Raw genomic sequence first — 54,090 nt, forward strand, 5'->3', positions numbered from 1 at the left:
TGATTGTCACTTCAGTATTATCAAAGGCAGCATAAACAGTAAACAGACCAACGAATAGCGCATTATAATCTGAAACCAAATACTCTACATTCATGGTGTCAACGGGTAATGCCAAACCGGCATCAGACGTTGCTGAGTCTCTATTTACTTGATAAACAACAAACTCCTCATCCGCCGTCGCCCTTATCAGGTTTGATGATACCGCATTAACCGTCCAACTTGTCGCTGCTTGTGTTGGCAAAGATAAAATGGTTACAGTGCCAGGTATTATCGAAACAGTTTGAATAAACGTAGGTGTGTTCATTGGATATACTACGGTAACATCGGTAGCGACATCACCGGTTAGGTGTAATTCAATTATTGGCGCTGATCTTAGTTGTGGCAAAAAAGCCATAACAAAATCTTTACCTTGATTGTCTAATTGAGCATTAGCATTGAAGGTCGATATTGTTAAAAAAATCAGCAGTAATGTCTTAACTGATATAATTAATGTATGGCCAAAGGTTTTAATATGATTCATAAGTAAGTCCTTTATATGATTTAAATTTACTACCTACTACCTACTACCTACTACCTAACAACAACCCCCACTCTGTGATCATTCACCGAGTTATAATAACCAACTATTTCGGCATTTATTTGATTCACTAGAGCAGCTAGTTTTAAAATAAATACCTATAGTTGGCCACTTTTCCTAAGTATAAAATAGATCGCCTAATTAATGAAATGGGTATGATTTTACAAACTTAATAATACAGTTGAATTTGTTAAACAAAATAACACCTTGTCTAACAAATTAATCTGTACATAAAATAAGCATTAATTATGCCGCTAATAATAATATCTAGTAATCAAATTGTTAGATTTTTTAAAGTGTTAAAGAACATATTTGTGTAAATTTTTTCGACACTATTGATACGGTTAAATAACAGGAATATTCATGAAGCTAGCATATACCTTAGTGTTAATGGTAGTAGTCAAAGTATAATTAGCAATATATTAAGAAAATATGAGGTTATTGAAGCTAAGTATATTAAATTGTCGCTAGTGGGTAATTAGTCAAAAAAATCAGGACAAATTTTCGCTTATTTTGTTAAATAAAGATGGTGAAACACCAAGAAAAATTACTCACTAAAAAATTTTAAATCTTACTTATAAAAAATAACAAATAAGAGTTTAAATTAAGCACTAAAATGCTATCTCACTTTGTACCTCTTTACGCCCTAGAAATATAAAATTCATCTCTGCTATATGATTGAAAAATTGACTGTCGCGGTATTTAATTTGCTCAATATAAAAATTTAATTAAAAGAAAAATTAGCGTTTAAGTGATCTTTAGGTTATATAATTTCGCTTTAAAAAAAAAGACTGCTTTGCGGTGCATGAGAGAAGATTATTACTTTAAAAAGTTGTAGTTTCTGAGATGGAAATTTCTTTAGTTATGAAGAGAAAATCAAGAAGTGGTAGCGCGCTAGCAATCAGATAACATTTTCTTTATGGAACAAAAAAGGGATAACATTTCTGTTATCCCTTTTTCTATAATTTGGTGCTCGCTACTGGACTCGAACCAGTGACACCTTGCATGTCATGCAAGTACTCTAACCAACTGAGCTAAGCGAGCGTTACTTCTAAGTAAAATTGTTGAGTGACTCAACGAGGCGCTATGTTAGCGATCTGTTTTAGCAAGTGCAAGCAGTTTTATCTAAAATATGATGCGATTGCTGTTTAATTCAGCACTGGGTATTGTGCTTGCTTATTTAAGCAACAAATAGCTCAATAAAAGTTACACGCTATTTTAAATAGTCTAAAAGCAAGGCGTTAGAGTACCAAGCTAAAAACACTCGATTAACTTTCCAAGGCTGCGTGTTGATCAAAGCGCTTTTGCACTATTTTTAAGCGCCAAGCCAACAACACGGCCGCTACTGTTAAGCCAGAAATAAAGCCTATCCAAAATCCATAAGGACCTGATGCTGGTGCTACCCAATCGGTTAAGCCCAGTATTGAACCAAAAGACAAACCCACAACCCAGTAGGAAAAGAAGGTGATATACAAAATCGACTGTGTGTCTTTATAGCCACGAAGTGCACCCGCTGAAATAACTTGTATGGCATCGGAGAACTGAAATAAAGCCGCTAAAAACATTAAGCCAGCGGCAAGTTCAAGTACTTCGGTATCTGTGGTGTAGATGGTGGCAATTTGTGTGCTGAACAATAAGGTAATGGCTGCGGTTACTACCGCAATAACCAGTCCTAAAATAACCGAATACCGGCAGAGTTCCTTGGCTTTTTCAAAGTTTTTATTGCCCACTTCAAAACCCACTTTTATCGTCACTGCCATCGCTAAACTTAATGGCACCATAAAAACCAAACCAGAAAAGTTAATGGCAATTTGGTGGCTGGCAACAACATTAGCGCCAAAGGGTATAAGTATTATGGCTACGGCGGCAAATAAGCTTACTTCAAAAAGTAATGAAAATGCTATAGGTGTGCCTAAAGCTAATATGATTTTAATTTCTGACCATTGTGGCCAATAGAATTTGCTAAACAATGGCGCGTGTTTTAGATGTTTTGAAAAATAAGCATAGGCAAGCATGCCAAGAAACATCACCCAGTAAACAATAGCTGTGGCAATACCACAACCCGCACCACCGAGTGCAGGCATACCAAACTCACCATAAATAAAAATATAGTTGGCGGGTATATTAATCAACAAGCCTAATATGCTAATGATCATGGTCGGGCGAGTAAAAGACAAACCTTCTGAATAATTACGTAAAACCAAATACAGACAATAGCCTGGGCCGCCCCAAACAATGTAACCTAAATAGTCAAACATTAGATGTTTAAGTTTAGGCTCCATCGAAATAGAGTCGATTAACATCGGGGTGGCAATGTAGTAGAGAATAATGATGATTATTGCGAAAAAAACCGCTATCCAAGCGGTTTGATAACTGGCTTTCGCCACTTGGTCAAACTGTTTGGCCCCCGATAATTGCGAAACAATACTGGCCAGTGCCATCACAAGACCTGATATGGCTAAAATTAAGGGCAACCAGACACTGCTAGCTACGGCAACGGCCGCCATATCAGTGGCACTAACACGACCCGCCATGACAGTATCAGCAAAACCCATTAAATTTTGGATCAATTGGGCGATTAAAATGGGATAGGCCAATTTCATTAAATTTTTACTATTGGAAAAAAAACGATTTATGTTCATCAAAGCGATTATATCATTAGGTTATTCTTGCTAAGATAGCAAAAAGTAGAATATTTGTTGGATGATATATGTTTACCGGTATAGTGCAATCACAAGCTGAAGTAATTGCGATAATGCGTAAAAATAATGCGATAAGATTAAAAGTTGCGTTAGAGACCCCGCTGATAGCTAATCTTGAAATTGGTGCGAGTGTGGCGATAAATGGTGTTTGTTTGACCGCTGTTGAGTTTGGCCATTTAAGTGATGATAGTAGCTTTAGTAGCTTTATAAGTTTTGATGTTATTGATGAAACGTTACGAGTGTCTAACCTTGCTGATATTAAACTGGGTACACAAGTTAATGTTGAGCGTTCGTTAAAAATTGGCGATGAAATCGGTGGTCATATGCTCAGTGGCCATGTTCATACGCAAGCTGTTTTAGCTAATCGTATCGATAGTCAGGACAACTGCACGTTAAGTTTTACCATAGCGCCTGAATATCAAAAGTATATATTTTCCAAAGGTTTTATCAGTATTAATGGTATTAGTTTAACGCTAGGCGCTGAAGTAGGAGAGTTATTTTCAGTCTATCTGATACCCGAAACTTTAGCGCGTACCAATTTACAGAATGCGGTGATTGGCGATAAAGTGAATATTGAACTTGATCAACAAACCATGACGATTGTTGAAACAATTGAACGTATGAAACTAAGTAGTAATTAGTTTTAACGCAAGCATTTGTTATACGCGCATGTGACTTGCTAGTACTCACCTCTGGCTAGTACGCACCTCTTGCTGGTACGCACTTAAAGTGCAGTTAACGGTTGGCGGGTTAGTACCTAGTAATATCACTTGCTTGTTAGGTATTTATTTAACAAGATAATAGTGAGTTTATCTCACTATTATCTTAACAAAACTAAGGTTTAACAAAACTAAGGTTTAACAAAACTAAGGTTTAAAAAAACTGTTCATTATCACTACCCACTCCTAATAGAATTTTTTGATGATACTCGTCAATATGTAAATTCAAGTGCATTTCCATGCAACAAGCGGGGCATTCATCATAATAATCTTGGTCACCGGCACTAGTGTCTAAGGCCAAATGTATAGGGTGGCCGCAATGTGGGCATTCAATACGTTGTTCTTTAATCTTATGGGGCATGACGGCTCCTAGATTTGAAGCTTGAAGGATTGTACGTTTTAGTATGAACATTTTTAGCTAAAGCGCGAGTTACTCAGGCTAAATATCGCCCAAAACACTTGCCACCGCAGGGCGAAACACTGTTTGGGTAAAGCCCTTAGTTAGTGAAGGTAAAGCGCGTGGTAAAACTGTTGGCAATGTTATGCGCGAAATTAATCAACTTAAGTGATTAGATGATTAATTTTATTGGGTACTCCATCCCATTGCTCTGCATCAACAGGTGCCGGAATAATTTCGGTGATCACTGGCCATATTTTTGCCAGTTCAGCGTTGAGTTCAATAAAGTCTTTTTGATCTTCTGGCACATCATTTTCTTGATAAATCGCGCCAACAGGACATTCAACAGGGCACAAGTCGCAATCAATACATGAGTCAGGATTAATAACTAAAAAATTGGGTCCTTGATGAAAGGCATCAACAGGACAAACTGCAACACAATCAGTGTATTTACATTGAATACAATTATCAGTAACTACAAACGCCATTTTATTCCGCTTATTTTATCTTATTGAGCTATCAAATCGACTAGCATTACTACTATGAAAGGCCAGATCATACCTAGCTTATAAACAAATTCAATTATTGTTTTAGCTTTGTATTTGGTATCGCTAGTACTATCAGGTAAAATAGCGCCAATTTTTACCCTAGTCTCGCTTTGGATACACGATATGTTGCGTTTAACTAACGTCAAATTACCACTTAATCATCAACCGGAAGAATTAGAGCAAGTTATTCTTGCAACATTAAAAATCACCGCTGAGCAGCTTACCAGTTTTTCAATCTTTAAACGTGGTTACGATGCACGTAAAAAGAGTAAGATCATTTTGATGTATACCTTAGATGTAGAAACAACAAAAAATGAACAGCTTATCGCTGAGAATATCAATGATCAAAACATTAAAGTTAGCCCTGATACAAGTTATAAGTTTGTTGGTCAAGCACCCGAACATTTAACCGAGCGGCCAGTGGTTATTGGTATGGGGCCTTGTGGTTTATTCGCGGGCTTACTCTTAGCACAGATGGGCTTTAAACCCATTATTTTAGAGCGCGGTAAAGAAGTACGCCAGCGTACTAAAGACACTTTTGGCTTTTGGCGGAAAAAAATTCTTAATACTGAGTCCAATGTGCAATTTGGTGAAGGTGGTGCGGGTACCTTTTCTGACGGCAAACTCTGGAGCCAAGTTAAAGACCCAAAGCATTATAGTCGCAAAGTATTACATGAGTTTGTTGATGCCGGCGCGCCAAGTGAAATTCTATACGTTAGTAAGCCACATATAGGTACCTTTAAATTGGTCACCATGGTTGAACAAATGCGGGCAGAAATTCACCGTCTTGGCGGCGAAGTACGTTTTGAACAACGTGTAGACGATATTCATTTTGCCGAAACGCAAGATGACAACGACAATAGGCAAGTGACCGGTTTAACTTTATCGACAGGCGAGGTAATAAACACTAAACACATTGCTTTGGCTATTGGCCATAGCGCACGTGATACTTTTACTATGTTGCATGAAAAAGGCGTCTTTATAAAAGCTAAGCCATTTTCTGTTGGCTTTAGAATTGAGCATGAACAATCAGTTATTGACGATGCTCGTTTTGGCGAAAATGCCGGCAACCCTATTTTAGGTGCGGCTGATTACAAACTTGTTCATCATTGTAAGAATGGCCGTTCAGTTTATAGTTTTTGTATGTGCCCTGGTGGCACAGTAGTTGCCGCTGCGTCAGAACCAGGGCGTTTAGTTACCAATGGCATGAGCCAATATTCACGCCATGAACGTAATGCTAATAGTGCTATTGTCGTCGGTATTACACCAGAAGATTATGACGAAAATAGTAGCAAGGATAACGTACTTGCGGGCATTGAGTTTCAGCGTCGCTTAGAAGAAGCGGCCTTTAAACTGGGTGGCGAAAACTATGATGCCCCTGTACAGCTAGTGGGTGATTTTCTTGCTGGACGAAAAAGTGGCGAGCATGGTGTGGTAGCGCCATCTTATAAGCCTGGTGTTAAATTCTGCGATTTAAGTGAAATTTTACCTGACTACGCTATCGAGGCTATTCGTGAAGCATTACCGGCATTTGAACGAAAAATTAAAGGTTTCTCAATGGCTGATGCAACATTAACCGCTGTTGAAACACGGACTTCGTCGCCGATTAGTATCACCCGTGATAAAGACAGCTATGAGAGTTTAAATACCAAAGGGCTATATCCGGCGGGTGAAGGTGCCGGTTATGCGGGTGGTATTTTGTCTGCGGGTATCGATGGTATTAAAGTCGCTGAAGCTATGGCGCTTTCGATGCTGAAGCATTATCAATAAAATGTTAACTGCGCTACCATTGTTTAACTCATCAAAGTGAATAACCTAGCTTGATGAGTAAGTTAAGCCTTAGTTAGGCATTTAGTTAAGGCTAAAGTCTCGGCTTATAGGTCATGCTAGCGTTTGAGTTGTACTGAGTTCACAAGCGCTTTACGATTACTGCATTTCTTGAATATCATCGTTAACTTGTTGTTGCCACTTACTTTGAGGTAATTGGCTTTGAATATTGTGTAGTGTGGTCCAAATGCCATTCAGTGTCATGGGTTTGGTTAGCCAGAGTGGAATATTACCTTTAGGGTCAACCATAAACTGGTAAGTTATTGCTATGCGGTCAGCGGACATTGGCACTATTGTCCAATGGGCGCTAAGTAGGTGCATACGTATCACATCTTGGTTTTTTTCTATGGCATTACTAGCGTCTTTAACCGCAATCTCAATCGATAGATCCTCGTTTTGCCAATAACGAGAGTGGGCCACTATTTCACGTGCTGAAATTGGCCATAAGCCTTTAAATCGAGTAATAAATACACTTTCGTTTTTTGAACTTTGGCTAATGCATTTAGCGGACTCTACATTGTCTAGCCAATGTGGAACCTGCTTAAAATCTTCAATAAAATAGATAAAGCCCGTTAAACTTGAATTAACCTTAGCCTGTGCCTTAATTTCAATGACATCGTCATATTGACTAGCACGATAAAAAACACTTAATTCACTATTTTTCTTCCAAATGTTCCATGACGATAAATCATTTGCTTGAACATTATTGCTTAACAGCAGCAGGGAAATTAGTAGACAGTCACTTAAGCGTCTTAAATAAGTAACTGAGAAAAATATAACGCTGAGATTAAAAGCTTGAGGCAACTACCTATTCCCTATCATAACGTATTGCTGGTATAAACTGTGTTTGTGCAATAACGTAATTAAGAAAACACTAGTTCATCGGTTTAATTATTTTTGATTGATTGGGTTGCCATACACCGGCACCGTTGTGCGCAAGATGATTCATGCCTTGATTTAATACTTTATTGCCAACAATAGTTGAATTTTCAGGATGACTAATTAAAAATCCTTGGATGTATTTAACCCCTAAAGACTTTAATAATTCTAGCTGTATACTATTCTCTATCCCTTCAGCGACTACTTTTAAATCAAGTTGATAGGCCATGTCGATGATTGATTTTAGTATTTTCTTATACTTAATACTACTAGTGGCTTCATTAATAAACATTTTATCAATTTTTAAAATATCGACAGGTAATGTTGCCAATATTGCTAATGAGCTAAAACCTGTACCAAAATCATCAATAGCAATAAAAACACCTTCTTGGCGAAGTTGCTCTAATTCTGTGATAATTTCATCTGATATATCAAGGAAGCAAGACTCGGTAATTTCAAGCATTAATGACGAAGGTGGTAGTCCAGTTTTTACCAGTGTATCCATAACCCACTGATAAATTGGACGATGCTTAAGTTGAATAACAGAAACATTAACAGAAATTTTGGTTTTTTTCATGCCGGCGTTATACCAAGCAAACATCTGACGACAGGCTTCATTTAATATCCAATCACCTAGTGGCAATATTTGATTAGACTCTTCTGCGATCGGTATAAACTCTGTCGGTGAAATAACCCCTTCCACTGGGTGCTGCCATCGAACAAGTGCTTCAAAATAACTGATGACACAACCTTCAACATGAATAATAGGTTGGAAGGTTAAAAAGAAGCTGTGGTTAGATAAGGCTTGTCTCATCTCTTCCAATAAATAATGATAGCGCCTTAATTGGCTACCCATTTCAGGAGAGTAAATTCTATAAACGCCACGTCCATCTTTTTTAGCACGATACATTGCCACATCAGCTAATTGTACTAGTGTATTAGGTTTGCTGGCACTTTCAGGGTACATAGCAATACCTATGCTAGCACTAATTTTAATCGTTTTATTACCTAAAGTGAATTCACGTTCTAGTTCTGATAAGACAAATTTTGCAATATTAATAGCACACTCTGAATTTTCTATATCAAAAAGAAAAATAGTAAACTCATCACCACCAAGTCTAGCTAAGTTTTTTTCGATACAATTACTTGATTGGCTGAAATTTAGTTTATTACTGCGAACAAGTGAGTTTAGTCGCTCAGCAACTTGGATCAGTACTTCATCACCGAATGAATGGCCAAACGAGTCATTAACTTGTTTGAAGCCATCAAGGTCAATAAATAATAGCCCACTTTTTATTTCTTTACTCTGTGTTAACTGCTCTTCAATATGTTGCAGGAAAGTGTGGCGATTAGTTAACTTTGTTAATGCGTCACAAAAGGCACCTTGCTCAGTATCTGTTTTATATTGCTTTGCATATCGTGCTATATCTTCTAACGCATAGTTTAGATTAGCTAATACAGAATATTCTGGTTTGTATGAATGCTTTTCACCAAAGGTATTTGCTATGCCATCAGTAATAGCACAAATATCTTTTAATTTACTTTTTTGATAATTCAAAATTAAAAAGCCAGCGATAAAACCAATCACAAGTAGCGCTAGGGAAGGATAAAAAACGGCTAATGCAATGTTAAATAAAATGAAATTTAATGGTGTTACTAACCAGTTATCATTCTTTTTTACTACTTTAACAACCAGCTTCTGTTCATTATCTCTAGCTAAGTTATCAATAAGTAAAATGTGACTTAAATAGCCACCAACATCAGTTAATTGTTGTTGAGGTAATTCATAAGCAATATCAGGTTGGCTGTGATGAAAAGACGCTACTTTTTGAGATAAAATTGACACAAAAAATATATAAACAATAGTGAGAAATAATATAGTTAAGAGCGTGGTTGTTTGCCAATATTTAGCGGTAGATTTATTCATACTTTAATATTCCGTCATCAGGAAGCCGCTACAATTAGTCATATTGCTTCTACAATACTACTGACTAATATTAACATTAGGTTACATTTTACTTTTGTTTTTTTACATGTAATCAACATGTTTATACATACGAGTAACTTAATTGGGTCGCCATCATATCCACACTTGTTTATTTTATCAAGCCGTTACGGGCTTTCAACTATAATATTATGGATGGGTAGCGTGGGGCCTAATAGGAAACGTTATACTAACTAGTGTAACTAATGCATACAATATAAATAACATATTAATAATAAAACTGAGTAACATAAATTTACTTTTTATGCCCAATGATAGCGTCAACGCTGTACTTAAAATTTATTTTCGGTTACCCTACGGCGAAATTTTATTGCGGGTTGTTAACACTTAAGTAGCGAAATACTCAAACGTTAATGGCTAAAAAGACAATATTAACCAATTAATTTAATTGCCAAAATAATTTAATTCAAGTGACACTTCGTATGTGCCACCACTGAACAAAGGAAAATACATGCCTGTTATTACGCTTCCCGATGGTAGTCAACGCACTTTTGAACAAGCTGTCTCTGTTATGGCGGTTGCCTTAGATATCGGTCCTGGTTTAGCAAAAGCCACCATCGCTGGTCGCATTAATGGTGAGTTAGTCGATGCTTGTGAATTAATTAAAGAAGATGCAGCGTTACAACTTATCACCAGTAAAGATGCGGAAGGTCTTGAGATCATTCGTCACTCGTGTGCGCATTTATTAGGCCATGCTATTAAGCAGCTATATCCAAATGTGAAAATGGCGATTGGCCCAACGATTGAGAATGGCTTTTATTACGATATTGACCTTGAAGAATCAATTAGTGAAGACGACTTAGCCAAAATTGAAAAACGTATGACAGAACTTGCTCGTACGGGATATGAAGTTGTTAAGAAAACAGGCACGTGGCAAGACGCTTACGATGCGTTTACTGAACGTGGTGAAACTTACAAATTACAAATTCTTGATGAAAACATCGAGAAAACAGATACGCCTGCTTTATATTACCATCAAGAATACATTGATATGTGTCGTGGCCCTCACGTACCTAGTATGCGTCATTGCCATCAGTTCAAGCTGATGAAAGTAGCTGGCGCTTATTGGCGTGGCAATTCAGACAACAAAATGTTGCAACGTATTTACGGCACAGCATGGGCGGACAAAAAACAATTAAAAGCCTATATCGTTCGTTTAGCAGAAGCTGAAAAGCGCGATCATCGTAAAATTGGTAAAACCTTAGATCTTTTCCATTGGCAAGAAGAAGCGCCAGGTATGGTGTTCTGGCATAACGATGGTTGGACAATTTATACTGAGTTAGAGAAATTTATTCGTGAAAAATTACATGAATATGATTACGACGAAGTTAAAGCGCCAATGATGATGGACAGAAGCCTCTGGGAAAAATCAGGTCATTGGGATAAATATGCTGATGGCATGTTCACCACTGAATCTGAAAAGCGTGAATACGCGATAAAACCAATGAATTGCCCGGGTCATGTACAGATATTCAATCAAGGTTTAAAGTCTTACCGCGATTTACCCTTACGTATTGCTGAGTTTGGCTGTTGTCATCGTAATGAGCCATCAGGTTCTTTACATGGCTTAATGCGTGTTCGTGGCTTTACGCAAGATGACGCCCATATTTTTTGTATGGAATCGCAAGTTCAAGCTGAAGTGAAAAAATGTATTGAAATGGTTTACGACGTATATGGTTCATTTGGTTTTGAAGATGTCGTTGTTAAATTATCCACTCGTCCAGAAAATCGTATCGGTAGTGATGAAATTTGGGATAAAGCTGAAGCCGGTCTTGCGCAAGCATTAACCGACAGCAACATCAAATTTGAGTATTTACCGGGTGAAGGAGCATTTTATGGTCCTAAGATTGAATTTACTTTAATGGACTGTTTAGGTCGTGCTTGGCAATGTGGTACAGTGCAGCTCGATTTTGCTTTACCAGAGCGTTTAGGCGCAACTTATGTAGGTGAAGACAACGAAAGATATATTCCTGTCATGATTCACCGAGCTATTTTAGGTTCACTTGAACGTTTTATCGGAATTTTAATTGAAGAGTTCACGGGGAAATTTCCAACGTGGTTATCTCCAATTCATGCAACTGTGATGAATATTACGGGCAAACAAGACGAATATTGTGAAAAAGTTGTAAAAAAACTAAAAGAAAGTGGATTTAGAGTAAAACTAGACTTGAGAAATGAGAAGATAGGCTTTAAAATCCGCGAGCATACTTTAAAGCGTGTTCCGTATTTGTTAGTCGTCGGTGATAAAGAAATGGAAACTGGCGAAATTGCAGTACGAACGCGAAGTGGTGAAGATTTAGGAACAATGTCGGTTGACGACTTTATTGCTAAATTATCTGATGAAGTGAAAACTCGTCGCTAAACACTTTGTAAAATGAACACGTATATTATTATTTTATCCAAGTAAGCTAATACTAGCGCTTACTTGGTAACAACGTTCTTTGGAGGAACATGGCTATTAAAGGTGGACAACGTGGCGGGCAAAAAGAGCCGGCTCATCGTTTAAATGAGTTAATCACAGGTATTCTAGGCAATGAAGTTCGTTTAATTAAATATGACGGCGAACCAGGTGGCATAGTTTCATTCGATGAAGCTATGGACCAAGCGGAGGACGCAGGTGTAGATCTTGTAGAAATCAGCCCAACAGCAAAACCTCCTGTTTGTCGAGTTATGGATTACGGTAAGTTTATCTATGAGAAGGCTAAAGAGCAGAAAGAGCAACGTAAAAACCAGAAACAAATACAGGTTAAGGAAATTAAATTCCGACCTGGTACAGATGAAGGCGATTATCAGGTAAAGCTACGCAACCTGAAACGCTTTTTAGAAGGCGGCGACAAGGTCAAGGTAACATTACGTTTCCGTGGCCGTGAAATGGCCCACCAAGAGCTTGGTCTTGAAATTTTAACTCGTGTTAAAAACGATTTAGAAGAATTGACCGTAGTTGAGTTTTTCCCTCGTAGAGCGGAAGGGCGTCAAATGGTGATGGTTCTAGCCCCTAAAAAATAGATAATACCCGGTTTGCAAGTAGCTCAATGTTTTTCGAAATATTGAGCTCACCGCTATTATCTTTAAGCTGGTAAACAAGGCCTACAAGTAGAGTTCGACATCTTAGCTTAACCGCTAAGCACTGATGAGTTCTCGCCTAGTTTACTTTATATTTGGCATAACAATGCGGAGTTATTAACATGCCTAAAATGAAAACCAATAAAGGTGCTGCAAAGCGCTTTAAACAGACAGCCACAGGCTATAAATTTAAACAAGCCGGTCTTCGTCATATTTTGACTAAACGCCGTACTAAAGTTAAACGTCATCTTCGTGCGAAATGCATGATTTCGGCAGCTGACATTAAGTCAGTTAAAAAACTTTTACGTCACGGTTAATAGGAGAGATAGAAAATGGCAAGAGTAAAACGTGGTGTACAAGCGCGTGCACGTCACAAGAAGGTTCTAAAGCAAGCTAAAGGTTACTACGGTGCTCGTAGTCGCGTTTATCGTGTTGCTTACCAAGCTGTAACTAAAGCTGGCCAATACGCATACCGTGACCGTCGTCAACGTAAGCGTCAATTCCGTCAACTTTGGATTGCTCGTATTAACGCAGCAGCTCGTCAAAATGGTTTATCTTACAGCCGTTTCATTAATGGTCTTAAAAAGGCTTCTATTGAAATCGATCGTAAGATCCTAGCTGACATTGCAGTATACGACAAAGCAGCTTTCACATTCTTAGTTGAAAAAGCGCAAGCTTCTTTAGCATAGTTTGAGATATTAGCTTTGAGAAAAGGACGCCCTAGGCGTCCTTTTCTTTTTTTAAGCCTTAAAAAATTGACTAAAAAGTCAAGAAAGTTAAGAAAGTTGAATCGTTAATTAAGCAAGTTGATTACAATATCAAACTGAGCAATAAACTAGCCTAATGGGTATAATATCAATCTCACTAATTATCTGATCATTTTTACTGGTTAAAACAACCAACTACTGTGTTATTTATTTAATAATTAGAACAACTAGTTATTAAATAAATGCCTTATATTTGGTCATTTTCCCTGCGTATAAAGTAGACCACCTAATTAATGAAATGGGTATAAGTTTGTTTAATTAAAAGTTCATGTTCAATTATAGGAAGTAAAGGTCTTATTATGAGTCTTGCTGATCAAATTTTAGCGGTAAATAATGATTTACCTATTCGCACTGATGTGGCCGTTCATAGCGGTAAAGTTCGTTCTGTTTATTGGTTAACTGAAATAGATAGTCGTCGCTTAATTCAAGAAAAAAATTATGATGTGGCACATGATACCCCATTAGCGATTATGGTGATCAGTGATCGTATCTCAGCCTTTGATTGTATTTGGCGCGGCGAAGGTGGTATGAAAGGTGTTCCTGGTAAAGGTGCAGCATTAAATGCCATTTCTAATCATTGGTTTAAGTTATTTAAAGAACAAGGCTTAGCTGATAGCCACATTCTTGACATACCGCACCCGTTTGTTTGGATTGTGCAAAAAGCTAAACCTGTGATGATTGAAGCCATATGTCGACAATATATTACCGGTTCAATGTGGCGTTCGTATGCTAAAGGTGAGCGTGAATTCTGTGGTATAGAACTAACCGACGGCCTTGAAAAAGACAGTAAGTTGCCGCAATTGCTACAAACACCATCAACTAAAGGTGTTTTACAAGGCATACCTGGTGTGCCTGCAGTAGATGATGTCAATGTAACTCGACAAAATATTGAAGATAATTTCGCCGACTTTAACTTTAAGTCAGTAGGCGATATTGCTCTGTATGAAAAGTTATTAACCGAAGGTTTTGATGTTATTTCAGCCGCGTTAGCTAAACTTGATCAAATCTTTGTCGATACTAAGTTTGAGTTTGGCTATGTTAAAGACCGTAACGGCCATGACAAGCTTATTTATATGGATGAAGTAGGCACACCTGATTCATCACGTATTTGGGACGGCGAGCAGTATCGCGCCGGTAAAATTGTGGAAAACTCTAAAGAGGGCTTTCGTCAATTATTACTTAAGCACTTCCCAGACCCTGATATTCTTCTAAATAAAGACCGCATGACTGAACGTGAAGCACTTGCCCGTGACAATGAGTTACCCGCAGAGGTATTAATGGCAGTTTCAGCAACCTATATCGCGATTGCTGAAAAAATAACCAATAAAAAAATAGTGTTATCGACCAATCCTAAACAAGAAATTATCGATATTTTACGCGACGAATATCAGCTAATTGACTAACGTTCGCTTTAGCTTTACATAGCCTCGCAATAGCGGGGCTTTTTTATGCTCAGGACGAGCGGTATGCTGCGATCACATGGATGTGAAAAAGCAGCGATGCTCAGGATGAGCGGTATGCTGCGATCACATGGATGTGAAAAAGCAGCGATGCTCAGGACGAGCGGTATGCTGCGATCACATTACTGTCCCTAGCCATCTTGGCAAGGGCTCCGGTATTAGGCTAATCACTTAACTTCTTTTAAAAGCATAGCTTCATAGCATCAGCACATTGATGTGCAAAATAGCGATGGTTAGTAGTTATATTTTTCGCCTTAGCCAATGTCAACGTGAAAGCGTTCGTCTTTAAATCACATTTAATCGCCACATATATTTAATTGTTCGTTTTTGATGCAAAGATAAGCGCTTGCACCAAAATTGCTCCTTTATCTTTCTTTATTGCACTGTTCTGGTGCGCTTTAATTTTCATTACCTTGCTTATATAGTCTAATCTTATGTATTTAAAGTGTTTTTTATTTTGGGTACAAATGGTGCTTAGTATTGTTGAAATAATAAGATTCAAACTCAAATTGACCGTGAATGCACTAAAGGTGAGCGAATGAAATTAGTAACAGCAATTATTAAACCCTTCAAAATGGATGATGTCCGTGAAGCGTTAAGTGAAATTGGTATCGACGGCATGACCGTTACAGAAGTGAAGGGTTTTGGCCGTCAAAAAGGCCATACCGAACTTTATCGTGGCGCAGAATATTCAGTCGATTTCCTCCCTAAAATAAAATTTGAAATTGCGGTTAAGGATGACTTTGTTGAACGGGTTGTTGACACTATTGTTAGCTCTGCTCAAACGGGAAAAATAGGAGACGGCAAAATATTTGTCACCAACATTGAGAACATCACCCGTATTCGTACCGGTGAAGTAGATGATGACGCTATTTAATCAAGCTTTATCGAGCAATAAAAATAAAATTGGCTGTTCAGTATAAAGCCTAAAAAGATTTAAATAGTGGATGTAAAAATGAATAAAATAATTATCACACTTTTCGCTTTAACTTTTTCTGTACCAAGTTTTGCTCAAGAAGCAAGCCTTAATGGTGCCAATACCGCGTGGATATTAACAGCCACAGCACTGGTATTATTGATGACCTTACCGGGCCTAGCTTTGTTTTATGGCGGCCTAGTGCGTCGAAAAAATATTCTGTCAATTTTGATGCAATGTTTTGCCATTGCTGGCGTTTCATCCATTTTATGGTTTATTGTCGGTTACAGTTTAGCCTTTGGCGAAGGTAATGCATGGATTGGCGACTTTAGTAAAGTGCTGATGGTTGGCATGACCAAAGAAACCCTTGCCGGGGATATTCCTGAAAGCCTATTTATGCTGTTTCAAATGACCTTTGCAGTGATCACACCAGCGCTAATTATTGGTGCTTACGCTGAAAGAATGAAGTTTTCTGCGGTATTGCTGTTTTCAGGGTTATGGTTGTTAGTGGTTTATGCACCGGTTACTCATTGGGTTTGGGGTGGTGGCTGGCTTGCACAAATGGGCGTTTACGATTTTGCCGGTGGTATTGTTGTTCATATTACTGCTGGTGTTGCCGCACTTGTGGCCGCGTTAGTGTTAGGGCCTCGTCACGGTTTTCCAAAAACGCCGATGTTGCCGCATAACCTAACAATGACAGTGACAGGCGCCGGTATGTTGTGGGTTGGTTGGTTTGGTTTTAATGGTGGTAGTGCGCTAGCGGCGAATGGTGATGCATCAATGGCCATGTTAGTCACGCATTTATCTGCTTCAGCTGGGGCGCTTACTTGGGCGGCTATCGAGTGGAAAAAGTTTGGTAAAGCCAGTGTACTGGGCGCCGTAACCGGTATGGTTGCAGGCTTAGGTACGATTACACCCGCATCAGGTTTTGTTGGACCAGGCGGTGCATTAATTATTGGTGTTTCAGCGGGTATTGTTTGCTTTTATTCTACGGTTTACATTAAACATAAACTGAAAATTGATGACTCTTTAGATGTGTTTCCTGTGCATGGTATTGGCGGTATTTTAGGTACGTTACTTGCGGGTATTTTTGCCTCAACTGAGCTAGGAGCCTTTAGTGGCTTTGGTTACGCTGAAGGTATTAGTACCATGATAGGACAGGTAACCGTACAGCTAATTGGTATTGGTGCGACTATTATTTATACCGCGATTGTCTCTTACCTATTATTTAAACTAGTAGCGTTAATGACCAAGGGATTACGTGTGTCGAAAGAGCAAGAAATTACCGGGTTAGATATAACTGAACATGACGAAGTGGGTTATAACCTTTAAGCACTCATTATTTAATCTCTCATAGGAAAAGGCTGTAACAAGCCTTTTCCTAATATCCCCACCGAGTTTATCTTTAATTCCAAACGCCATTATGGTTAAAATCAGTTACTTTTATAAAAGTAAAAGTTAAATAGCACTTTTTTTCTTGAAAAACGTAGATTTACCCTACTTTATCGACGATTTTTTGTGTAAAATTATCCATCATTTTATTAATCGAAAAAGTCTAGCTAAAGGCCAATATTAGGCCGATGTTAATGCCCTATATTTTTATACTAAAAAACTATCGGCGCTTTAAACACGCTTTAGAGGAACTCATGAATTTAGACGATATTATATTGCAGGCAGAACAAGCCATTGCTGCGGCGACTGACCCTGCAGAACTTGACCAAGTTCGCGTTAACTTCTTAGGAAAGAAAGGTTTGTTCACTGAACAAATGAAAGGCCTAAGTAAGTTGTCAAAAGAAGAGAAGCCCAAAGCGGGTCAAGTGATTAACATCGCTAAACAGCAAGTCCAAAAGTTGTTAACTGAACGTGGTGAATTACTACGTGCACAAGTTATTAAGCAACAACTTGCTGCGGAATCTATTGACGTAACCTTGCCAGGTCGTGGTGATGAGTTAGGCGGTTTACACCCAGTTACTCGCACAATCGAACGTATTGAGAGTTTTTTTGGTGATTTAGGCTTTTCAGTAAAGCAAGGACCTGAGGTTGAAGACGACTTTCATAACTTTGATGCCTTAAATATCCCTGAGCATCATCCTGCTCGCCAAGACCACGATACTTTCTACTTTAACCCTAAGTTAGTCTTGCGTACTCAGACCTCTGGCGTGCAAATTCGCACCATGGAAAAAGAACAACCGCCATTGCGAATTATCTCACCCGGTAAAGTTTATCGTAATGATTATGACCAAACCCATACACCTATGTTTCATCAAGTAGAAGGGCTAATGGTTGATAAAGATGTCAGTTTTACGCATTTAAAAGGTGTTTTACATGACTTTTTACATCACTTTTTTGAAGAAGAAGTAGAAATTCGCTTCCGCCCGTCATATTTTCCCTTTACTGAGCCTTCTGCAGAAGTAGATATCATGGGTAAAAATGGCAAATGGCTAGAAGTATTAGGCTGTGGCATGGTGCATCCAAATGTACTGCGCAGTGTTGGCATTGATCCTGAAGTTTATACCGGTTTTGCCTTTGGTATGGGGGTTGAACGTTTAACCATGTTACGTTACGGCGTAAATGACTTACGTTCATTCTTTGAAAATGATCTTCGCTTCTTAAAACAGTTCAAGTAGGAAAGCCATATAATGAAATTTAGTGAATCTTGGTTACGTGAGTGGGTAAATCCTGCTATATCTTCAGATGAATTAGCACATCAAATTACCATGGCTGGCCTTGAAGTTGACGCCGTCGAGCCTGTTGCCGGTGAGTTTAATGGCGTGTTGATTGGTGAAGTGGTTGAATGTGGCCCGCATCCTGATGCTGATAAACTGCAAGTAACAAAAATTAATTTAGGACCTGATTACAATGATGGCGAGCTCGCTGATATTGTTTGTGGTGCTAAAAACTGTCGTTTAGGCTTAAAAGTTGCTGTTGCCACCGTTGGTGCTGTTTTACCGGGTAACTTTAAAATTAAAAAAGCCAAACTGCGTGGCGTAGCATCAAACGGTATGCTGTGTAGTGAGTCAGAAATAGGTTTATCTGACAGTGCTGACGGCATCATGGAGCTAGCAAGTGATGCACCGATCGGTATGTGCGTGCGCGAATACCTTGATCTTAATGATGTAACCATAGATGTTGACTTAACCGCGAACCGTGGTGATTGTCTTGGCTTAAAAGGTCTTGCACGCGAAGTAGGCGTATTAAATAGCTTAAGCGTTACTGAGCCAAACATTACAGCCGTTAAGTCAACCATTGACGATACCGTTGCAATTACCTTGTCAGCTGAAAAAGCTTGTCCGCGCTATTTAGGGCGAGTCATTAAAAATATTAACATTAAGGCCCAAACGCCTTTATGGATGGTGGAAAAACTTCGTCGTTGTGGCACACGTGCAATTGACCCTGTGGTTGACGTGACTAACTACGTCTTACTAGAGCAAGGCCATCCGATGCATGCTTTTGACTTATCAGCAATCGAGGGTGGTATAAACGTACGTTACGCCAATGACGGCGAGAAGTTAACCCTGTTAGATGGTAATGAAGTTAGCCTATCACCACAAACACTCGTCATTGCAGATCAAGAAAAAGCACTCGCTATGGCGGGTATTTTTGGTGGTTTAGCTTCAGGTGTTACGAGTGAATCAACAGACATTTTTCTAGAAAGTGCCTTCTTTGCCCCTTTAGCTATTTTAGGTAAAGCCCGTCAATATGGTTTACATACTGACGCGTCACATCGTTATGAACGTGGTATTGACCCTGAACTACAGCGCGATGCTATGGAACGTGCGACCAAGCTTTTACTTGATATTGTTGGTGGTGAAGCAGGTCCAATCGTTGAAGCGGCATCACAAGAACATATTCCTGCCGAGCGAACAGTAATACTTCGTCGGACAAAACTTGATAGTCGTATTGGTCATCACATTGATGATACCAAGGTTAGCGAAATATTAACGCGCCTAGGCTTTACTGTCGCAGAAAAAGGTACAGAGCAAGATAAAGTTTGGACGGTTGTTGTACCGGCATATCGTTTTGATATCAGCATTGAAGTTGACCTAATTGAAGAAGTAGCCCGCATTTTTGGTTACAACAATATTCCTAATGTTTCGCCAAAAGCCACCTTAGCAATGCGCGAGCAAAAAGAAGCTAAGTTACCTTTAAGCAAATTACGTCATGTTTTAGTTAACCGTGGTTACCAAGAAGCGATTACTTATAGTTTTGTTGATCCAAAGGTACAAGCGCAGCTTCATCCTAGTCAGGCCACCATGACCTTACCACATCCTATTTCATCTGAAATGTCAGAAATGCGGGTGAGTTTATGGACAGGATTATTGCAATCAGTTGTCTATAATCAAAATCGTCAACAACACCGTGTGCGTTTATTTGAAACAGGTTTACGTTTTATTCCTGATGAAAGTGTTGAAAATGGTGTGCGCCAAGAGAATATGATCGCCGGTGTGCTGAGCGGTCAACGCAGCGAAGAACATTGGGATATTGAAAAAGCAGCAACAGATTTTTACGATATTAAATCTGACGTTGAAGCGTTACTTGGCTTAACAAGCAACGAAAGTGCATTTGTGTTTTCAAAGGCTGAAGTAGACGCTTTACACCCAGGACAAACTGCCGCTATTCACAAAGATGGTGTGCTGGTTGGACATGTTGGAGCCTTACATCCTGAATTAGAACGGAAATTAGGCCTTAACGGTCGGACATTAGTTTTTGAACTTTTATTGTCTGAAATTTGTACACAGAATATACCGCAATCGCGCGACATATCTCGCTTTCCGGCCAATAGACGCGATATTTCTGTAGTGATTGAAGAGCAAGTTAGTGCAAATAAAGTACTACAACTTATTGAAAAGGTTGGCGGAAATTATTTAGTTGATCTAAACTTGTTCGATGTATACCGAGGTAATGGTATTGACTCTGGTTTTAAGAGCTTAGCAATAGCAATGATATTGCAAGACAATAATAAAACCTTAGAAGAAAAGGATATCACTGACGTGGTTAACCGTGTGGTTGACACCTTGAAAATTGAACTAAATGCATCTCTGAGGGATTGAATAATGGCGCTAACAAAAGCAGAAGTAGCAGAACATTTATTTGAAAAAGTTGGGCTGAGTAAGCGCGACGCAAAAGATATGGTTGAAGTGTTTTTCGAAGAAGTTCGTGAAACACTCGAAGCAGGCGAACAAGTGAAATTGTCTGGTTTTGGGAACTTTGATCTTAGAGTGAAAAGTGAACGTCCTGGACGTAATCCTAAAACGGGTGAAGATATTCCAATTTTAGCACGTAAAGTGGTGACGTTCCGCCCAGGTCAAAAACTTAAAAGTCGTGTTGAAAACGGTAACGGCGAATAAGTTAGCAAGTCAGCTTTGCATTAGTATCGTATAAAATGTTGTATAAAAAAGGTTGCTTTGGCAACCTTTTTTATTGTGAAAAAAATAGCGATTCTTTTAAATAGGGCTTTAAATAAGCGTATTTTTCTTGGTTTTAAAAGTACGTTTAATCGTGAGTAGCATTAATTCTTTCAATAATAATGCACCAATCGCCAGCGTTGCACCGGTAGCAATAGCATTTAACTCAAGTGGAATAGCCATGGAAAAATGCTCAGCAGTACCACGAGCAATTTCTTGATCTAAATGCCAAATGAACTGATAAACGCCATGGAGATAATCTGCTTGGGTAATTTGCGCTAAATGACTTGCTAGGTATTCAACACGAACGGATAAACGCTCAATGAGCTCACCTGTGCTGATAATAGACGCTTCAGTATTGTCTTTGTAACGTGTGATCATGGTTATTAAACTGCCATCAAAGTGTTGCTGAGCGATGTTTTCAAATTGGTTTAATTGCGAGTTAGCTTCAGCTAGTTGGCCAGCGAGTCGCTGTTGATATTGCTGCATAAACTCAGGCAGTTGCACGCCTAATATAAAAGTAAGCGTGAAAAAACAACGATCAATAACATTGTTAATTAAGGCAAACATAATGGCTAGTTACCTTGTTAGTAGAATAGCCTCACGTTAGCACAACTACTGACAAAGTTCATCGGCAATAAAATGTTAATTCAAAAGTCAGGTTTTTCAGATATTCGTACAGAATCGATGTTAATATACTGACCATCAAAACAGTTGCTTTTGGCTGAAATTCAATTGGAAATTACTAGCGATTATGCGCAGATCCTCTCATCAACCCGATCATGAAGTCACCACCTTTAATTGGCGTGTTGTTAAACTTTTACTACCTTATTTATTTGAATTTAAAGCACGTATATTTTTAGCCTTAGCCTGCTTAGTGCTAACAAAAGTTGCCAGTGTTTATTTGCCTTTTATTCTTAAAGATATTGTTGATATTTTAGATAACCAAGAAGAAAATCGGGTTTATTTAGTCCCCTTTGCGCTAGTGGGTGCTTATGGTTTGGTCAGACTAACTACGGTTATATTTGCAGAAATTCGCGATACTTTATTCGGCCGAGTAACTGAGCGGGCGATCCGCAGAATTGGCTTAAAAGTTTTTCAGCACCTACATAAGTTAGATTTAGACTTTCATTTAAATCGCCAAACCGGTGGATTATCGCGTGATATTGACCGTGGTACCTCAGGTATTAATTTTTTAATGCGCTTTATGGTGTTTAATATTATCCCAACCTTAATTGAAATTATCATGGTGGTGGGTATTTTGTTCTTCAATTATGGCATTTGGTTTGCGCTAATTACCCTATCTTCTATTGTGTTCTATGTGGTGTATTCTGTTTATGCGACAGATTGGCGCACACGTTTTATACGCGAAGCCAACAAGGCAGACTCATCAAGTAACACACGTGCTATCGACAGTTTACTTAATTATGAAACGGTAAAATACTTTACCAATGAAGATTTTGAAGCAAAAGCATATGACAGCCAATTAGCGACTTGGGAACAGGCGAAAATGAAGAATCGCTTATCTTTATTTGCCTTAAACGGTGGCCAAGCCCTTATTATCTCTTTTTCGATGACCGCTATGTTGGCATTAGCAGCATACGAAGTTACTTATGGAAAAATGACTTTAGGTGATTTTGTGCTGATCAACGCTTTCATGATGCAACTATTTATTCCGTTGAACTTTTTAGGCTTTGTTTATCGTGAAATTAGAGGCTCATTGGCCAACATTGAGCATATGTTTGACCTGATGCTAAAGAAACCGAAAGTAGAAGACAATGACGATGCGGACACTTTGGCCCTATCTGATGCAGAAATTAAATTTACAGATGTATCGTTTGCCTATGATATAAAAAGACCCATCATCAAAAATATATCATTTACTATCAAGTCAGGACAAAAAGTGGCGGTCGTTGGTGAAAGTGGATCAGGCAAATCTACCTTAGTTAAGTTACTGTTTAGGTTTTACGATTGTGACAGTGGCAAAATAACCATTGATGGGCAAAATATACGTCAAGTAACTCAGCACTCGCTGAGAAAAAATATTGGTATTGTGCCGCAAGATACCGTGTTATTTAACGATACACTTTTTGCCAATGTTAATTATGGTGCACCTGAAGCCAATGAAGAAATGGTTAATAAGGCTTTTAAGCTAGCACATTTATCTGACTTTGTTAGCAGATTACCCGATGGCGCAAAATCTATGGTAGGAGAGCGCGGCTTAAAACTCTCAGGTGGTGAAAAACAACGTGTTGCTATTGCCCGTACTATTTTGAAAAACCCTCGTATTTTGGTGTTTGACGAAGCAACTTCCTCACTTGATAGTCAATCAGAACAAGCAATACTCAGCGCCATTAAAGAAGTTGCCGAACATAGAACTAGTTTGGTGATCGCCCATCGACTATCCACGATAGTGGACGCGGATAATATTATTGTTATGCAACAAGGTGAGATTGTTGAGCAGGGTACACATCAAGGTTTATTGGTTAAAAAAGGCTATTACCACAAAATGTGGCAACTGCAACAAAGTGATAACAGCTAATAGCCTAGCGGTTGTTGAGCACCAGTAATAGCAGGTTAGTAAGTCAATACCAGTAGCCAATACCAGTAAGCCAACACCCATACGTAAATAAGTAGAATATTGAGTAAGTTGTTATGAGCACAAGAGATGAAGTTGACCAAACCAAACAATGGCTAGAGCAAGTAATTATTGGGCTAAATTTTTGTCCATTCGCAAAAAAAGAGTTTGTTAATCAAACTATTCATTATTTTACTAGCGATAAAGAACAGCTAAAGTCAGCGCTAGTTGAATTTTTATCGCAATGTCACTACTTACATGATAATCCTGAAATAGAAACGAGTTTATTAATCTATAATCAAGGTTTTAGAGACTTTAATCGCTTTTTAGACTTGGTTGATTATGCCAATGACATTATTGTTGATCATAGTTTTGAAGGCATATTCCAAGTGGCTACCTTTCACCCTGAATATTGCTTTGCTGAGGCTGATTATGACGATGCGGGCAATTTCACCAATCGTTCTCCCTATCCCACCTTACATTTAATTCGTGAACACAGCATGGAAAAAGTGCTTAGTGTCTATAAAAACCCTGAGAGCATTCCAGATAATAATATCGCTTTAGCCAAGAAGAAAGGCGCTCACTATTTTAAAACCTTGTTGATGAATATCAAAAACAATGCTTAGCCTTTTATAAGGTTAAACACTGTTATTAGCAAGTCAGTTTCAAGGCATCAATATCGCCGGTAAATTGGTATTTATGCCGTCAAGTTAACGGGCTTACCCTATAACCTTGGTAAACTGGATAGGATGAATGTTAATAACTTTTCTCTGCTTATTCACAGGCAGTGGTGAATTACGATATACTGGTAGCAATTAAGACAAGCGTCACTGATACGCTTACTCATTAGGTAATATTTTTGTGGAAAAACTTCCGGTTGAAAACGTTGGTGGTAGTGTCGAAGAAGCTGTAAAAGGTGAATATAGCCTTGATGTAGCGACTATATTGAAAGAAGGCTGGCAAATAACCTTAAAATCGCGCATGGCGATTAATTTGGGACTGTTTACCTGTTTGATGATTGGCATGTTGGTTTCATTGTTAGTGAGCAGCCAGTTGGGTGGCATTGAAGTGGCTATTCAAGATCAAAGATCAGCGACTTTACTTAATATTATCGTTACTTTAGTGGTTTATCCTTTTATCGTTGGTGTTGAAATGATGGGTATTTTCCATTCAGTTGGCTTAAAAACCAGACCAAAATTGGTTTTTGGCTTTTTAAAACGAGGCAGCTGGGTTGCTGTTAGTGCCTTATTAACCTCAACTTTGGTTACCATAGGTTTAACATTATTTTACTTGCCTGGCATATTTTTGGCGGTAGCCTTGTCACTCGCGTTGCCTTTGGTGGTAGAAAAAAAAATGTCACCTATAAAAGCCATTTCAATAAGCATTCAAGCTACGCGTTTTCAATGGTTCAAAATTTTCGCTATTTATCTGATACTGGCTTTGGCTGTACTGATATCCGCTTTACCTGTTGTAATGTCCGGTGAATCTGAATTTAGCTTTATCGCTATCGCATTTTTCTTATTTTGTTTAGCTTATATAGTGCCGTTGTTTTATAACGTAAAGGGAATTTTATACCGAGAAATATTTGGTTTACAGATGGAAATAGCCGCTGATCAAACCAAGACCATAAATGACACCTTTTCGGCCTGATTTACCGCATTTTTTCAGTAAATTAGACTAAAAATAATGCTATAAGGAGCTATTAGCTTGACGATATTTAATAAGCAAAACCTTTTAGGTTTTATTTTTTTAGTTTTGCTGAGTGTGGGTTTAATCGCACCCTTTACCTTCTTACCTTTGCCTGAAAGTACGCCGACTGAAGAGCCAGTGCCGGTAGCACCGAAAGCGGTTAAGAAGGTCATTAAAATAGTTGAGCAACCGTTACACACGGTCACTTTACCCGACTTTGCTAAAATTCGTGATGTAAAAGAGAAGAAACGTCGTTTTTTTGCTTTTATTAAACCCGCAGTACAGGCTGAAAATAAAAAAATACTGATCTTGCGTGCTGAAGTGGCGCGCTTAATTGCGCAATTAAGCTTAGAACAGCCCTTTAGTGCGGAAGAACACACGTTAGTAAGCAGTTTGAGCAAAAAATATAAAGTCAGTGAAAAGTTTTCTTTGTTAAGACAATTATATGAATTACAGCTTAAAATTGACATTATTCCATTAGCCCTTGTTTTAGTGCAAGCGGCCAATGAATCTGCTTGGGGAACCTCTCGTTTTGCTCGAATAGGCTTAAACTTTTTTGGTGTGTGGTGTTATAGGGAAGGTTGCGGCATGGTGCCAGGTAGCCGTAATACCGGCGCTAAGCATGAAGTCGCCGCTTATAGCTCTATTAGTTTAGGTGTCGCACGTTATTTGCACAATATTAATACTAACGGTGCCTATACGGTATTTAGATCGATTAGAGGCCAATTACGCGATCAAAACCAACCGCTAGCGCCAGAAATTCTTGCAACAGGATTAATGCGTTATTCTGAACGTGGCATAGATTATGTGTTGGAATTAACTGATATGATCCGCCATAATCGACATTACTTCGCGCTATATAATAAATAAGCGCTATGTAAATGTGCTATTCCTAATTTAGGTATAAAAATAGATTTATAAATAAATTCAAATATCATGTCGGTTAAAAAATTTTCGCTTGAATTGCTTTGAAAAAGTAGTACTTCTTCAGTTTTTTATCAGCAAAAGTAATCACCTCTAACTTATTGATAACCTTATTTTTATGCTGTCAAAGGTAACCTTTTTTCATTATTTACCTTAAGGACATATCGTCATATACTTTTGGCTAAAGGCTGTTAAAACTTCAGCGCATAATCTAGTTTAAGTTATTAAACAAGAAAAGTTGAACTAGGCGTTTAATGACCCAATTCAACTTTATGCTAGTGATGCTAGTGATGCTAGTGATGTTAGCTGATATTAATCTACATCAAGTGGTGAAATGTAACCATCGGGTTTTAATGCTAATACATCACAATTTAGCCTATCAATAACATGCTCTGCGGTGTTACCAATTAGCGCTGCCGATAAACCGGTACGGCCAATAGTACCAAGAATGACTAATTCTGCATCTAATTCAGCCGCTATGCTTTGAATGATATCTTCCGGTAAACCCTCTTTAATATGGGTGTTTTCTGGCGCAATATTAAAGGCAGTTGCATGTGCTAACATCGCTTTTTGATGATGTTTTAACATCGAGCGATTATAATCACTGGCATTAAACTCTGGGATTTCTATGGCGATATTTACTGGCGTCCCCGGGAATGAGTTAACTAGGTGTAAATTAGCTTTCATGACTTGGGTCAGCTGTTTAGCTTCTGCAGTGATTTTGTTATTAAGTGCTTTATGTTCTTCCTCTTCACTACCAATGTTTAACGCCGCAAGAATATTACCGTTATCAGGCCACAAATGCTCTTTCACGAGTAAAACAGGGCAAGGACATTTGCGCAGAATATGCCAATCGGTAGGCGTAAATATCACAGATTTGAATTTGTCGTGTTGATGAGTCCCTTTAATGACAATGTCATAACCATTATCGAGTACTTGAGCAATAATTTGCTCAAAGGGACGGTTATGCCATATAACCCGACAATCGATAGAAATTCCGCTTAAATCAAGATCAGCGAGTAAAGACTCTAGCCATTGAGTGCGATCATTAATAACTGATTGGCGCATGGCTTCACGCTCATCACTTGACAGCATGGTGGTCATTTCATAAGAAAAATCATAGATGGTCAAAAATGCGGTAATGCTAGCGCCTGTTTTACGCGCTAATTCTATCGCTCGATTTACCGCTTTCTGCTCTTCTGTTGTTGGGTCAACAATCGCGAGTATTTTTTGATACTTTTCCATGGCTAATTCCTTTATCAATTGTCTACTAGTGTTATAACAATAGTCTACTTTGAGGCAATAATAGTTGTCTTAAATCAAATTATTATGCTATCGGTGATAAATAATATTTCACGCTAAGCATAGCGTGAAATACCTTAATAAGGCAATGTAGAAAAGCAGGTGTTAGCGTGACATTAAAGTGCGGCGCATGCGTTTAATTTGTCAAAACTTAAAATAGTAATGAGTTTACCATCAACGGCAATTAAACCATTTTTATGAAAGCGGTTAAGCAAACGGCTGATGGTTTCAACCGTTAAACCAATATAGTTACCAATATCACTGCGGGTCATAGATAAACGAAACTCAGATGGAGATAAACCACGGGCATGGTAACGAATACTTAAGGTACTGATAAATGTTGCTAGTCGTTGCTCGGCATTTTTACGATTAAGTAATGTTAGCATTTCTTGATCTTCACGGATCTCAGTACTCATCATACGTAAAATTTGTTTTTTTAATTTTGGCATGCTGTTCGATAAATTATCGAGCGTATTGTAAGGGATCTCACAAACCATTGAGGTTTCTAGTGCTTTAGCGAAACTTGGATGTTGAGCATTGGCAATAGCATCAAAGCCAAGCAAATCACCCGCTAAATGAAAACCAGTAATTTGTTCTTCACCGTGTTTACTAATGGTGTAGGTTTTAAATGTGCCCGAACGTATGGCGTATAGCGCATGCATGGGTTGACCGTCGTTAAATATTTGCTCACCTTTATGGATCGGCAGCTTACGGTCGATAATATTATCTAACGTTTCTAACTCTTTATCATTGAGAGAAAAGGGTAAGCATAATTCACTAAGACTACAGTTTTGGCAGTGAATATGTTGATGAATAGTGCATGATTTATAACTCATAATATCCTTTAAAATTTTTCATGATGTACGCATGATTTTTTCCATGACTTTTTATATATAATGTCCATATCAGGTACGTTATATATATAAAATAAGTATAGTATAGATGCCGTATGAAATCACTAAGCTGGCTGCTATCTTTCTAAATAGTGTATGACTCAATAATGATTTAATACTTATGGTGCCTAGTGATACTGAAAGTAAGGCAGGCAAGGTGCCTAGTCCAAAGAAAAACATGATCAAGGCACCATCAAGGGCATCGGCACTAGCCAATGCCCAAGTTAGTGTAGAATATACCAAGCCACAAGGTAACCAGCCCCATAGTGCGCCTAAAGCGAAAGCACTTTGTACGTTTTTAATGGGAATAAATTTTTTAGTCTGTGGTGCTATGTAGCGCCAAATATTTTTACCTAAATGTTCGACGCGGCTTAACCACATAAACCACTGGCCTAAATACAAACCTAATAAGATAAGAAAAACACCCGCAATAGTTTTTAACAACGAAACAGGTAATCCGATATTTTTGGTCGCCATTGAACTGGTGAATGCGACAAGAGCGCCAATAAGACTATAAGAGGCGATACGACCAAAGTTATAGGCCAATATAATGGCGTGTTTTTTATGACGAGAGGTATCAGAAATCGCCGTCGTCAGCATGGTGCTAATACCACCACACATCACTATACAATGGCCTGAGCCTAATAATCCGATGATAAATGCGGAGAAAAAATCAAGGCTCATAAACTATTTTTTGACCTGTGCGTCTGCTTGCTCTGGTGAGGTATTTTTTTTGTCTATCTGTGTTGTTATTGGCGTAGCATTATTGTTTTGATGAATGCTTTTTTTATCATGATCATCTTCAAATAAAATGCTCATGCCTTGCTTTTCTAAATCATCAAATTGCTCAGTTTTTACCGCCCAAAAAAAGAGATAAATACCAATAGCGGTAAGTAAAATAGCAATGGGAATTAATACGTATATCACACTCATTTTTTTAATAACCTTAAAGAATTACTTACCACTAGTATTGAACTGGCCGACATGCCAATGACTGCCATATATGGCGCTATATAGCCCATAACCGCTAATGGCAATACAATGGCATTATAACTAAAAGCCCAAAGGTAATTTTGCTTTATAATTCGCGCAGTATTTAACGATACCTGTCGCAGTGTTTGCACACCTTTGAGTTTATTGTTCAGTAATATCACATCCGCACCACTTTTAGCAATATCAGTGCCACTGCCCATGGCAATGGACAAATGCGCCGCGCCCAATACTGGGGTATCGTTTACGCCATCACCTATCATAGCTACAGCATGCGAGGCTTGCTGTAGTTTAATCGCGTTGACTTTGTCTTGTGCAGACAAATCTGCTTGTACGCTATTAAGGTGCAGCTTTGCTTGTAATTTATCACAGCCTTGTTGATGATCACCCGATAACATGACAGTTTTAATGTTTTCATGATGTAAAAAATCAATTAATGCCTTAGCATCTTCACGCAGACCATCATGTAAATAAAATTCAGCAACTAAGTTATCATCTTGCATTAATACGCACTGCGCACTGTGCGCACTGTTGTCATTATTACTGAGCAGCCATGAGTTTTTACCAATTCTGTAATGCTGATTATTAACCTCACCAGAAATACCAGCACCTGGCGCAACCACCACTTGAGTTGCTGTTTGGCTAAAATCACGAAACTGGCTAAAGGCTTTTGCTAGGGGGTGAGCAGAGTGTGCTTCTAACGCCGCCGCAATAGCCAACACTTGTTGTTGCCCATCTGGAGTGTTTTTATCTGCAAATGCGCCATAAGTTTTGACTGCTGTAATGGTAAATTCACCCGTCGTTAAGGTGCCGGTTTTATCAAAAGCCATCACCTCAATTTCAGGCATAGTTTCTAGCACATGTGCTGATTTAATCATGATCCCTTCACGGTTAAGGCGAGTGGTTGCACAGGTTAATGCCGTAGGTGTTGCTAATGACAGAGCACAGGGACAAGTTACCACTAAAACAGATAAGGTGATCCAAAACGCTTCTGCGGGTTGATGTTGAGACCAATATATTGCGGTAGCAATGGCAACAACTAGGATAAGAGCAACAAAATATTGGGCAATTTTATCGGACAATTGCGCCAATTTAGGTTTATGACTTTGGGCACTTTCACTTAAGCGAATTAATTGGCTTAAAAATGATTCTTGGTTACTGTGGCTAACTTTTGCTGTTAAATTACCATCACCATTTATGGTACCGGCATAAAGATTATCTAGCGTTGTTTTATGCAACGGCAGTTGCTCACCAGAGAGCATGGCTTCATTGATTTGGCTAGTGCCGGTTATTATTTCGCAATCTGCGGGTATGGTTTCACCGGGCTTTATTAAAATAATATCATCGGCTTTTAAATGTGTTGCTGAGATAAAGCGTTCAATGCCCTGTTCAATTTTAGTGGCGGTCATCGGCATTAATTTTAATAAATTTGCCGAGATGTCAGCAGCGCGGCTGCGGGCCCTAAACTCTAGAAATTTACCAATCAGTAATAAAAAGGTAAACATGGAAACAGACTCGAAATACACTTCACCTTGCTGGGTAAATGTAGCCCAAACGCTAGCAAGAAAAGCCAGGCTAATCGCAATAGAGACAGGTACATCCATTGAAAGTTGTCGCGCTTTCAAGGCAAAAAAAGCACTTTTATAAAACGGAAAGGCGCCATAGCTAACAATGGGTAGGGTTAAGAAAAGGCTGGCCCAGCGCAAATACTGTACATTGTACTCAGCCATATCGGCAAAAGCACCAAAGTATAAACCAAACGCGATCATCATGACTTGCATCATTAAAATGCCTGAAATGCCTAAGCGTTTAATAAAGTTTTTTGCTTGTTTTTTATTGGCCTTTTCAGCTGTACTGGCTTTAAAGGGGAGAGCATGATAGCCAATTTTATCAATTAAACTCAGTATCTCACTGAGTTTTACTTGGTTTTCTTGCCACTGGACTGTTGCTCTTTGTGTCGTGGCGTTAACATTAATATTATTAACGCCAGCGAGTTTTCTGATTTGCATTTCTATTAACCAAGCACATGCTGAACAACTTATACCTTCAATGGTTAATATAGTTTCTTTAAAACCATCATGATAATAAGCAAACTCGTTTTGTAAGCTTTCATCATCCAGAATTTTATTGCGTTGCAGTTGTTCAGGTATTAATACTTCGCCTTTTTGTGCTGGCGCACTGCGAAAACGGTAATAGTCAGTTAAATTGTTCTCGACAATCGTTTGTGCTACCGCTTGGCAACCTATGCAGCACATAGGTTGATTAATATTTTCAATACTCGTGGTTAAATTAATGCCATTGGGTACGGGCTCACCGCAATGAAAACAGTCTAGGTTCATTAAGCTTGGCTCATTAATTTGCTTGGGCTGTGTCCGGTGCTATCGCAATAAAATCGGATTGAGGTAGGGTGATCACAGCTTGAATTTTCCAGTGATTTTCAAACGGAGTGATGGTTACCTGCCATTTACCGGCCACATTTTTATCAGCTTCAAAAATATGGGTAAAGTTACCGTTGCCATCAGGTGTTAATACTAAAGAAAAATCTCTATCCGCTAGGGTTGGGTGATAAAAATTGACATTAAGTAAGGGAAATTCTTTTTCAATACCCGTTGGGCGAATAATAAGCTGATCGTCAACAAGTTTTAAACCAAAGCTCATCCCAAGCTTTTGCGCTTGTTTAATTTTACCCAATTCAAGGTTAATCGCTTTACCTTTTTTATAATAATCTCCAACGACCAGAGTGTCAGGATTAGTATTGGCAATAATGAAGGTGGCAATGCCGGCAACTACCACGGTAAAAGGCAATATAAATACAAACCATGCCCAAGGTTCTCGGTACCAAGATGTTTTCATGAAAATTTCTTCTTTGCTGAGAGAATGAGTATTATACGACTATTCTTAAGTGCTAACTATTAAAAAGTGTTAACTATTAAAAAACGCTAATTTAGTGAACTTTACTCTTTTTTAAATAAAAAAGCCTTAGTACATTACAGTTCCAAGGCTTTGTATTTAATTATTATTTTTAATTTTTACTCGTGCGATAAGCTATAAATATAGGCACTGATGACGTGAATTTTTTGTTCACCTAGGATTTTATCCCAAGCCGGCATTACGCCAGCACGACCATTAGCAATTGACATTTCAACAGCACGTGGCGAACCACCATATAACCAAATATTATCTGTTAAGTTAGGCGCACCTAATGCAATACCCATTGCATCACTACCTTTGCCTTCGCTACCGTGACAAGCCGCACACATGGCAAATTTAACTTTACCCGCTTCTGCTGCTTTGGTGTCAACTTCACGACCACTTAAACTCAAGACATAGGCGGTAACTTCTTTAACACCTTGTTCGCCGCCTAATGCTGCGCTCCAAGCTATCATGCCATTTGCCTTACGACCATGGATAAGAGTAGCTTTGATCATTTCAGGTGAACCACCGTATAACCAATCTTTATCAGCTAGATTAGGAAAACCAGTAGCACCACGTGCATCAGAACCATGACACTGAGAACAGTTTTGTAAATACAAGCGTTGTCCGACTTTACGTGCAGAGGTTGCTTCATCATCATTAGCGGTTGCTAAGTCAATAATTTTACGCTCTGCATAGGCATCAAAAATAGGGCCATACTTTTCACCGGCAGCAGCAACTTCTCGGTCGTACTGTACTAACATGCCCGCTGCTTTCGCATTAGCAATACTTGCTTTAGATTCTGATAAATTTAAAATGCCTTGGTTAGAACTCTTCCAACCTAATAGGCCTTGAAAGTTACCTAAACCTGGATAAAGCAGTAAATAGCCAAAACCCCAGATAATGGTTAATAAGAAGAAAGTACTCCACCATTTCGGTAATGGGTTGTTCAATTCTTCAATACCGTCAAAGACATGACCCGTAGGCTCACCTTCTTCAACACCTGCAAAGTTCTTTAAGCAATAGTTCAATAGTAGATAACAACCCACTAATGTACCTAAGGTAAGAACGGTAATCCAAATACTCCAGAAGCTAGACATTGTTATTAGTCTCCTGTTTGTTATTTTTGTCAGAGTGCTTTAATTCAGTTTCAGTATCTTCTTCAAAAATTGAATTTGCCGCTTCATCAAACGCTGATTTGCGTTTTTTTGAATACGACCAAACCACAATGACAATAAATAATGCCAATATTAATAGGGCAACTAGCCCTCTAAGCGTGCCGTAGTCTATAGTTATCATTTCAGCGCATGACCTAGAGATTGTAAATAGGCAATTAATGCCGTCATCTCTGTTTTACCTGCAACTGCATTTTTTGCATTAGCCAGCTCAGTTTCAGAGTAAAGCGGAATAGCATTACCTTGCTCGTCTTTATGGCTACGATTACGGGTTAAGAAATTAAATGTTGATAATTTCTTCTCCGTTAATTCGCCGTCAAGCTTAGTCTCAGCTAACCATTTAAACGAAGGCATATTTGACTCAGGCACAACTGAACGAGGGTCAAGTAAATGCGCAAGATGCCAATCGTCGCTGTAACGACCACCAACACGGGCTAAATCAGGGCCTGTTCGTTTAGAACCCCATAAAAATGGATGTTCCCATACACCTTCACCAGCAACAGAGTAGTGACCGTAACGCTCTGTTTCAGCACGAAAAGGACGGATCATTTGGCTGTGACAAACATTGCAACCTTCGCGAATATAAATGTCACGACCTTCCATCTCTAACGCGGTATAAGGTCTTAGGTTATCAACCGGTGTTGTGGTGGCTTTTTGAAAGAACAAAGGTGTAATTTCAACTAAACCACCAATGCTGATTGCAAGAATAGTAAAGATAGCAAACAGACCAACATTTTTTTCAAACTTTTCATGTTTATTTTTCATTGTCGGCTCCTTAGTTTATTTCAAGTGGCTTAAGACTATTGTCTTTAGCATAGACTGTTTTGTACATGTTATAAGCCATCAATAAGAAACCAATAACAACCAATACACCACCAACAAAACGCATAAAGTAGAAGGGTTTAGAGGCAACTAAACTTTCAACAAAGCTGTAAGTTAATGTTCCATCAGTATTAACAGCTCTCCACATTAACCCTTGCATGACACCCGAGATCCACATAGCGACTATGTACAAAACGATACCTGATGTGTGTAACCAGAAATGCACGTTAATCAACCTAGTGCTGTACATACGACCTTGATTAAATAACACAGGAATTAAGTGATACATAGCACCAATTGTCACCATAGCAACCCAGCCTAAAGCACCTGAATGTACATGACCTATAGTCCAATCTGTGTAATGAGATAATGCATTCACCGATTTAATCGCCATCATAGGGCCTTCAAAGGTAGACATACCGTAAAAGGATAATGAAACAATTAAGAAGCGCAAAATTGGGTCGTAGCGAAGTTTATGCCACGCACCAGAAAGCGTCATAATACCGTTAATCATACCACCCCAAGAAGGTAAGAATAATACGATTGACATCACCATACCTACTGACTGAGCCCAATCAGGTAGTGCAGTGTAATGTAAGTGATGAGGACCGGCCCAAATGTACAATGAAATTAATGCCCAAAAATGAACAATTGATAAACGGTAAGAATAAACTGGACGTTCAGCTTGTTTCGGTACGAAGTAATACATCATACCCAAGAAACCAGCCGTCAGTAAGAAGCCTACGGCATTGTGTCCATACCACCACTGCATCATGGCATCGATAGCGCCAGAATATATTGAGTAGGACTTAAACATCGAGACCGGAATAACCATGCTATTTCCGATGTGTAAAACGGCTACAGTGAGAATGAAACCACCAAAAAACCAGTTTGCAACATAGATGTGAGATGTATTACGTTTGACTAAGGTGCCAAAAAACACAATGGCGTAACTGATCCAAACCACAGCAATTAAAATGTCAATCGGCCATTCTAATTCGGCATACTCCTTACTTGAAGTGTAACCCATAGGTAAAGTGATAATGGCAAGCACGATAACCGCTTGCCAGCCCCAAAAGGTAAAGGCGACTAATTTGCCACCAAACAAAACTGATTTACAGGTGCGCTGAACAACATAATATGAAGTAGCGAAGAGTGCACTGGTGCCAAAAGCAAAAATTACCACATTGGTATGCAGTGGACGAAGACGAGAATAGGTTAGCCAAGGTGTTTCAAAATTTAGTGCCGGCCAAATTAATTGCGCGGCAATAAGTACACCTAATGCAGTACCAAAGATCCCCCAAATAACTGTCATTACGGTGAATTGACGCACCACATTGAAGTTATATGCCGGATGTTCAAGCGTTGTTGTCATTTTTATTGTTCCGTTACTAAGTTAAATTTTGCAATTTTCTGTAAAAAATAAACTTTTTCATGAAAAATGCTGAGAAGCTACGTAATTTTACCTTTCGCCTATGCCATAAATCAACCGTAAATCTTGATTTAAATCAACAAAAAAATTCTGTTGCTGCAATATTGTTCAATAAGTTAATAAGCAAGTGCTGATTAATTTTTTTACTCGTTTTTTTATTAGAAAAAGAAGACCATTTAAAATGGGCTAATTTAGCGGAAAAAGTGAATCAAGCTATGGTTAATATTTGCACGATTAAATTAAAGATAAATGATGGCAACTCAATAATATTTGGCAAATACGTTGGCAAACATTATCGAGCTAACTACATGATACGCTTTTTAAACTATTTAACACTAGATACTGTGTTAAATTTAGGGAGTATCTCGCTGAACATTTTCTGTTTAAAACTAAAAAAATCACCAAGGCACTTTAATACCAAGGTACTTTAATAACAGGTCAGTCCATGTTGTTATTTTGCCGTGACCTGACTTTAATTACTAAGCATTACGAGGGTAATCTTGTGTAAGATCATAGCAAAAGCTAACTCTGCGCTTTTTGTTGAAAACCTGGTATAACGCAATAAATAAAAGCCAATAAAAAAGTGATAAATATCACCAAGGTTTGTGTATCATGAGCGACAAATATCTTTCTTTTATAGCATGTCATGAATATTTCCAAAAAATTAGCGCAAGACATTTTATTAACATTGTCAGCCATTCTATTAACCGCTTGTAGTCCCCAAGATAAGGTTAACCCAACCGTGGATGTTCAGAACGTGCCCACTGCACAGTGCATTACTCAACAAAGCCAATGTCAATTCGACTTAGCCGGAGGGCAAGTTCAAGTCCTATTTACTGTTGATAGAATAGTTGCTGAGCAGGCATTTAATATGGTGCTGAATTATCAAGGTACACCAGCACTGACCAGCGTTAGTGGTTATCTTGAAGGTGTTAACATGTATATGGGGAAAATACCTTTGTTTATTGAAGAGAGTTTTCCAAACAATAGAATGAATAACAAAAAGTTAGATAATGTAAAACCAGATCAAATCAATATAACTCAGTTAAAGATAGAGAGTGAATTTGAGAGTACATTTGAGAGTACAATTGAGAGTGAAACAGCGAGTAAACAAGTGTTTAAAGCCGAGGTACTCGTTGGTAGTTGTTCCGCCGAGGAAATGACATGGCGCATATGGTTAACCTTCACCACAGTTAAAGAAAAAACTTATACAAAAATGTTAACTGTGGCGAGTTATCGAAGCTAAAAGCTCTACAATCATCTGAGCTTTATTTAGTGGGTGATCTTGTTGTACGCAGACTTTGTTACAGGAACAAATCACCGCTGGCAATAACGTAATAAAATTAGTCTATGGCACTAAAAATCATCATTAGCTAGTCATCCACTTTAAACATTTGCCAGTGCATTCATACCAGAATCATAAGCCTTGTACCACTGTTAAGTGCAAAGGCTTCGTTTAACTTATATCAGCTAATGGCTAGCCAAATAGCCACTAATATCATTAAACTGCCTGATATTCTATTAAGCAGTTGTACATTGTTTCTTTGGGTTAATAGCTTACCAATAGTTTTTCCACCAGTGGCGTATAGGGTCATACAAACAAATTCTGATATTAATATTACCGCCACTAAAATGCTCAATTGTGGTGCCAATGGCAGGGTTTGGCTAATAAAAGGGGGTAATAGCGAAATCATAAATGCCCAACCTTTTGGATTGGCTATGGCAGTAAAAAATCCTTGTTGAAATAAGCTGCGCTTTTTAATGACTTGTTGGTGTTGATTTGAATTGGTCAAAAGTTTGCCTTTAGCTCGGCACATATTAATACCAACATATAATAAATATAATGCCCCAATTATTTTAAACGCTTGAAATAGTTCTGGGAACTTAGTCATTATTGTGGCAACACCTAATACAGAGGCAACAGCTACGGTAGCAACACCTAATAACTCCCCATACATCATCCATAATGTTTTTCTCACCCCGATGGTAATCCCTAAGCTCATGGCTAATGTCATACACATACCTGGCGTTAAGCTAACAATAAAAAATGTTGGGATAAATAAACTGAGCAGGGTGATATCAATCAAGGTGAAAATTTCCAGTAAAAAAGGATAAGTAAATATGTCAGCGATAATAACGTAACTTGGCTCATTAGAGAAAATTTATATCCAATGTTTTTATTAAACCTTAAGGATTTCTTAAGAAAAATCAAATAAGGTTAAGGCCTTAAAACTAGACTAATGAATTTTACTGTTTATGCCAAAAATTTTACCAAAATTAATTAACACCTTTACTGTATTGGCGTTATTACTCTCCTTGTTGTTGGTTAAAAATACTCAAGCGATGTCGATACCCGAAACTAAGTTGCAGCAAACCTTAGCCGAACACCGAGGACAAGTCGTCTATCTTGATTTCTGGGCTTCTTGGTGCGGGCCATGTCGTAAGTCATTTCCTTGGATGAACGACATGCAGCAAAAATATCGTGATCAAGGCTTTGTCATCATTAGTGTCAATCTTGATGCCGATAAAACATTAGCAACAGAATTTTTGCTAGAAAACCCGGCAAACTTCTTAGTTATCTATGATCCCGAAGGTGACATCGCGCAACAATTTAATATTCAAGGCATGCCAAGTAGCTTATTAATTGACAAACAGGGTAACGTGCAGCAGGCACACACAGGGTTTTTTACTAAAAAAGTAAAGCTTTATGAAACGCAATTAATGGCGTTATTAGCAGTTAAATAGGGAGTAGATTGATGAAAATATTTCAGGTCAAAAAAAATTACTTTAATGCGGATTTACCTTCGCCAATAATTAAGTATTCGTTATTGTCAGCGGCAATCTTTTTAGCCAGTGGCTGTTCATCATTAGGCGTACAGCCATGGGAGCGTGATTTATTAGCGAAAGAAGAGATGGCGTTAACCTCTTCAGCGATAGATTCTGCGCTTGATGATCATATCTATTTCAGCAAAGAAGCGTCAAGTGGTGGTAAAGGTTTTGGTGGCGGAGGTTGCGGATGCAATTAAATCACAAAAAGACGCCAATAAACATTAAGGCAGCACTGACTATTGCTACCTCGGCGTTGTTAGGCACATTACCTGTTATTGCCAATGCAGCAGACGACACAACGACACCTGCAAAAGCACAGCAAGAATCTTCCTGGGATTTTGAGAGTGCATTTTTATATTATAGTGAAAGCGATCGCGTTTCAGCCGCCGAAGCGGTTATAAGCGCTCAAAAAACTTTTGAAAATGAAGAAATATTGAATCTAAAGTTAACCATAGATTCACTCACAGGTGCCTCGGCTACTGGCGCAGCGGCACAGCCGAATGTGCAAACATTTACCCGACCTTCAGGCAAGGGAAGTTATCAAACGCAAGCGGGTAAAATCCCGTTAGACGACACATTTAAAGATACTCGCGTACAGCTAAATGCCCAGTGGACTCAGCCATTAGCAGAAAACTATACCGGTAGTGCAGGTGTTCATATTTCAAAAGAATATGATTATTTATCACTAGGGGTTAATGGCAACCTTGCGTATGACTTTAACAATAAAAACTCAACATTTTCAGTAGGGTTAAGTTACTTTCAAGACACATTTGAACCAGAAGGTGGTATTCCATTGGCTTTCGCATCAATGCCATCGGCTTATGACGATGATGACGAATATGGCAACGACGAAGAGGCTGAAGATGAGACAGTAAATAGCGTGGGTAAAACGGCTTTTAATGCTACGCGCAGAACAGACAGTGACGACAAAACTACTGCAGATATCATGTTTGGTTTCACACAAGTAATTAATCGTCGCATGATCACACAGTTTAATTACTCTTATTCAAAAGTTGATGGTTATTTAAGCGACCCTTTTAAAATGTTAAGTTTGGTCAATAGCGAAGGCATTGCGCAAGACTACCTTTATGAAAACCGTCCTGACAGTCGCGTTAAGCAAAGTGTATTTGCACAAACTAAATATCACTTTGAACAAAACGTTATTGATATCTCTTATCGTTATATGTGGGATGACTGGGCAATAGACTCTCATACTATTGATTCAAGGTTGAGAATACCACTGTCTCGTAATAGTTATATCGAGCCTCACTTTAGATTTTATCAACAAAGTGCTGCTGACTTTTACCAACCATTTTTAGCACAATCGAATGCTATTCCAGAATTTGCGAGTGCAGATTATCGGATTGGAGAAATGAGCGCATACACCTTAGGGGTGAAGTACGGTATGAAGCTTAGCGACGGTAATGACTTGTCTTTTAGGTTAGAGTATTATCGACAAGACCCTAAAAATTCAGGCTATCAAGCACCGGGTGCGCTAGCAGAAGTTGATTTATATGAAAGTGTAGACGCGATTATCGCCCAAGTTAGCTATTCATTTTAATTTCGCTTAACTTCGCTGAAATTTGCTTAACTTCGTTTAAATACGCAGGGACGCGTTGAAAAAATAAAATGGCGGTAAAAATTGGAGAACACTTGAAGAAAAAGCCAGTTAGACAAGTTGAAATAACAGCAACTGATGACGGCCATTGTTTGCGTTTTGATGCCATGGCCAGTCCTTGTGAAGTACTAGTGGCTAGCAAGGATCACAAACTTGCATTGACCCTAGGTAAGCTTATTGCTGATGAAGTATGGCGCATTGAAGATAAATACTCACGTTATCAAGCCAGCAGTGTTTGTTCTGCTATAAATAATAGTGGCGGTCAGGCGTTAGCTATAGATCAAGAAACCTATTTGTTATTAAACTTTGCTGATACTTGTTATCAACTCAGCGATGGTGTTTTTGACATAACATCTGGGGTATTACGGCAAGTTTGGCAATTTGATGGTAGCGATAATATTCCTCATGATAGCGATGTACAAAAAAGCTTAGAAAACATCGGTTGGCATAAAATATTTTTTGATGAACAGCAAATCATAATGCCAGAGCATATGGAAATAGACTTTGGCGGAATTGGTAAAGAATACGCAGTAGACAGAGCGATGATCATTGCCAACGAATTTACTCAATTGCCGCTACTGGTTAATTTAGGTGGAGATTTAGCCGCTAATAAACCCCGTAAAACCAATGTGCCATGGCAAGTAGGCATTGAGCACCCAGGTTTTATTGAACGCAAGCCTATGGTGGTGAGTCTGTTAAAAGGCGCATTAGCCACTAGCGGTGACGCAAAGCGCTTTTTATTCAAAGATAACGTTCGTTATAGCCATATTTTAAATGCAAAAACCGGTTGGCCAGTTGTACAAGCGCCGCGCTCTATTACGGTGGTTGCACCACAATGTATTCAAGCCGGAATATTAGCCACATTAGCCTTAATGCAGGGGCCGCAGGCGGAAGATTTTTTGACCGAGCAAGAAATTAAATTTTGGGCTATTCGTTAACTTCCCTATTAGTTAGCACCTATAGTGCGTAAATTCATTGCTCCTTGCCACTGTCTTTATAAAGCCAATAACATATCAAGTTAACCTTCCTATAGCCGTGTTTAAAATAGCGGCGTTTAAGCCGCATTTACGCCAGGTTAATGCCTTGGGTTGGTAAATAACCACAAGTAAAATAATCGCTGAGTAACTGAAGTCTGTAGTTTTATTTTTAATGACTAAGGCAACAAGTGCTTTGTATTGATTGGGTATTTCTAGCGTTTTGTGAGGAATACCGTTAGTCTGATAGGTGATTTAAATTCACCATTAATTTTATGACTTTTAAACTGTGGTGAATAAACTTTAGGAGAATTAAGTTGAGTTATATTCGTGAAAAACGTCAGCAAATACTGCTAGGTGCTGGCGCCTTACTACTGTCGATGAGTGCTTGTGCTCAGGATAATTTCATTGCAGCGTATCAATCGTTTGATATTAACGCGATAAAAGCTGATGTAAAAAAATTATCTTCAGATAAATTCGCAGGCCGTGAGCCATCAACTGAAGGTGAAATATTAACCACCAACATGTTGATTTCGAGATTCAAAAAACTAGGTTTAACGCCGGGTAATGGCGATAGTTATCTTCAAGCGGTACCGATGAATAGTATAGTGAGTGAGCCCGTTGGCACACTAACCATTGCTGATATAGCCTTTGATTTTCCTAAAAACTATGTGGCTAGCTCACGTCAAACACGTGAACAAATTAGCCTTGAAAACTCTGAGTTAGTTTTCGTTGGTTATGGCATCAACGCACCTGAGTATCAATGGAATGATTATAAAAATATTGATGTCAAAGGAAAGACGGTTGTGGTTTTAGTTAACGACCCAGGTTATGCCTCACAAGACCCCGCACTGTTTGATGGCAATACCATGACCTATTACGGGCGCTGGACTTATAAATATGAAGAAGCGGCCCGTCAAGGCGCTGCTGGCGCTATTATAGTGCATGAAACCAAACCTGCTAGTTACGGTTGGAATGTTATCGAAAGCAGCTGGACTGGCGCGCAATACCATCTACCAGCCAAAGAAGTGAATGAAGCCGTTGTTGATGTTGAAATGTGGATCAGCACAGACAAAGCACACGAGTTAATGGCCAAAGCTGGTTTAGATTTTAATAGCTTAAAAGCCCAAGCATTGTCGAATGAATTTCAAGCGGTACCACTTAAACTAAAGGCTAACATCAAAGTTAACAATACTATTACAGCCTCAGTATCTAATAATGTTATCGCGACAATTCCAGGTCGTACGAGCCCTGATGAACATGTGATCTATATGGGACATTGGGATCACCTAGGCTCTACCGTTATTGACGGTAAAACCCTTTACTTTAATGGAGCACATGACAACGCAACAGGTACAGCAGGTTTAATGCATATTGCTAAAGCCTATAAAGCGTTAGACAAAGCCCCTGAACGCTCAGTAACCTTTATGGCGGCAACAGCCGAAGAGCAAGGGCGTTTAGGCTCACGTTATTTTGCCAACCACCCAACCATGCCATTAAATAAAGTCGTAGGTTTGATCAACATGGACAGTTTAGACATTTCAGGCTTGAAAACTGACTTAACAGTCGTCGGTTTTGGTAAGTCGGCACTTGAAGATTACTTAGCAAAAGCGGCTAAAAGCCAAGGGCGTATCCTAACCCCTGAGCAAACCCCTGAACGTGGCTACTATTATCGTTCAGACCACTTTAGTTTGGCAAAGAAAGGCGTACCGGCATTAAGCGCTGGTGGTGGCTCTACTTGGCTTAATGCCGAGCAAAAAGCCATTGGTGAGCAAGTGTCTGCTTTAGTCGCTAAGTGTTATCACCAAACCTGTGACGAATACAATGAAAACTGGGGCTGGCAGGGCATGATTGCAGAGCTGCAAGTCTTCTTTGAAACAGGCTATATGTTAAGCAACACAAAAGACTGGCCAAACTGGCGTGAAGGCAGTGAGTTTAAAGTCGCTCGCGATGCCATGATGAAATAAGTTATTAAGCTTAAAATATCAATACAGGGGTTAAATGAAAATTTAGCCCTTTTTTATAGGCTAATTTATATAAACCCTCTTGAAATAAATCTTCTAAATATAAATCAAAAAAAACAATCACAAAAAAATTACGCAGCGCTAAGCGCCAGATAAACACGCGTAAACTTTATCTGGGTTAATGTAGGGTGGACTTTAGTCCATCAAGTTAAATGAAATTTAACTGTGTTTGTTAAAAATGCCGAGCGAAAAAATAATATCCTGCTATAAGTGCAATTAACTCATCAGGTTAATTGCACGTTTAACGGTTGACGGACTAAAGTCCGACCTACAAAAAAATGGCCTACATCTAGATCGTCACCCGTATTCTCTATGTAGGATGGACTTCAGTCCATCAGGTTAAATGAAATTTAACTGCTTTTGGTATTAAGACTAATTAAGAAAAATAATACCGGCTGCTGGTGTTTTTTGGCCTATAGCATTAATCACTAGTTTAACGGTTGACGGACTAAAGTCCGACCTACAAAAAAATTACCAAAAATTGCCCAGTGCTACATGAACACCGGTAAACTTTACATGGGGTTAATGTAGGATGGACTTCAGTCCATCAAGTTAAATGAAATTTAACGGCTTTTGGTATTAAGACTAATTAAGAAAAACAATATCTGCTGCTGATGTTTTTTGGCCTATAGCATTAACCACTAGTTTAACGGTTGACGGACTAAAGTCCGACCTACAAAAAAAAATCATAAAACACTTGCCCAGTGCTACATGAACAGCCGTAAACTTTACATGGGGTTAATGTAGGATGGACTTCAGTCCATCAGGTTAAATGAAATTTAACTGCTTTTGGTATTAAGACTAATTAAGAAAAATAATATTTGCTGCCGATGTTTTTTGGCCTACAGCATTAACCACTAGCTTAACGGTTGTCGGACTAAAGTCCGACCTACAAAAAATTGCCTACATCTACATCTACATCGTCACCGGTAGGCCCTATGTAGGGTGGACTTCAGTCCATCAGGTTAAATGAAATTTAACTGCTTTTGGTATTAAGACTAATTAAGAAAAATAATACCGGCTGCTGATGTTTTTTGGCCTACAGCATTAATCACTCGCTTAACGGTTGACGGACTAAAGTCCGACCTACAAAGAAATGACAAATGCTTATTAATTACAAAAGCGGGGCTGTTGTTCTACCAAGTGATTTTTTGAGGGATATTCGTTCATCAAATTCAAGACGAAAAAAAACCTGCTTAAAAAAGCAGGTTCTTTAATGTGGCTCCTCAACTTGGACTTGAACCAAGGACAAACGGATTAACAGTCCGTTGCTCTACCAACTGAGCTATTGAGGAATTGTTCTTTCTACTATACTTGCTAATATAACCGCTAGCAATATCACCACTAGCCATTACATCTTAATGTGGCTCCTCAACTTGGACTTGAACCAAGGACAAACGGATTAACAGTCCGTTGCTCTACCAACTGAGCTATTGAGGAATTGTTCTTCTACTATTTTCTAATATAGCCGTTTTTATATTAAAATAAAAACCACCACTTCTTAATTTGGCTCCTCAACTTGGACTTGAACCAAGGACAAACGGATTAACAGTCCGTTGCTCTACCAACTGAGCTATTGAGGAATTGTTTTGAAAGCCGCTACTGGCTAACGGGGCCGAATATTAAAGGCCGCATGTCATACTGTCAACACAAAAGTTCGAAAAAAATCATTTTATTGCTCGTTTGCTCAAATTGCAGGCGTTGTTGATAACATTCCTGCATTTTATGATGAATAAATGCTCAGCACTAAAAATAACAACTAAAAATAGAGTTATCCACTTTATCTGTGGATAACTATGTGGGTTAAAGTGTACGTTTACGTAAGGCAAACGGTAGAATGCGGCTTGTAGTCAAATGGAGATTTTTGTGACTAAGTTTAAATGTTAATTAATAACAAGTAGTTAGTGTGATATTGTCGTGTTTTCGCTCATGTTCGTGTGTTTTTTGTTCAAGAGTGATGTTTTATACATTTATGGTGTTTTTGGCGAAGAGCTGCATAGTCTATTTTATTTCAGCTATATGGTTTTTTCTTTAAGTTGTCTCATTATTATCACTAATAAAATATATACGTAGCGAGACCGATCACGATCTTTTACAATGGCAGGTGTATTCGGTTCATCACTTACGTTTAAAAATTAATGATTAAGACTAAAACTATTCACCAAATAAATCTACTTAAAGACCCCGTAGGTCCAACGTTAAAAACAATGACAGTGCCGATGATCTATGGCCTGATTTTATTGATGACCTTTAACTTAGTTGATACCTTTTTTGTCGGGCTATTGGGCACAGAGCCTTTAGCCGCAATTAGTTTTACTTTTCCTATTACCTTTACCGTGATCAGTCTCACTATAGGTTTAGGGATAGGTACCTCAGCCGTTATTGCAAAAGCGCTGGGTAAAGGTGACAAAGCGACGGCAAAAAACCTCGCAACCAGCGCATTATATTTGTCAGCAATCATTGTCGGTATGCTTGCCGTTGTTGGTTATTTGCTGATTGACGAAACCTTTTTACTTTTAGGGGCTAGCGAAGCACTGCTCCCCTTAATTCATCAATATATGGATCTCTGGTTTTTAGGTTGTATTTGTTTAATTGGCCCTATGATAGGTAACGCTATTTTGCGTGCTGATGGCGATACCAAAACACCCAGTATTATTATGGGTAGCGCCGGCTTAATCAATGCCGTATTAGATCCTATTTTTATTTTTGGTTTTGGTCCCGTACCCGCTATGGGTATCGAAGGTGCAGCCATTGCTACCTTAATATCTTGGCTATTTGGTTTAGGCTATGTTTTATATATTTTAGCGATTAAACGCGATTTAATTCACCGCCATCTAATGGCCATTAAAGACTTTATTTATTCGGCGCGTGATATTTTACATATTGGCTTACCTGCCGCGGGTGCAAATATGTTAACACCAGCTGCCTCCGCCGTGTTAACCGCGATTGTAGCTAACTATGGCGCATCAGCCGTAGCTGCTTTTGGGGTGGGGTCAAGAATTGAATCTATTGCCTGTTTAGTGGTGTTAGCGCTGTCGATGACATTACCGCCCTTTATCAGCCAAAACTTGGGTGCCGGCAACATGAAGCGTGTTGAAGACGGTTACAAAACGTCAATCAAATTTGTTTTAGGCTTTCAGGTGCTTGTTTATGTTGTGCTCGTGTTAGCCGCGCCGTTTATTGCCGACGTGTTCTCTAAAGAGCAAGCGGTTGCCGATATTATTAAACTTTTTATTTGGATTTTACCCTTAGGTTATGGCTTTCAAGGCGTTATTATTTTAACAAACTCATCATTTAACGCACTGCATAAGCCTATGGTAGCGCTAGTGTTAAGTATTATTCGTTTATTTATTTGTTATGTGCCGTTAGCTTATATGGGTAGTTTGTGGTTTGGTATAGAAGGCTTTTTTATCGGAGCTTTACTTGGAAATGTAGTGATGGCGGCTATTTCTTATGGTTTGTTTAACAAGCAATGTGAAAAAGATCGGGTCACGGCAGAGGTTATTACTTAATGAAAGCGTTAAAAATACATTCAGATTATACTCCTAGCGGCGATCAACCTACGGCAATCGCAAAATTGCTTGATGGTATTGAATCAGGTTTAGCACATCAAACATTATTAGGGGTAACCGGCTCAGGTAAAACTTATACCATCGCCAATGTTATCGAAAAGCTTAATCGTCCCACCATGATGTTAGCGCCAAATAAAACCTTGGCGGCACAATTATACGGTGAAATGAAAGATTTTTTCCCTGATAACGCCGTAGAATATTTTGTTTCTTACTATGACTACTATCAACCAGAAGCCTATGTGCCAACCACTGATACTTTTATCGAAAAAGATGCCTCGATCAATGAACATATTGAGCAAATGCGCTTATCGGCAACCAAATCACTGTTAGAGCGAAAAGACGTCATTATTATCGCCTCTGTCTCGGCTATTTATGGGTTGGGCGATCCTGAGTCCTACTTGAAAATGATGTTGCATATCAGCGTGGGCGACATTATTAATCAGCGTGACATTTTAAGGCGCTTAGCTGAATTGCAATATGCACGTAATGACATGGCATTTCAGCGCGCCACTTATCGTGTGCGCGGTGATGTTATTGATGTTTTCCCTGCTGAATCAGACCGCATGGCCTTACGTATTGAATTATTTGATGAAGAAATTGAGCGCATTAGCATATTTGATCCACTCACCGGCGCTGTTGATCGCACCGTTGCTCGCGTCACTATTTATCCTAAAACCCATTACGCGACACCACGTGAAAAAATAGTGGCTGCGGTTGAAAAAATCAAAATTGAATTAAAAGACAGAGCGACTCAACTTAAAGAAAACAATAAACTTATTGAAGAGCAGCGCATAGTGCAACGTACTCAATTTGATATTGAGATGATGACCGAGCTGGGTTATTGCTCCGGCATAGAAAACTACTCGCGCTATTTGTCGGGCCGGGGACCAGGAGAGGCACCACCAACATTATTTGATTACTTGCCCAGCGATGGCTTGCTGATCATTGACGAGTCACACGTCACCGTGCCGCAAATTGGCGCTATGTACAAAGGTGACCGTTCACGTAAAGAAAACCTCGTAGAATATGGCTTTAGATTACCTTCGGCGCTTGATAATCGCCCAATGAAGTTTGAAGAATTTGAAGCCTTGTCGCCGCAAACTATTTACGTTTCTGCAACGCCAAGTCACTATGAACTTGAAAAGTCAGCCGGTGAAATTGCTGAACAAGTCGTTAGGCCCACCGGACTGCTTGACCCCATCATAGAAGTTCGCCCCGTTGACACGCAAGTCGATGATCTACTTTCTGAAATTCGCAAACGAGTAAAAATTGATGAAAGAGTTTTAGCCACAACATTAACCAAACGTATGGCAGAAGATCTCACCGATTATTTAGACGAACACCAAGTTAAAGCGCGTTACTTACATTCTGATGTTGATACGGTTGAACGGGTAGAAATTATCCGAGATTTTCGTTTAGGAAAGTTTGATGTACTCGTAGGTATTAACTTACTGCGTGAAGGTTTAGATATGCCAGAAGTTTCTCTAGTGGCGATTCTCGATGCCGATAAAGAAGGCTTTTTGCGCTCAGAACGCTCACTTATTCAAACGATTGGGCGAGCGGCACGTAATATTAATGGCCGAGCAATTCTATATGCTGGACGCATTACCGGCTCAATGCGTAAAGCAATTGATGAAACCGACCGACGTCGCGTTAAACAGCACCAATACAATCTTGATAACAACATTACACCGCGTGGCGTTAGACGTAATATTTCTGATGTAATGGACCTCGATGGTGGCAAGACTCGCGCCGCAGCAGCATTAAAAGCCGCTGAGCCAGCTTCAGAATATGAAACCTTCACCACCAAACAAATTGATGCAAAAGTAAAAGAATTAGAAACAACCATGTTTAATCATGCCCAAAACTTAGAGTTTGAATTGGCTGCGTCGGTACGAGATAAAATTGCTAAATTACGCGATCTGCAGTTGGCGACCTAGCACGTTAAAAATTTATTGATCCAGTTAATTTTTAGTGGCCAATAAATATTGTAGAGATTGAAGTGGAGGTCGGGTTTTAGTCGGCTAGATTATCATCCGCAGGGCCTACATCTAGCTTCAATGTAAGCTAGATGTAGGCCCAATGTAGGTTGGACTTTAGTCCATCAGGTTAAATGAAATTTAACTGTTTCGGGTATAAATTCTGAGTGAAAAAATCATACTAGCTGCCAGTGTTTGTTAACCCATCAGGTTAATTACCTGTTTAACGGTTGTCAGACTAAAGTCCGACCTACAAAAAACATCCCAACGCTAGATTATCATCCACAGAGCCTATATAGTTTTAATGCAAGCCGAATGTAGGTTCGATGTAGGTTGGACTTTAGTCCATCAAGTTAAATGAAATTTAACTGTTTTTGGTATAAATTCAGACTGAAAAAATAATTCTAGCTACCAATGTTGTTAACCCACCAGGTTAATTGCCTACATAACAGTTGTCAGACTAAAGTCCGACCTACAAAAAACATCCCAACGCGAGATTGTCATCCACAGAACCTATCTAGCTTCAATGTAAGCCCAACGTAGCTTCGATTTAGGTTCGATGTAGGGTGGACTTTAGTCAATCAAGTTAAATGAAATTTAACCGTGTTTGGTATAAATTCTGAGTGAAAAAATCATATTAGCTGCCAATGTTTGTTAACCCATCAGGTTAATTACCTGTTTAACAGTTGTCAGACTAAAGTCCGACCTACAAAAAACATCCCAACGCTAGATTATCATCCACAGAGCCTATGTATCTTAAATATAAGCCCAACGTAGGTTCGATGTAGGGTGGACTTCAGTCCATCAGGTTAAATGAAATTTAACTGTTTCTGGTATAAATTCTGAGTGAAAAAATCATACTAGCTGCCAGTGTTTGTTAACCCAACAGGTTAATTACCTGTTTAACAGTTGTCAGACTAAAGTCCGACCTACAAAAAATTAAAAAATTGCCTAACGCTTGATTATCAAACTGAGGCGCTGACTTTCTGGGCGACTAAAACTGATTAAAGTATTGCCGCGATATCACTGGCAATATCGGCGGGCTTAGTGGTTGGGCTATAACGTTTTATCACTTTACCTTGATTATTAACCAAGAATTTTGTGAAATTCCACTTGATGCTTTTACTGCCTAAGAGCCCTGGCGCTGCATTTTTTAGGTGCTTATATAACGGGTGAGTGTTATCGCCATTAACCTCTATTTTACTGAACAGGTCGAATGAAATCTTAAAGTTAAGATCGCAAAACTTTTTAATTTCACTGTTCTCAGCTTTTTCCTGCTTACCAAATTGGTTACAAGGAAAAGCCAGTACTTCAAAGCCTTTGTCTTTGTATTCTTGATATAGTGTTTCTAAACCTGCATATTGTGGCGTAAAACCACAAGCACTAGCTGTGTTAACGATCAACAGGGTTTTACCTTGATATTTAGTAAAATCAACGGCTTCATTTTTATAATTGTTGGCACCAAAGGTGTAAATAGCGTTAGTCATAATACTCAACTGGTCGGATCAATGTAAAAACAGAATAAGGTATATGCGTGAAATTAACAAGATCCACGCGTCAGCACTTCAATCTAGCAGGCAAGTATATTTAGCGGGTAATAATAGCCAGCAAGCTGCTGATGTTTAGCGTTTGTTCGAGCGGGTACTCAATAGCTTATAAAACCGCTAAAAAAGACGAAAATCACGCGTGAAATTAACAAGATCCACGCGTCAGCATTTCCATCTAGCAGGCAAGTATATTTAGTGAATAATAATAGCTAGCAAGCGGCTGATGCTTAGAGTGTGTTCGAGCGGGTACTCAATAGCTTATAAAAGTTAAAGCTTATAAAAACAGCTAAAAAAGACGAAAATCACGGGTAAAACAACAGATAAAATTTCGCCTGAACATTAAAATATCGCTTGATAAGTTATGACAACCGGGTCAATAAACTTGAGGTGTCCCAGCGTTTACCACCATTTTTTTGTACGTCGGCATAAAATTGATCTACTAGCGCGGTTAATGGCAGGGTAGAGCCATTATTTTTTGCCTCAGTCAGGGCAATGTCGAGATCTTTTCTCATCCAGTCAACCGCAAAACCAAAATCATACTCGCCTTTTAACATGCTTTTATGGCGGTTATCCATTTGCCAAGAACCAGCAGCGCCTTGACTGATCACTTCAACAACCTGCTCGCAATCTAGCCCTGCGTTTTGACCAAAATGCAACGCTTCAGCTAAACCTTGTATCACACCCGCGATACAAATTTGGTTCATCATTTTTGCCAATTGGCCGCTACCGACAGGCCCAAGTAATTTACTAAATTTGGCATAGCATTGCATCGCACTTTCAGCTGCGGCGTATGTGTTTTGCTCGCCGCCCACCATAATTGATAATTGGCCATTAACAGCGCCAGCCTCACCACCTGATACGGGCGCGTCTAAAAACCCTAGATTAAGCTTAGTAGCTTGTTCAGCGAGTTCGCGAGCAACCGTGGCCGACGCTGTGGTATGGTCGACAAGAATAGCCTGAGTTTTCATGCCTGAAAATACGCCCTGTTGCCCTAAAACCACTTGGCGTAGGTCATCATCATTACCTACACATACAAAAACAATATCGCTGTCTTTCACCGCTTTTGCTGGTGTGCTAGCCATGGCTCCGCCATATTGCTCTACCCAGTGTTGAGCTTTTTTTGTCGTGCGATTATAAACAGTTACCTCATAACCCGCTTTTTGCAAATGGCCCGCCATAGGAAAACCCATAACACCTAAACCAATAAAAGAAACTTTTTTCATATTGTTCAACCTATTAAAATTAAATTTGTTAACGTTTATAGCAGAGATAGAGTGCTTAGCTTTAGCTGATAGCTGTTGTATGGAGCAAAGTTTTTACTGGGTTTAAACAGCTTAACTATCAGCGAAATTAAGCTGTTATATTTAAAGAGTTAGTTACAATTTACGTCATGAATGCCAGTAAAGGATAAAAAGTAGCGCGGATATAACCATTAAATTATTTTCATTAAGTCATACCAAACTCACTCGTTTTCTGATGGTGTTACTTGGTTTCAATAAGCCATTAGCACTAACATTCGCACTAACACTAGGGCGCTATTTAGCTAACCATCAGCACAAGGCGTTATTAACTAAACGCCTTGAATTTGGCTGTTTTTGCTAGGGATAAACTAGGCCAGCTAATCAATAAAACCGGTATAATTAATTCAAGCAATATTATTTGCTGATATATTCAAACAAGGCTTTTAATAACTGCATTTTTTCGGTGTTGTTTTCATGTTCAAAGGCCAAGTTTTCCAACTTCATCATATACTCATCAGCGCTCAATAAACCTTTAGTGCCATACTGAAGGCGATTTTGACAATGCGCCTGCCACTTTTGTTGCTCGCCGTCGTCTAGGGTATAAGGGAAGTTACGCGCCCGATAACTAAACAACAGGGTGTTTAATCGCTCATCTTGAAACTGAAAAGGGTGCGTGCCCAATTGCTCTGGCGCTAATTGGTGCAATATATCCATTTGCGCTTTGTCGCCATGCGAGAAAAATTTTCCGCCATATAAGGCAAATTCAGCTTCTACCGGTTCATCACCAAAGTCATTACTGGCAAAAACATCGGTTAATTTATCTCTAAGTTCAGTATGTTGCTTAAGGCTTTTTAAATGCTCTAAACAAAGTTCGCGAGGAATGTTTAAGCGTTCGGCATTCTCAGGTAACAAGGTTTTTGCTGGTGCGACAATAGGGCACTTATTTAAGTGAATCAACTTAACCGGGATCGGCAATTCATCTTCTGCTAATTCATCATAACGGGTATATAAACGTGCTTTTATTTCTGCACTAGACAGTGCAAATAACGGCGATGGGTCAAGCGCTAAATCTACCGCTATTACGGCATTTTTATTAATAGGGTGATAACAAATCGGCGCAAACCAGCTAGTGCAACCATGTAAAGAAGAGACTTTACTTGAGGTATGAACAATAGGGGTCATGTGGTAAACATCAATGAGCTCAGCCACCTGCTTTTTGTTCTTCAAATTAAAGATAAAGTCATATAACTTTGGCTGCTTTTCTTTAATCAGCTTTGCCATAGCGATAGTGGCATATACGTCACTCATCGCATCATGCGCCGCTTCATGGTCAATACCATTAGCTTTTGTTAGCAACTCTAAACGAAAGCTAACCACTTGTTCGCCGTCGCGTTCAACGGTTGGCCATTCAATACCTTCAGGGCGCAAGGCATAGCAAGCGCGTACCATATCTATAATGTCCCAGCGGCTATTACCATTTTGCCACTCACGCGCGTAAGGGTCGTAAAAGTTGCGATAGAATAAGTAGCGAGTTACCTCGTCATCAAAGCGAATACTGTTGTAGCCAGCTACACAAGTGTTAGCTTGGGAAAATAGTCCGTGAATACGCTCAGCAAATTCAGCCTCACTTAAGCCTTCTCGCAAAGCCTTTTGTGGGGTAATACCCGTAACTAAACAAGCTTCAGGGTGCGGCAGATAATCAGCGGGTGGCGAGCAATAAAACATTTCAGGCTCACCAATAATATTTAAATCTAGATCTGTGCGAATACCGGCAAACTGAGAGGGTTTGTCAAATTTTGGTGATATCCCCCAGGTTTCATAATCGTGCCAAAGAATAGTGGGCTGTGTATGGGTGTTTTGATTAGTTGGCATTGGTATGTTTTTGTCCCGTTTTTATTGGCCTGAAATTAACTTGTTGTGTTTTTTTATTTTATTGCGAGCTAAGTTATTTATGCTTATTCATTGTTTTTGTCTGCACTGTTACCTACAGAAAACTAACCCTTGTGTAGATAGTGGATGAAGCTATCACATCCTATATTAAAGAAATATCATAATAAGAGCCATGATAAACCTTTCGAGGTTACTGATCGAGACTCTATCAGTATAAGAGTGTCTGCAAAAGTGAAAATTGCTTGGCAATTCAGATTCATTATAACAATAAAGCTGACCGTTTGAGATTAGGGCATTACCCTAATGTGTCTTTGGGTGATGCCAGAAAATGAGTGTCAGAATTAAAGGGATTATTATTTGATGGGAAAAACCCTAAGCTTGTATGGCAACATAAAAAATAAAAATAAAAATAAAAATAAAAATAAAAATAAGG

The 54,090-nt window shown here is 38.9% G+C and carries 45 protein-coding genes and 4 tRNA genes (1 of these 49 running past the window's edge); 24 read left to right on the plus strand and 25 right to left on the minus strand.

The features are described from left to right. From H4J61_RS11915 to H4J61_RS11925, 3 genes are all read right to left on the minus strand, one after another. On the minus strand, positions 1 to 520 hold the start of the coding sequence (locus tag H4J61_RS11915; protein WP_182185181.1) for an IgGFc-binding protein. Its footprint begins 1,355 nt before the window's first position; 520 of the gene's 1,875 nt are visible here — the first part of the coding sequence; it begins with the start codon at positions 518 to 520; its stop codon lies beyond the left edge, outside the window. A gap of 1,024 nt (positions 521 to 1,544) precedes the next feature. Next, positions 1,545 to 1,621: transfer RNA gene (locus H4J61_RS11920), tRNA-Val, on the minus strand. 224 nt (positions 1,622 to 1,845) lie between these two features. Next, positions 1,846 to 3,180 carry an MATE family efflux transporter gene (locus H4J61_RS11925; RefSeq protein WP_259363278.1) on the minus strand — a complete coding sequence of 445 codons (1,335 nt, stop codon included), beginning with the start codon at positions 3,178 to 3,180 and terminating at the stop codon, positions 1,846 to 1,848. A 107-nt stretch (positions 3,181 to 3,287) separates the two neighbouring features. Here H4J61_RS11925 and H4J61_RS11930 point away from each other — a divergent pair, with 107 nt between their 5' ends. Continuing rightward, positions 3,288 to 3,920 carry a riboflavin synthase subunit alpha gene (locus tag H4J61_RS11930; RefSeq protein ID WP_182185182.1) on the plus strand — a complete coding sequence of 211 codons (633 nt, stop codon included), beginning with the start codon at positions 3,288 to 3,290 and terminating at the stop codon, positions 3,918 to 3,920. A 232-nt stretch (positions 3,921 to 4,152) separates the two neighbouring features. Here H4J61_RS11930 and H4J61_RS11935 read toward each other — a convergent pair whose 3' ends face one another. Together H4J61_RS11935 and fdxA are read right to left on the minus strand one after the other, a co-directional pair. Next, complete coding sequence (locus H4J61_RS11935; RefSeq protein ID WP_182136304.1) at positions 4,153 to 4,359, minus strand: CPXCG motif-containing cysteine-rich protein; 207 nt, start codon at positions 4,357 to 4,359, stop codon at positions 4,153 to 4,155. A gap of 200 nt (positions 4,360 to 4,559) precedes the next feature. Beyond that, positions 4,560 to 4,883 (minus strand): ferredoxin FdxA, encoded by a 324-nt coding sequence (gene fdxA, locus H4J61_RS11940; RefSeq protein ID WP_182136305.1) that lies wholly within the window; start codon positions 4,881 to 4,883, stop codon positions 4,560 to 4,562. A gap of 183 nt (positions 4,884 to 5,066) precedes the next feature. On the opposite strand from fdxA, the gene H4J61_RS11945 reads away from it, so the two are divergent. Continuing rightward, on the plus strand, positions 5,067 to 6,713 hold the full coding sequence (locus H4J61_RS11945; RefSeq protein ID WP_182185183.1) for an NAD(P)/FAD-dependent oxidoreductase: 1,647 nt from the start codon (positions 5,067 to 5,069) through the stop codon (positions 6,711 to 6,713). Positions 6,714 to 6,869: 156 nt separating this feature from the next. Here H4J61_RS11945 and H4J61_RS11950 read toward each other — a convergent pair whose 3' ends face one another. Further along, on the minus strand, positions 6,870 to 7,574 hold the full coding sequence (locus H4J61_RS11950) for an START domain-containing protein (RefSeq protein WP_182185184.1): 705 nt from the start codon (positions 7,572 to 7,574) through the stop codon (positions 6,870 to 6,872). Between the two features lie 70 nt (positions 7,575 to 7,644). Then, positions 7,645 to 9,576 (minus strand): bifunctional diguanylate cyclase/phosphodiesterase, encoded by a 1,932-nt coding sequence (locus tag H4J61_RS11955; RefSeq protein WP_182185185.1) that lies wholly within the window; start codon positions 9,574 to 9,576, stop codon positions 7,645 to 7,647. 529 nt (positions 9,577 to 10,105) lie between these two features. On the opposite strand from H4J61_RS11955, the gene thrS reads away from it, so the two are divergent. The 10 genes from thrS (at position 10,106) to H4J61_RS12005 (ending at position 21,208) form a co-directional block, all read left to right on the plus strand. Then, the gene (thrS, locus tag H4J61_RS11960) at positions 10,106 to 12,016 is read left to right on the plus strand and encodes a threonine--tRNA ligase (protein ID WP_182136309.1); all 1,911 of its coding nucleotides are present in this window, start codon (positions 10,106 to 10,108) and stop codon (positions 12,014 to 12,016) included. Between the two features lie 89 nt (positions 12,017 to 12,105). Continuing rightward, positions 12,106 to 12,660: a translation initiation factor IF-3 gene (gene infC / locus H4J61_RS11965; RefSeq protein ID WP_182185186.1), complete on the plus strand. Its 555-nt coding sequence runs from the start codon at positions 12,106 to 12,108 to the stop codon at positions 12,658 to 12,660. A gap of 179 nt (positions 12,661 to 12,839) precedes the next feature. After that, entirely contained in the window at positions 12,840 to 13,034 is a 195-nt protein-coding gene (rpmI, locus tag H4J61_RS11970) for a 50S ribosomal protein L35 (protein ID WP_146878580.1), read from the plus strand. Positions 13,035 to 13,049: 15 nt separating this feature from the next. After that, the gene (gene rplT, locus H4J61_RS11975; RefSeq protein ID WP_182130971.1) at positions 13,050 to 13,406 is read left to right on the plus strand and encodes a 50S ribosomal protein L20; all 357 of its coding nucleotides are present in this window, start codon (positions 13,050 to 13,052) and stop codon (positions 13,404 to 13,406) included. 377 nt (positions 13,407 to 13,783) lie between these two features. After that, a complete protein-coding gene (locus tag H4J61_RS11980; protein ID WP_182185187.1) occupies positions 13,784 to 14,887 on the plus strand; it encodes a phosphoribosylaminoimidazolesuccinocarboxamide synthase in 1,104 nt (367 codons plus the stop codon). Positions 14,888 to 15,482: 595 nt separating this feature from the next. Beyond that, on the plus strand, positions 15,483 to 15,821 hold the full coding sequence (glnK, locus tag H4J61_RS11985; RefSeq protein WP_182136312.1) for a P-II family nitrogen regulator: 339 nt from the start codon (positions 15,483 to 15,485) through the stop codon (positions 15,819 to 15,821). Between the two features lie 78 nt (positions 15,822 to 15,899). Continuing rightward, positions 15,900 to 17,192 carry an ammonium transporter gene (locus H4J61_RS11990; RefSeq protein WP_182185188.1) on the plus strand — a complete coding sequence of 431 codons (1,293 nt, stop codon included), beginning with the start codon at positions 15,900 to 15,902 and terminating at the stop codon, positions 17,190 to 17,192. A 314-nt stretch (positions 17,193 to 17,506) separates the two neighbouring features. Beyond that, a complete protein-coding gene (pheS, locus tag H4J61_RS11995; protein ID WP_182136314.1) occupies positions 17,507 to 18,487 on the plus strand; it encodes a phenylalanine--tRNA ligase subunit alpha in 981 nt (326 codons plus the stop codon). A 12-nt stretch (positions 18,488 to 18,499) separates the two neighbouring features. Beyond that, positions 18,500 to 20,911, plus strand: coding sequence for a phenylalanine--tRNA ligase subunit beta (gene pheT / locus H4J61_RS12000; RefSeq protein ID WP_182185189.1), 2,412 nt, complete (start codon positions 18,500 to 18,502; stop codon positions 20,909 to 20,911). A 3-nt stretch (positions 20,912 to 20,914) separates the two neighbouring features. Beyond that, complete coding sequence (locus H4J61_RS12005) at positions 20,915 to 21,208, plus strand: integration host factor subunit alpha (RefSeq protein WP_182136316.1); 294 nt, start codon at positions 20,915 to 20,917, stop codon at positions 21,206 to 21,208. A 108-nt stretch (positions 21,209 to 21,316) separates the two neighbouring features. On the opposite strand, the gene H4J61_RS12010 is transcribed toward H4J61_RS12005, so the two are convergent. Then, the gene (locus tag H4J61_RS12010) at positions 21,317 to 21,835 is read right to left on the minus strand and encodes a DUF2937 family protein (RefSeq protein ID WP_182185190.1); all 519 of its coding nucleotides are present in this window, start codon (positions 21,833 to 21,835) and stop codon (positions 21,317 to 21,319) included. 184 nt (positions 21,836 to 22,019) lie between these two features. Here H4J61_RS12010 and H4J61_RS12015 point away from each other — a divergent pair, with 184 nt between their 5' ends. The 4 genes from H4J61_RS12015 (at position 22,020) to H4J61_RS12030 (ending at position 26,402) form a co-directional block, all read left to right on the plus strand. After that, the gene (locus tag H4J61_RS12015) at positions 22,020 to 23,807 is read left to right on the plus strand and encodes an ABC transporter ATP-binding protein/permease (RefSeq protein WP_182185191.1); all 1,788 of its coding nucleotides are present in this window, start codon (positions 22,020 to 22,022) and stop codon (positions 23,805 to 23,807) included. 113 nt (positions 23,808 to 23,920) lie between these two features. Next, positions 23,921 to 24,469, plus strand: a complete 549-nt coding sequence (locus tag H4J61_RS12020; protein ID WP_182185192.1) for a DUF1415 domain-containing protein — start codon at positions 23,921 to 23,923, stop codon at positions 24,467 to 24,469. A 235-nt stretch (positions 24,470 to 24,704) separates the two neighbouring features. Continuing rightward, on the plus strand, positions 24,705 to 25,493 hold the full coding sequence (locus H4J61_RS12025) for a hypothetical protein (RefSeq protein WP_182136320.1): 789 nt from the start codon (positions 24,705 to 24,707) through the stop codon (positions 25,491 to 25,493). A 57-nt stretch (positions 25,494 to 25,550) separates the two neighbouring features. Beyond that, entirely contained in the window at positions 25,551 to 26,402 is an 852-nt protein-coding gene (locus H4J61_RS12030) for a glucosaminidase domain-containing protein (RefSeq protein WP_259363281.1), read from the plus strand. Positions 26,403 to 26,768: 366 nt separating this feature from the next. Here the strand turns inward: H4J61_RS12030 and uspE are convergent, their stop codons facing one another. The 10 genes from uspE to ccoN form a co-directional block, all read right to left on the minus strand. Next, complete coding sequence (uspE, locus tag H4J61_RS12035; protein ID WP_182136321.1) at positions 26,769 to 27,701, minus strand: universal stress protein UspE; 933 nt, start codon at positions 27,699 to 27,701, stop codon at positions 26,769 to 26,771. 173 nt (positions 27,702 to 27,874) lie between these two features. After that, positions 27,875 to 28,594: a fumarate/nitrate reduction transcriptional regulator Fnr gene (gene fnr, locus H4J61_RS12040; protein ID WP_182136322.1), complete on the minus strand. Its 720-nt coding sequence runs from the start codon at positions 28,592 to 28,594 to the stop codon at positions 27,875 to 27,877. A gap of 78 nt (positions 28,595 to 28,672) precedes the next feature. After that, positions 28,673 to 29,335, minus strand: coding sequence for a sulfite exporter TauE/SafE family protein (locus tag H4J61_RS12045; RefSeq protein ID WP_182185193.1), 663 nt, complete (start codon positions 29,333 to 29,335; stop codon positions 28,673 to 28,675). A 3-nt stretch (positions 29,336 to 29,338) separates the two neighbouring features. Beyond that, complete coding sequence (gene ccoS, locus H4J61_RS12050; RefSeq protein WP_182185194.1) at positions 29,339 to 29,584, minus strand: cbb3-type cytochrome oxidase assembly protein CcoS; 246 nt, start codon at positions 29,582 to 29,584, stop codon at positions 29,339 to 29,341. Continuing rightward, positions 29,581 to 31,980 (minus strand): heavy metal translocating P-type ATPase, encoded by a 2,400-nt coding sequence (locus H4J61_RS12055; protein ID WP_182185195.1) that lies wholly within the window; start codon positions 31,978 to 31,980, stop codon positions 29,581 to 29,583. Before H4J61_RS12055 ends, ccoS begins: the two co-directional genes overlap by 4 nt. Positions 31,981 to 31,993: 13 nt before the next feature. After that, positions 31,994 to 32,494 (minus strand): FixH family protein, encoded by a 501-nt coding sequence (locus H4J61_RS12060; protein ID WP_182136326.1) that lies wholly within the window; start codon positions 32,492 to 32,494, stop codon positions 31,994 to 31,996. A gap of 176 nt (positions 32,495 to 32,670) precedes the next feature. Beyond that, positions 32,671 to 33,654: a cytochrome-c oxidase, cbb3-type subunit III gene (gene ccoP, locus H4J61_RS12065; protein WP_182136327.1), complete on the minus strand. Its 984-nt coding sequence runs from the start codon at positions 33,652 to 33,654 to the stop codon at positions 32,671 to 32,673. Next, the gene (locus H4J61_RS12070) at positions 33,647 to 33,853 is read right to left on the minus strand and encodes a cbb3-type cytochrome c oxidase subunit 3 (RefSeq protein ID WP_220461033.1); all 207 of its coding nucleotides are present in this window, start codon (positions 33,851 to 33,853) and stop codon (positions 33,647 to 33,649) included. Before H4J61_RS12070 ends, ccoP begins: the two co-directional genes overlap by 8 nt. After that, the gene (gene ccoO, locus H4J61_RS12075) at positions 33,850 to 34,494 is read right to left on the minus strand and encodes a cytochrome-c oxidase, cbb3-type subunit II (protein ID WP_182136328.1); all 645 of its coding nucleotides are present in this window, start codon (positions 34,492 to 34,494) and stop codon (positions 33,850 to 33,852) included. Before ccoO ends, H4J61_RS12070 begins: the two co-directional genes overlap by 4 nt. Before the next feature lie 10 nt (positions 34,495 to 34,504). After that, complete coding sequence (gene ccoN / locus H4J61_RS12080; protein ID WP_182185196.1) at positions 34,505 to 35,926, minus strand: cytochrome-c oxidase, cbb3-type subunit I; 1,422 nt, start codon at positions 35,924 to 35,926, stop codon at positions 34,505 to 34,507. A gap of 703 nt (positions 35,927 to 36,629) precedes the next feature. On the opposite strand from ccoN, the gene H4J61_RS12085 reads away from it, so the two are divergent. Continuing rightward, positions 36,630 to 37,229, plus strand: coding sequence for a hypothetical protein (locus H4J61_RS12085; RefSeq protein WP_182185197.1), 600 nt, complete (start codon positions 36,630 to 36,632; stop codon positions 37,227 to 37,229). A gap of 220 nt (positions 37,230 to 37,449) precedes the next feature. Here H4J61_RS12085 and H4J61_RS12090 read toward each other — a convergent pair whose 3' ends face one another. Beyond that, positions 37,450 to 38,070, minus strand: a complete 621-nt coding sequence (locus tag H4J61_RS12090) for a LysE family translocator (protein WP_182136331.1) — start codon at positions 38,068 to 38,070, stop codon at positions 37,450 to 37,452. 169 nt (positions 38,071 to 38,239) lie between these two features. Here H4J61_RS12090 and H4J61_RS12095 point away from each other — a divergent pair, with 169 nt between their 5' ends. From H4J61_RS12095 to H4J61_RS12115, 5 genes are all read left to right on the plus strand, one after another. Beyond that, positions 38,240 to 38,728 (plus strand): TlpA disulfide reductase family protein, encoded by a 489-nt coding sequence (locus tag H4J61_RS12095; protein ID WP_182185198.1) that lies wholly within the window; start codon positions 38,240 to 38,242, stop codon positions 38,726 to 38,728. 11 nt (positions 38,729 to 38,739) lie between these two features. Further along, the gene (locus H4J61_RS12100; RefSeq protein ID WP_259363283.1) at positions 38,740 to 39,009 is read left to right on the plus strand and encodes a DUF4266 domain-containing protein; all 270 of its coding nucleotides are present in this window, start codon (positions 38,740 to 38,742) and stop codon (positions 39,007 to 39,009) included. Continuing rightward, on the plus strand, positions 39,000 to 40,373 hold the full coding sequence (locus tag H4J61_RS12105; protein ID WP_182185199.1) for a DUF3570 domain-containing protein: 1,374 nt from the start codon (positions 39,000 to 39,002) through the stop codon (positions 40,371 to 40,373). The genes H4J61_RS12100 and H4J61_RS12105 overlap by 10 nt, the downstream gene beginning before the upstream one ends. Positions 40,374 to 40,465: 92 nt before the next feature. Beyond that, on the plus strand, positions 40,466 to 41,368 hold the full coding sequence (locus H4J61_RS12110; protein ID WP_259363285.1) for an FAD:protein FMN transferase: 903 nt from the start codon (positions 40,466 to 40,468) through the stop codon (positions 41,366 to 41,368). Between the two features lie 416 nt (positions 41,369 to 41,784). Then, on the plus strand, positions 41,785 to 43,371 hold the full coding sequence (locus H4J61_RS12115; RefSeq protein ID WP_182185235.1) for a M28 family metallopeptidase: 1,587 nt from the start codon (positions 41,785 to 41,787) through the stop codon (positions 43,369 to 43,371). Positions 43,372 to 44,647: 1,276 nt separating this feature from the next. Here H4J61_RS12115 and H4J61_RS12120 read toward each other — a convergent pair. The 3 genes from H4J61_RS12120 to H4J61_RS12130 all read right to left on the minus strand — a co-directional run bounded on the left by H4J61_RS12120 (position 44,648) and on the right by H4J61_RS12130 (position 45,011). After that, a tRNA-Asn gene (locus H4J61_RS12120) sits at positions 44,648 to 44,723 on the minus strand. Between the two features lie 69 nt (positions 44,724 to 44,792). After that, positions 44,793 to 44,868, minus strand: a tRNA-Asn gene (locus H4J61_RS12125). Positions 44,869 to 44,935: 67 nt separating this feature from the next. Beyond that, positions 44,936 to 45,011 (minus strand) — tRNA-Asn (locus H4J61_RS12130). A gap of 555 nt (positions 45,012 to 45,566) precedes the next feature. On the opposite strand from H4J61_RS12130, the gene H4J61_RS12135 reads away from it, so the two are divergent. Beyond that, positions 45,567 to 46,940: an MATE family efflux transporter gene (locus tag H4J61_RS12135; RefSeq protein WP_182185201.1), complete on the plus strand. Its 1,374-nt coding sequence runs from the start codon at positions 45,567 to 45,569 to the stop codon at positions 46,938 to 46,940. Then, positions 46,940 to 48,940 (plus strand): excinuclease ABC subunit UvrB, encoded by a 2,001-nt coding sequence (uvrB, locus tag H4J61_RS12140; protein ID WP_182136336.1) that lies wholly within the window; start codon positions 46,940 to 46,942, stop codon positions 48,938 to 48,940. Before H4J61_RS12135 ends, uvrB begins: the two co-directional genes overlap by 1 nt. A gap of 1,043 nt (positions 48,941 to 49,983) precedes the next feature. Here uvrB and H4J61_RS12145 read toward each other — a convergent pair. The 3 genes from H4J61_RS12145 to sbcB all read right to left on the minus strand — a co-directional run bounded on the left by H4J61_RS12145 (position 49,984) and on the right by sbcB (position 53,639). Next, entirely contained in the window at positions 49,984 to 50,466 is a 483-nt protein-coding gene (locus H4J61_RS12145) for a glutathione peroxidase (RefSeq protein WP_182185202.1), read from the minus strand. 419 nt (positions 50,467 to 50,885) lie between these two features. After that, positions 50,886 to 51,749, minus strand: a complete 864-nt coding sequence (locus H4J61_RS12150) for an NAD(P)-dependent oxidoreductase (protein WP_182185203.1) — start codon at positions 51,747 to 51,749, stop codon at positions 50,886 to 50,888. A gap of 432 nt (positions 51,750 to 52,181) precedes the next feature. Beyond that, positions 52,182 to 53,639 (minus strand): exodeoxyribonuclease I, encoded by a 1,458-nt coding sequence (sbcB, locus tag H4J61_RS12155; RefSeq protein WP_182185204.1) that lies wholly within the window; start codon positions 53,637 to 53,639, stop codon positions 52,182 to 52,184. Between the last annotated feature and the right edge of the window lie 451 nt (positions 53,640 to 54,090).

The sequence above is a fragment of the Colwellia sp. MB3u-4 genome (genome assembly GCF_014077065.1).
Taxonomy (GTDB): domain Bacteria; phylum Pseudomonadota; class Gammaproteobacteria; order Enterobacterales; family Alteromonadaceae; genus Cognaticolwellia.

Coding starts and splice junctions, on each gene's coding strand:
- H4J61_RS11925 (WP_259363278.1), bottom strand. CDS start 3,180: ATGAAATTGGCCTATCCCATTTTAATCGCCCAATTGATCCAAAATTTA.
- H4J61_RS11930 (WP_182185182.1), top strand. CDS start 3,288: ATGTTTACCGGTATAGTGCAATCACAAGCTGAAGTAATTGCGATAATG.
- H4J61_RS11935 (WP_182136304.1), bottom strand. CDS start 4,359: ATGCCCCATAAGATTAAAGAACAACGTATTGAATGCCCACATTGCGGC.
- fdxA (WP_182136305.1), bottom strand. CDS start 4,883: ATGGCGTTTGTAGTTACTGATAATTGTATTCAATGTAAATACACTGAT.
- H4J61_RS11945 (WP_182185183.1), top strand. CDS start 5,067: ATGTTGCGTTTAACTAACGTCAAATTACCACTTAATCATCAACCGGAA.
- H4J61_RS11955 (WP_182185185.1), bottom strand. CDS start 9,576: ATGAATAAATCTACCGCTAAATATTGGCAAACAACCACGCTCTTAACT.
- thrS (WP_182136309.1), top strand. CDS start 10,106: ATGCCTGTTATTACGCTTCCCGATGGTAGTCAACGCACTTTTGAACAA.
- infC (WP_182185186.1), top strand. CDS start 12,106: ATGGCTATTAAAGGTGGACAACGTGGCGGGCAAAAAGAGCCGGCTCAT.
- rpmI (WP_146878580.1), top strand. CDS start 12,840: ATGCCTAAAATGAAAACCAATAAAGGTGCTGCAAAGCGCTTTAAACAG.
- rplT (WP_182130971.1), top strand. CDS start 13,050: ATGGCAAGAGTAAAACGTGGTGTACAAGCGCGTGCACGTCACAAGAAG.
- H4J61_RS11980 (WP_182185187.1), top strand. CDS start 13,784: ATGAGTCTTGCTGATCAAATTTTAGCGGTAAATAATGATTTACCTATT.
- glnK (WP_182136312.1), top strand. CDS start 15,483: ATGAAATTAGTAACAGCAATTATTAAACCCTTCAAAATGGATGATGTC.
- H4J61_RS11990 (WP_182185188.1), top strand. CDS start 15,900: ATGAATAAAATAATTATCACACTTTTCGCTTTAACTTTTTCTGTACCA.
- pheS (WP_182136314.1), top strand. CDS start 17,507: ATGAATTTAGACGATATTATATTGCAGGCAGAACAAGCCATTGCTGCG.
- pheT (WP_182185189.1), top strand. CDS start 18,500: ATGAAATTTAGTGAATCTTGGTTACGTGAGTGGGTAAATCCTGCTATA.
- H4J61_RS12005 (WP_182136316.1), top strand. CDS start 20,915: ATGGCGCTAACAAAAGCAGAAGTAGCAGAACATTTATTTGAAAAAGTT.
- H4J61_RS12010 (WP_182185190.1), bottom strand. CDS start 21,835: ATGTTTGCCTTAATTAACAATGTTATTGATCGTTGTTTTTTCACGCTT.
- H4J61_RS12015 (WP_182185191.1), top strand. CDS start 22,020: ATGCGCAGATCCTCTCATCAACCCGATCATGAAGTCACCACCTTTAAT.
- H4J61_RS12020 (WP_182185192.1), top strand. CDS start 23,921: ATGAGCACAAGAGATGAAGTTGACCAAACCAAACAATGGCTAGAGCAA.
- uspE (WP_182136321.1), bottom strand. CDS start 27,701: ATGGAAAAGTATCAAAAAATACTCGCGATTGTTGACCCAACAACAGAA.
- fnr (WP_182136322.1), bottom strand. CDS start 28,594: ATGAGTTATAAATCATGCACTATTCATCAACATATTCACTGCCAAAAC.
- H4J61_RS12045 (WP_182185193.1), bottom strand. CDS start 29,335: ATGAGCCTTGATTTTTTCTCCGCATTTATCATCGGATTATTAGGCTCA.
- ccoS (WP_182185194.1), bottom strand. CDS start 29,584: ATGAGTGTGATATACGTATTAATTCCCATTGCTATTTTACTTACCGCT.
- H4J61_RS12055 (WP_182185195.1), bottom strand. CDS start 31,980: ATGAACCTAGACTGTTTTCATTGCGGTGAGCCCGTACCCAATGGCATT.
- H4J61_RS12060 (WP_182136326.1), bottom strand. CDS start 32,494: ATGAAAACATCTTGGTACCGAGAACCTTGGGCATGGTTTGTATTTATA.
- ccoP (WP_182136327.1), bottom strand. CDS start 33,654: ATGTCTAGCTTCTGGAGTATTTGGATTACCGTTCTTACCTTAGGTACA.
- H4J61_RS12070 (WP_220461033.1), bottom strand. CDS start 33,853: ATGATAACTATAGACTACGGCACGCTTAGAGGGCTAGTTGCCCTATTA.
- ccoO (WP_182136328.1), bottom strand. CDS start 34,494: ATGAAAAATAAACATGAAAAGTTTGAAAAAAATGTTGGTCTGTTTGCT.
- ccoN (WP_182185196.1), bottom strand. CDS start 35,926: ATGACAACAACGCTTGAACATCCGGCATATAACTTCAATGTGGTGCGT.
- H4J61_RS12085 (WP_182185197.1), top strand. CDS start 36,630: ATGAATATTTCCAAAAAATTAGCGCAAGACATTTTATTAACATTGTCA.
- H4J61_RS12095 (WP_182185198.1), top strand. CDS start 38,240: ATGCCAAAAATTTTACCAAAATTAATTAACACCTTTACTGTATTGGCG.
- H4J61_RS12100 (WP_259363283.1), top strand. CDS start 38,740: ATGAAAATATTTCAGGTCAAAAAAAATTACTTTAATGCGGATTTACCT.
- H4J61_RS12105 (WP_182185199.1), top strand. CDS start 39,000: ATGCAATTAAATCACAAAAAGACGCCAATAAACATTAAGGCAGCACTG.
- H4J61_RS12115 (WP_182185235.1), top strand. CDS start 41,785: ATGAGTGCTTGTGCTCAGGATAATTTCATTGCAGCGTATCAATCGTTT.
- H4J61_RS12135 (WP_182185201.1), top strand. CDS start 45,567: ATGATTAAGACTAAAACTATTCACCAAATAAATCTACTTAAAGACCCC.
- uvrB (WP_182136336.1), top strand. CDS start 46,940: ATGAAAGCGTTAAAAATACATTCAGATTATACTCCTAGCGGCGATCAA.
- H4J61_RS12145 (WP_182185202.1), bottom strand. CDS start 50,466: ATGACTAACGCTATTTACACCTTTGGTGCCAACAATTATAAAAATGAA.
- H4J61_RS12150 (WP_182185203.1), bottom strand. CDS start 51,749: ATGAAAAAAGTTTCTTTTATTGGTTTAGGTGTTATGGGTTTTCCTATG.
- sbcB (WP_182185204.1), bottom strand. CDS start 53,639: ATGCCAACTAATCAAAACACCCATACACAGCCCACTATTCTTTGGCAC.